General features: G+C 72.1%; 55 protein-coding genes (1 of these 55 cut by a window edge). 22 read left to right on the plus strand and 33 right to left on the minus strand.

Translation table 11 applies throughout. From position 1 onward, the window contains the following. The first annotated feature begins 51 nt into the window (after positions 1 to 51). Positions 52 to 1,242, plus strand: a complete 1,191-nt coding sequence (locus AC5YDV_RS13565; RefSeq protein WP_496182577.1) for an integrase catalytic domain-containing protein — start codon at positions 52 to 54, stop codon at positions 1,240 to 1,242. Between the two features lie 124 nt (positions 1,243 to 1,366). Then, positions 1,367 to 2,116: a FadR/GntR family transcriptional regulator gene (locus tag AC5YDV_RS13570; RefSeq protein ID WP_496183865.1), complete on the plus strand. Its 750-nt coding sequence runs from the start codon at positions 1,367 to 1,369 to the stop codon at positions 2,114 to 2,116. 27 nt (positions 2,117 to 2,143) lie between these two features. Here the strand turns inward: AC5YDV_RS13570 and AC5YDV_RS13575 are convergent, their stop codons facing one another. The 5 genes from AC5YDV_RS13575 to AC5YDV_RS13595 are packed head-to-tail and all read right to left on the minus strand — an operon-like array spanning position 2,144 to position 9,099. Continuing rightward, positions 2,144 to 3,040, minus strand: coding sequence for an XdhC family protein (locus AC5YDV_RS13575; RefSeq protein ID WP_496183866.1), 897 nt, complete (start codon positions 3,038 to 3,040; stop codon positions 2,144 to 2,146). Then, entirely contained in the window at positions 3,033 to 5,183 is a 2,151-nt protein-coding gene (locus AC5YDV_RS13580) for a molybdopterin cofactor-binding domain-containing protein (protein ID WP_496183867.1), read from the minus strand. The genes AC5YDV_RS13575 and AC5YDV_RS13580 overlap by 8 nt, the downstream gene beginning before the upstream one ends. Then, the gene (locus AC5YDV_RS13585; RefSeq protein WP_496183868.1) at positions 5,180 to 6,550 is read right to left on the minus strand and encodes an FAD binding domain-containing protein; all 1,371 of its coding nucleotides are present in this window, start codon (positions 6,548 to 6,550) and stop codon (positions 5,180 to 5,182) included. The genes AC5YDV_RS13580 and AC5YDV_RS13585 overlap by 4 nt, the downstream gene beginning before the upstream one ends. Then, positions 6,532 to 8,166 carry an adenine deaminase gene (ade, locus tag AC5YDV_RS13590; RefSeq protein WP_496183869.1) on the minus strand — a complete coding sequence of 545 codons (1,635 nt, stop codon included), beginning with the start codon at positions 8,164 to 8,166 and terminating at the stop codon, positions 6,532 to 6,534. Before ade ends, AC5YDV_RS13585 begins: the two co-directional genes overlap by 19 nt. Positions 8,167 to 8,220: 54 nt before the next feature. Next, positions 8,221 to 9,099: a Gmad2 immunoglobulin-like domain-containing protein gene (locus AC5YDV_RS13595; protein ID WP_496183870.1), complete on the minus strand. Its 879-nt coding sequence runs from the start codon at positions 9,097 to 9,099 to the stop codon at positions 8,221 to 8,223. Positions 9,100 to 9,237: 138 nt separating this feature from the next. Between AC5YDV_RS13595 and AC5YDV_RS13600 the strand changes: the two genes are divergently transcribed. Further along, positions 9,238 to 10,143, plus strand: coding sequence for an SDR family oxidoreductase (locus AC5YDV_RS13600; RefSeq protein WP_496183871.1), 906 nt, complete (start codon positions 9,238 to 9,240; stop codon positions 10,141 to 10,143). A gap of 78 nt (positions 10,144 to 10,221) precedes the next feature. Beyond that, entirely contained in the window at positions 10,222 to 11,418 is a 1,197-nt protein-coding gene (locus AC5YDV_RS13605) for a zinc-dependent alcohol dehydrogenase (protein WP_496183872.1), read from the plus strand. A gap of 59 nt (positions 11,419 to 11,477) precedes the next feature. On the opposite strand, the gene AC5YDV_RS13610 is transcribed toward AC5YDV_RS13605, so the two are convergent. The 6 genes from AC5YDV_RS13610 to AC5YDV_RS13635 form a co-directional block, all read right to left on the minus strand. Further along, the gene (locus AC5YDV_RS13610; protein ID WP_496183873.1) at positions 11,478 to 12,095 is read right to left on the minus strand and encodes a DUF3618 domain-containing protein; all 618 of its coding nucleotides are present in this window, start codon (positions 12,093 to 12,095) and stop codon (positions 11,478 to 11,480) included. Continuing rightward, on the minus strand, positions 12,092 to 12,535 hold the full coding sequence (locus tag AC5YDV_RS13615) for a phage holin family protein (RefSeq protein ID WP_496183874.1): 444 nt from the start codon (positions 12,533 to 12,535) through the stop codon (positions 12,092 to 12,094). Before AC5YDV_RS13615 ends, AC5YDV_RS13610 begins: the two co-directional genes overlap by 4 nt. Continuing rightward, positions 12,532 to 13,125, minus strand: coding sequence for a hypothetical protein (locus AC5YDV_RS13620; protein ID WP_496183875.1), 594 nt, complete (start codon positions 13,123 to 13,125; stop codon positions 12,532 to 12,534). The genes AC5YDV_RS13615 and AC5YDV_RS13620 overlap by 4 nt, the downstream gene beginning before the upstream one ends. A gap of 86 nt (positions 13,126 to 13,211) precedes the next feature. Then, entirely contained in the window at positions 13,212 to 14,699 is a 1,488-nt protein-coding gene (locus AC5YDV_RS13625; RefSeq protein WP_496183876.1) for an FAD-dependent oxidoreductase, read from the minus strand. 60 nt (positions 14,700 to 14,759) lie between these two features. Further along, the gene (locus AC5YDV_RS13630; RefSeq protein WP_496183877.1) at positions 14,760 to 14,903 is read right to left on the minus strand and encodes a GPGG-motif small membrane protein; all 144 of its coding nucleotides are present in this window, start codon (positions 14,901 to 14,903) and stop codon (positions 14,760 to 14,762) included. Between the two features lie 44 nt (positions 14,904 to 14,947). Next, the gene (locus tag AC5YDV_RS13635; protein ID WP_496183878.1) at positions 14,948 to 15,121 is read right to left on the minus strand and encodes a CsbD family protein; all 174 of its coding nucleotides are present in this window, start codon (positions 15,119 to 15,121) and stop codon (positions 14,948 to 14,950) included. A gap of 211 nt (positions 15,122 to 15,332) precedes the next feature. On the opposite strand from AC5YDV_RS13635, the gene AC5YDV_RS13640 reads away from it, so the two are divergent. Further along, positions 15,333 to 16,127: a sigma-70 family RNA polymerase sigma factor gene (locus tag AC5YDV_RS13640; protein WP_496183879.1), complete on the plus strand. Its 795-nt coding sequence runs from the start codon at positions 15,333 to 15,335 to the stop codon at positions 16,125 to 16,127. Between the two features lie 124 nt (positions 16,128 to 16,251). Beyond that, positions 16,252 to 17,001, plus strand: coding sequence for a GAF and ANTAR domain-containing protein (locus tag AC5YDV_RS13645; protein ID WP_496183880.1), 750 nt, complete (start codon positions 16,252 to 16,254; stop codon positions 16,999 to 17,001). 6 nt (positions 17,002 to 17,007) lie between these two features. On the opposite strand, the gene AC5YDV_RS13650 is transcribed toward AC5YDV_RS13645, so the two are convergent. Further along, the gene (locus AC5YDV_RS13650; RefSeq protein WP_496183881.1) at positions 17,008 to 17,859 is read right to left on the minus strand and encodes a MerR family transcriptional regulator; all 852 of its coding nucleotides are present in this window, start codon (positions 17,857 to 17,859) and stop codon (positions 17,008 to 17,010) included. Between the two features lie 128 nt (positions 17,860 to 17,987). On the opposite strand from AC5YDV_RS13650, the gene idi reads away from it, so the two are divergent. From idi to AC5YDV_RS13665, 3 genes are read left to right on the plus strand one after another with little or no spacing between them, the layout of a single operon-like run. Beyond that, the gene (idi, locus tag AC5YDV_RS13655) at positions 17,988 to 19,652 is read left to right on the plus strand and encodes an isopentenyl-diphosphate Delta-isomerase (protein ID WP_496183882.1); all 1,665 of its coding nucleotides are present in this window, start codon (positions 17,988 to 17,990) and stop codon (positions 19,650 to 19,652) included. Beyond that, complete coding sequence (gene crtI, locus AC5YDV_RS13660; RefSeq protein WP_496183883.1) at positions 19,649 to 21,142, plus strand: phytoene desaturase family protein; 1,494 nt, start codon at positions 19,649 to 19,651, stop codon at positions 21,140 to 21,142. The genes idi and crtI overlap by 4 nt, the downstream gene beginning before the upstream one ends. After that, the gene (locus AC5YDV_RS13665; protein WP_496183884.1) at positions 21,139 to 22,038 is read left to right on the plus strand and encodes a phytoene/squalene synthase family protein; all 900 of its coding nucleotides are present in this window, start codon (positions 21,139 to 21,141) and stop codon (positions 22,036 to 22,038) included. Before crtI ends, AC5YDV_RS13665 begins: the two co-directional genes overlap by 4 nt. 3 nt (positions 22,039 to 22,041) lie before the next feature. Here AC5YDV_RS13665 and AC5YDV_RS13670 read toward each other — a convergent pair whose 3' ends face one another. From AC5YDV_RS13670 to AC5YDV_RS13685, 4 genes are read right to left on the minus strand one after another with little or no spacing between them, the layout of a single operon-like run. Then, positions 22,042 to 23,559: an FAD-dependent oxidoreductase gene (locus tag AC5YDV_RS13670; protein WP_496183885.1), complete on the minus strand. Its 1,518-nt coding sequence runs from the start codon at positions 23,557 to 23,559 to the stop codon at positions 22,042 to 22,044. Further along, entirely contained in the window at positions 23,556 to 23,867 is a 312-nt protein-coding gene (locus AC5YDV_RS13675) for a lycopene cyclase domain-containing protein (protein ID WP_496183886.1), read from the minus strand. Before AC5YDV_RS13675 ends, AC5YDV_RS13670 begins: the two co-directional genes overlap by 4 nt. Beyond that, positions 23,860 to 24,201: a lycopene cyclase domain-containing protein gene (locus AC5YDV_RS13680; protein WP_496183887.1), complete on the minus strand. Its 342-nt coding sequence runs from the start codon at positions 24,199 to 24,201 to the stop codon at positions 23,860 to 23,862. Before AC5YDV_RS13680 ends, AC5YDV_RS13675 begins: the two co-directional genes overlap by 8 nt. After that, entirely contained in the window at positions 24,202 to 25,422 is a 1,221-nt protein-coding gene (locus AC5YDV_RS13685) for a cytochrome P450 (RefSeq protein ID WP_496183888.1), read from the minus strand. Positions 25,423 to 25,509: 87 nt separating this feature from the next. Between AC5YDV_RS13685 and AC5YDV_RS13690 the strand changes: the two genes are divergently transcribed. From AC5YDV_RS13690 to AC5YDV_RS13715, 6 genes are read left to right on the plus strand one after another with little or no spacing between them, the layout of a single operon-like run. Then, complete coding sequence (locus tag AC5YDV_RS13690) at positions 25,510 to 26,895, plus strand: cryptochrome/photolyase family protein (RefSeq protein WP_496183889.1); 1,386 nt, start codon at positions 25,510 to 25,512, stop codon at positions 26,893 to 26,895. Further along, positions 26,888 to 27,640 (plus strand): CPBP family intramembrane glutamic endopeptidase, encoded by a 753-nt coding sequence (locus tag AC5YDV_RS13695; protein WP_496183890.1) that lies wholly within the window; start codon positions 26,888 to 26,890, stop codon positions 27,638 to 27,640. Before AC5YDV_RS13690 ends, AC5YDV_RS13695 begins: the two co-directional genes overlap by 8 nt. A 1-nt stretch (position 27,641) precedes the next feature. Continuing rightward, positions 27,642 to 28,664 (plus strand): NmrA family NAD(P)-binding protein, encoded by a 1,023-nt coding sequence (locus AC5YDV_RS13700; RefSeq protein ID WP_496183891.1) that lies wholly within the window; start codon positions 27,642 to 27,644, stop codon positions 28,662 to 28,664. After that, the gene (locus AC5YDV_RS13705; protein WP_496183892.1) at positions 28,661 to 29,425 is read left to right on the plus strand and encodes a TspO-related membrane protein; all 765 of its coding nucleotides are present in this window, start codon (positions 28,661 to 28,663) and stop codon (positions 29,423 to 29,425) included. Before AC5YDV_RS13700 ends, AC5YDV_RS13705 begins: the two co-directional genes overlap by 4 nt. A 57-nt stretch (positions 29,426 to 29,482) precedes the next feature. Beyond that, the gene (locus AC5YDV_RS13710; RefSeq protein ID WP_496183893.1) at positions 29,483 to 30,526 is read left to right on the plus strand and encodes an AraC-like ligand-binding domain-containing protein; all 1,044 of its coding nucleotides are present in this window, start codon (positions 29,483 to 29,485) and stop codon (positions 30,524 to 30,526) included. Then, positions 30,523 to 30,903 carry a PAS domain-containing protein gene (locus AC5YDV_RS13715; RefSeq protein ID WP_496183894.1) on the plus strand — a complete coding sequence of 127 codons (381 nt, stop codon included), beginning with the start codon at positions 30,523 to 30,525 and terminating at the stop codon, positions 30,901 to 30,903. Before AC5YDV_RS13710 ends, AC5YDV_RS13715 begins: the two co-directional genes overlap by 4 nt. A 4-nt stretch (positions 30,904 to 30,907) precedes the next feature. Here AC5YDV_RS13715 and AC5YDV_RS13720 read toward each other — a convergent pair whose 3' ends face one another. The 5 genes from AC5YDV_RS13720 to AC5YDV_RS13740 form a co-directional block, all read right to left on the minus strand. Beyond that, positions 30,908 to 31,123 carry a DUF8691 family protein gene (locus AC5YDV_RS13720; protein ID WP_496183895.1) on the minus strand — a complete coding sequence of 72 codons (216 nt, stop codon included), beginning with the start codon at positions 31,121 to 31,123 and terminating at the stop codon, positions 30,908 to 30,910. Beyond that, positions 31,120 to 31,803: a DUF2306 domain-containing protein gene (locus tag AC5YDV_RS13725; RefSeq protein ID WP_496183896.1), complete on the minus strand. Its 684-nt coding sequence runs from the start codon at positions 31,801 to 31,803 to the stop codon at positions 31,120 to 31,122. The genes AC5YDV_RS13720 and AC5YDV_RS13725 overlap by 4 nt, the downstream gene beginning before the upstream one ends. Next, positions 31,800 to 32,495 carry a hypothetical protein gene (locus AC5YDV_RS13730; protein ID WP_496183897.1) on the minus strand — a complete coding sequence of 232 codons (696 nt, stop codon included), beginning with the start codon at positions 32,493 to 32,495 and terminating at the stop codon, positions 31,800 to 31,802. The genes AC5YDV_RS13725 and AC5YDV_RS13730 overlap by 4 nt, the downstream gene beginning before the upstream one ends. Positions 32,496 to 32,630: 135 nt before the next feature. Next, on the minus strand, positions 32,631 to 34,208 hold the full coding sequence (locus AC5YDV_RS13735; RefSeq protein WP_496183898.1) for a hypothetical protein: 1,578 nt from the start codon (positions 34,206 to 34,208) through the stop codon (positions 32,631 to 32,633). Positions 34,209 to 34,250: 42 nt separating this feature from the next. Then, positions 34,251 to 37,040 carry a winged helix-turn-helix domain-containing protein gene (locus AC5YDV_RS13740; RefSeq protein WP_496183899.1) on the minus strand — a complete coding sequence of 930 codons (2,790 nt, stop codon included), beginning with the start codon at positions 37,038 to 37,040 and terminating at the stop codon, positions 34,251 to 34,253. A 152-nt stretch (positions 37,041 to 37,192) separates the two neighbouring features. Here AC5YDV_RS13740 and AC5YDV_RS13745 point away from each other — a divergent pair, with 152 nt between their 5' ends. Beyond that, positions 37,193 to 37,627 (plus strand): hypothetical protein, encoded by a 435-nt coding sequence (locus tag AC5YDV_RS13745; RefSeq protein WP_496183900.1) that lies wholly within the window; start codon positions 37,193 to 37,195, stop codon positions 37,625 to 37,627. 15 nt (positions 37,628 to 37,642) lie between these two features. Here the strand turns inward: AC5YDV_RS13745 and AC5YDV_RS13750 are convergent, their stop codons facing one another. The 4 genes from AC5YDV_RS13750 to AC5YDV_RS13765 are packed head-to-tail and all read right to left on the minus strand — an operon-like array spanning position 37,643 to position 40,869. After that, the gene (locus AC5YDV_RS13750) at positions 37,643 to 38,008 is read right to left on the minus strand and encodes a fluoride efflux transporter FluC (protein WP_496183901.1); all 366 of its coding nucleotides are present in this window, start codon (positions 38,006 to 38,008) and stop codon (positions 37,643 to 37,645) included. Beyond that, positions 38,005 to 38,376 carry a CrcB family protein gene (locus AC5YDV_RS13755; protein ID WP_496183902.1) on the minus strand — a complete coding sequence of 124 codons (372 nt, stop codon included), beginning with the start codon at positions 38,374 to 38,376 and terminating at the stop codon, positions 38,005 to 38,007. The genes AC5YDV_RS13750 and AC5YDV_RS13755 overlap by 4 nt, the downstream gene beginning before the upstream one ends. Positions 38,377 to 38,383: 7 nt before the next feature. Beyond that, the gene (locus AC5YDV_RS13760) at positions 38,384 to 40,087 is read right to left on the minus strand and encodes an FAD-binding oxidoreductase (protein ID WP_496183903.1); all 1,704 of its coding nucleotides are present in this window, start codon (positions 40,085 to 40,087) and stop codon (positions 38,384 to 38,386) included. After that, positions 40,084 to 40,869 carry an SDR family NAD(P)-dependent oxidoreductase gene (locus AC5YDV_RS13765; RefSeq protein ID WP_496183904.1) on the minus strand — a complete coding sequence of 262 codons (786 nt, stop codon included), beginning with the start codon at positions 40,867 to 40,869 and terminating at the stop codon, positions 40,084 to 40,086. Before AC5YDV_RS13765 ends, AC5YDV_RS13760 begins: the two co-directional genes overlap by 4 nt. Positions 40,870 to 40,937: 68 nt before the next feature. Between AC5YDV_RS13765 and AC5YDV_RS13770 the strand changes: the two genes are divergently transcribed. From AC5YDV_RS13770 to AC5YDV_RS13780, 3 genes are read left to right on the plus strand one after another with little or no spacing between them, the layout of a single operon-like run. Beyond that, positions 40,938 to 43,199: an SDR family oxidoreductase gene (locus AC5YDV_RS13770; RefSeq protein ID WP_496183905.1), complete on the plus strand. Its 2,262-nt coding sequence runs from the start codon at positions 40,938 to 40,940 to the stop codon at positions 43,197 to 43,199. Positions 43,200 to 43,256: 57 nt separating this feature from the next. Continuing rightward, on the plus strand, positions 43,257 to 44,138 hold the full coding sequence (locus AC5YDV_RS13775) for a GTP-binding protein LepA (RefSeq protein ID WP_496183906.1): 882 nt from the start codon (positions 43,257 to 43,259) through the stop codon (positions 44,136 to 44,138). Positions 44,139 to 44,170: 32 nt separating this feature from the next. Continuing rightward, positions 44,171 to 44,524: a DUF6547 family protein gene (locus tag AC5YDV_RS13780; protein ID WP_496183907.1), complete on the plus strand. Its 354-nt coding sequence runs from the start codon at positions 44,171 to 44,173 to the stop codon at positions 44,522 to 44,524. A gap of 24 nt (positions 44,525 to 44,548) precedes the next feature. Here the strand turns inward: AC5YDV_RS13780 and rarD are convergent, their stop codons facing one another. Then, positions 44,549 to 45,475, minus strand: coding sequence for an EamA family transporter RarD (rarD, locus tag AC5YDV_RS13785; protein ID WP_496183908.1), 927 nt, complete (start codon positions 45,473 to 45,475; stop codon positions 44,549 to 44,551). Between the two features lie 37 nt (positions 45,476 to 45,512). Here rarD and AC5YDV_RS13790 point away from each other — a divergent pair, with 37 nt between their 5' ends. Further along, positions 45,513 to 46,610, plus strand: coding sequence for a CaiB/BaiF CoA transferase family protein (locus AC5YDV_RS13790; RefSeq protein WP_496183909.1), 1,098 nt, complete (start codon positions 45,513 to 45,515; stop codon positions 46,608 to 46,610). A gap of 25 nt (positions 46,611 to 46,635) precedes the next feature. On the opposite strand, the gene AC5YDV_RS13795 is transcribed toward AC5YDV_RS13790, so the two are convergent. From AC5YDV_RS13795 to AC5YDV_RS13815, 5 genes are all read right to left on the minus strand, one after another. Then, the gene (locus tag AC5YDV_RS13795) at positions 46,636 to 47,748 is read right to left on the minus strand and encodes an ABC transporter ATP-binding protein (protein WP_496183910.1); all 1,113 of its coding nucleotides are present in this window, start codon (positions 47,746 to 47,748) and stop codon (positions 46,636 to 46,638) included. Continuing rightward, positions 47,745 to 48,767, minus strand: coding sequence for an ABC transporter ATP-binding protein (locus AC5YDV_RS13800; protein WP_496183911.1), 1,023 nt, complete (start codon positions 48,765 to 48,767; stop codon positions 47,745 to 47,747). Before AC5YDV_RS13800 ends, AC5YDV_RS13795 begins: the two co-directional genes overlap by 4 nt. Before the next feature lie 4 nt (positions 48,768 to 48,771). Next, the gene (locus AC5YDV_RS13805; protein WP_496183912.1) at positions 48,772 to 49,737 is read right to left on the minus strand and encodes an ABC transporter permease; all 966 of its coding nucleotides are present in this window, start codon (positions 49,735 to 49,737) and stop codon (positions 48,772 to 48,774) included. A gap of 13 nt (positions 49,738 to 49,750) precedes the next feature. Next, on the minus strand, positions 49,751 to 50,761 hold the full coding sequence (locus tag AC5YDV_RS13810; protein WP_496183913.1) for an ABC transporter permease: 1,011 nt from the start codon (positions 50,759 to 50,761) through the stop codon (positions 49,751 to 49,753). Between the two features lie 77 nt (positions 50,762 to 50,838). Then, positions 50,839 to 52,533 (minus strand): ABC transporter substrate-binding protein, encoded by a 1,695-nt coding sequence (locus tag AC5YDV_RS13815; RefSeq protein ID WP_496183914.1) that lies wholly within the window; start codon positions 52,531 to 52,533, stop codon positions 50,839 to 50,841. Between the two features lie 130 nt (positions 52,534 to 52,663). Between AC5YDV_RS13815 and dcd the strand changes: the two genes are divergently transcribed. After that, complete coding sequence (gene dcd / locus AC5YDV_RS13820) at positions 52,664 to 53,242, plus strand: dCTP deaminase (protein ID WP_496183915.1); 579 nt, start codon at positions 52,664 to 52,666, stop codon at positions 53,240 to 53,242. Here the strand turns inward: dcd and AC5YDV_RS13825 are convergent. Beyond that, on the minus strand, positions 53,220 to 53,864 hold the full coding sequence (locus tag AC5YDV_RS13825) for a TetR/AcrR family transcriptional regulator (protein ID WP_496183916.1): 645 nt from the start codon (positions 53,862 to 53,864) through the stop codon (positions 53,220 to 53,222). The genes dcd and AC5YDV_RS13825 overlap by 23 nt on opposite strands. 19 nt (positions 53,865 to 53,883) lie before the next feature. Beyond that, a complete protein-coding gene (locus AC5YDV_RS13830) occupies positions 53,884 to 54,795 on the minus strand; it encodes an aminoglycoside phosphotransferase family protein (RefSeq protein WP_496183917.1) in 912 nt (303 codons plus the stop codon). Between the two features lie 104 nt (positions 54,796 to 54,899). On the opposite strand from AC5YDV_RS13830, the gene AC5YDV_RS13835 reads away from it, so the two are divergent. Then, a protein-coding gene (locus AC5YDV_RS13835) for a beta/alpha barrel domain-containing protein (RefSeq protein ID WP_496183918.1) crosses the window boundary here: on the plus strand, positions 54,900 to 55,165 show its beginning. It continues 352 nt past the right edge of the window; only the first 266 of its 618 coding nucleotides appear in the window; its start codon is at positions 54,900 to 54,902; its stop codon lies beyond the right edge, outside the window.

Raw genomic sequence — 55,165 nt, forward strand, 5'->3', positions numbered from 1 at the left:
TTCGGGGGTGTCGTTGCCTCGCGTAAGGGTCTCCGCCTGAACGATCCGGGGATGGAGCTGACCTTGAGCGAGCGCAGGGCTGTCACGGTGAAGAAGGCGTTGGCCTACAAGGGGGCGGACCGGGCCGGGAAGTCGCGGATCCTGGACGAGTTGGTCGAGTTGACGGGCTGGCATCGTGACTATGCGCGGGCGGCGTTACGGGAGGTGCTGGTCGTCAAACCGGTCCGGCCTCGCAAGCCGCGGTCGCGGGTCTACGGCGATGACCTGCTGCCCGCCCTGGTGCGCTGTTGGACCCTGTTGCGGGCGCCGGCGGGGAAGATCCTGGCGCCGTTCATGCCCGTGCTGGTGCCCCTGCTGCGGGTGGAGGGGGAGATCGTCTTGGACGACACCCAGGCCGAGTTGTTGGCCGGTATCTCGGCGGCCACGATCGACCGGATGCTCGCCGGGGAGCGGAAGCGGATGACGCTACGCGGCCGGACGCACACCAAGCCGGGGTCGTTGTTGAAACACCAGATCCCGATCCGCACGTTCGCTGACTGGGACGATGCGACGCCGGGGTTCGTCGAGATCGACCTGGTCGCCCACGACGGTGGGGTGGCCTCGGGTGAGTACTGCTACACGTTGACGATGACCGATGTGGCGACGGGGTGGACGGTGAACCGGTCGGTGCCGAACCGGGCCCGTCGGTGGGTGATCGAGGCCATCGACCACGCCGCCGGGATGTTCCCGTTCCCGATCGTGGGGATCGATTCCGACAACGGGTCGGAGTTCATCAACCACCACTTCCTGCACTACTGCGAGACCCGCAAGATCACGTTCACGCGCGGGCGGGCGGGGAAGAAGAACGACGGCTGTTACGTGGAGCAGAAGAACTGGGCCCGGGTGCGGGAGTTGGTCGGCTACTACCGGTACGACACCGACGCCGAGCTCGAGCTGCTGAACCGGATCTGGGCGTTGGATGACGCGTTCGCGAACTACTTCCTGCCCAGCCTGAAGCTGGCCTCCAAGCACCGCGACGGCGCCAAGGTCGTCAAGAAGTACCACCAGGCCGCCACCCCGCACCAGCGTGCCCTCGCCCACCCCGCGACCCGGAAACGGCCCGTGATCACGATGAACGCCCGGTTCAAGAAGCTTCGCCTCGGTGCCCTGCAACGCGAGATCCTCCACCACACCGGACGCCTCGAAGCCCTCGCCCAGGCCAAGGGCCGTACCGCCCGGCAACGCCGTGCCGCGACCGGCTGAACCGGAGGAGACACGTGAGGCAACGACTCCTGCCGAACCGGAGGTCACAGGTGAGGCAACGACCTAATCCATCCGGAGGTATTGACATGAGGCATCACGGTGGACTCGTGGCATCCTTGATCCCATGGCCAAGGACCCTGCTACCACGCCCCCCAAGGACGAGGCTCCCGCGGGCGGGTTCGACACGGTCATGTCCCACCTGACCGACGCCATCCTCGACCGCACCTATCCAGCCGGGAGCCAGCTCCCGACCGAGCGCCGGCTGGCGGCCGACCTCAACGTGAGCCGCAGCGCCGTCCGCGAGGCCATCAAGGTCCTGCAGGCCCAAGGGATCATCGCAACCGCCGCCGGTCCGGCTCACGGCACCCGCATCTCCACGACCGCGGGCGACGCGTTCGGCCGCATGCTGCGCCTGCACCTGGCGCTCGGCTCGGCCGACTTCGGTGAACTGACAGACACTCGCGTCGTCCTCGAGCGGGCCGCCGTCGCGGCTGCTGCGCAAAGGGCGACCCCCGGGGCGCTCGATCCCGCGCGCGACCTCGCCGAGCGAATGGCCGCCGTGTCGTCGTCCGACGACTTCAGCGTCCTGGACACCGATTTCCACGTCGCTCTGGCGAGCCTGGGGCAGAACCGACTGATCAGCGACCTCACCGTGGCGATCAGGCAGGCCGTGGCGCCCATCATCCGTGACGCGCAGCAGGTCCTCGCGGACTGGGAGGAGCTCCGGCAGCGGCTCGTCCAGGAGCACTTCGCGATCCTGGACTCCGTGGTCGGCGGGCGTGGCGACGAGGCGGCCGACCTCACCGAGCAGCACATCCGGGCAGCTCATGCGGCACTGCGGATCGGCATCGAGCCCCGGACGGCCATGGGCTGAGGGACGACCGCCGTGGTGGTCACACCCTCATGTTGAGGGCACCTCGGCCCGCCATCGCCCGCGCACGGCCACCAGCCGTGCCGCCACGCTCAGGGCCACCTCCGCGGGGCTGTGCGCCCTGATCGGGAGCCCGGCCGGCACCTCCACGCGAGCCTGGTGGGGGAGGTGCGCGATCTTGGCGCGCTTCCCCACGACCCCGAGGTAGCCCAGCCGAACGGACTCGAGCGCCGCCACCGTGGCCACGTCCCGGTCCGGGTCGTGCGTGGCCACCACGACGAGGGTGTTGTCCCCCGGCGCCACCACCTCGGCGATCCGCCCGTACGGCAGCTCCCGCGCGTCGTGCACCACGCCGCGCAACCGGTCCGCGGCCCCGGGCCGCTCGTCCACCACCTCCACCCGGAAGCCGAGCGGCACGAGCAGGCCTGCCAGTGCCCCGCCGACGTGGCCGGCGCCCACCAGCACGACTCGATGGCTCGGCCCGGAGACGTGCCGGTAGTCCCAACCTTCGCCCGCGACCCGCCATTCCAAGGTCTCGCCCGCGGCCAGGGCAGTGTCCACCGACCTGAGGTGGCCGGTCCACGACGCGTCCAACGGCACCAGAGCGACGCGTTGCTCGCCGCCGCACCGCAGGCCCGAGGCGTGCTCCGCGCCGGCCCGGTGGGTCTGGGTGAGCAGGCGCGAATGCGGTGTCGGCGTCCGGAGGAGCTCGAGCGCGACCCCGACGACCGTGGCCTCAGCGACGCCCCCGCCGGTGGTGCCGGCCAGCCACCCCTCCAGGCCGACGGCCATCAGCCAACCGGCGTGGCCGGGCGAACTGCCCCGATGCGACACGACGACGGCCAAGACGCACGGCCGTCCGGCCATCACCTCCTCCGCCAGGGCCCGCCAGACCAGTTGCTCCGGAAGGGTCGGCCCGTCACCCATCGTCCGACCCGCCGTGGAGCAGGGTGAAGATGCGCTCGGAGCTCAACGGCGTCCGATACTGCGCTGGTGCCGCAGGAGCGTACGAGGCGATGGCGTCCTGCAGGGCGAAGAAGGCACCGAGCCCGTAGACGAGGGGCGGCTCGCCGACGGCCTTGCTGCCCAGCAGCCCGTCGGTGTTGGGCTCGGTCAGGAGCGTGACGTCCAGGACGGGGGCGGTCGGCAGGTCGGGCACCTTGTAGGTCGCCAACGTGTCGGACAGCAGGCGTCCCGCAGCATCACGGACGACCTCCTCGCAGGTCATCCACCCCACCCCTTGCACGATGGCACCCTCGACCTGTCCCAGGTCGGTGGCGCCGTCCAGGGTGGAACCCACCTCATGGGCGACCGTGACCCTGGTGACGAGCCCGGTGCCCAGCAGCGTGTCGACCTCCGCCTCGACCAACGCGGACCCGAACACGTGGTAGCGGAACGGGGTGCCGTGCCCGGTCGTGTCCCGGGTGAGGCCGGGGGTGGCGACGTGCGCGAGCGCCGACAGGGTGCGTCGCTGCTCGTACGCGTTCGCGACCCGCTCGTCCCAGGTTCCGTCCGGCGGCAGGCCCGCCAGGATCGCAAGGCAGGCCTCGCGTGCGGCGGCCCCGTTGAGGTCCGCGCCCGTGCTGGCCGCGGTGGGCGACACGTTGGCCACGCGGGTCGTGTTGGTCGTCCGCACCCGGACGGCGGCCTCCTCAAGGCCGAAGGTGCGCGCCACGACGGTCCGAATCTTCCCGTGGACACCTTGGCCCATCTCGACGGCACCGGTCGTCACCGCGACCGTTCCGTCCAGGTGGACGTGCACCAGCGCCTCGGCCTGGTTGAGCGGCAGGAACGTGAAGGCGATGCCGAAGCACACGGGGACCACGGCCATGCCTCGCCGGATCCTGGGGCCGGTCGCGTTCCATGCGTCCACCTCCGCGCGAACGCTGGCCGGGTCACGCCGGCGCTCGAGCGCGGTCCACGCCTCCCGGGCCCGGCCGCCGTCCACCGCCTGGCCGTAGGGGAGGGTGTCGCCGTCCTTGACGAGGTTGCGCTCCTGCAGGTCTTCGGGCCGGACGCCGCGGGCCCGGGCCGCCTCGCGGATCGCCGCCTCCATCGCGAAGATCGCCTGGGGCGCACCGAAGCCGCGGAACGCCGTGTTGGACGGCGTGTCCGTGCGGGCACAGGTGCCGGTGATGCGGACGTTGGGGAGGGCGTACGCGTTGGTGGCGTGCAGGAGCGACCGGTCCATGATCGCCGTGGACAGGTCGGGCGTCGCGCCCGAGTCCTGGACGAGGGCAACCTCATAGGCGACGAAGCGGTCCTCGGCGTCCAGCCCGAGGCGGAACTCGGCGGTGTAGGGGTGGCGCTTGCCCGTGCTCCGCAGGTCCTCGGAGCGGTCGAGGCACAGGCGCACCGGGCGACCCGTCCGCTGGGCGGCGACGGCGGCCAGGCAGGCCCACGGGGTCGCCTGTTCCTCCTTGCCGCCGAACCCGCCGCCCAGTCGGGCCACGTCCACCTCGACCAGGTGCTGGGGCAGCCCCGTGGCCAACGCAACGGCCGCGTGGACGGCGCTGGGCGACTGGGTGGCCGAGTGGACGAGGAGCCCCGCCTCGGTGGGGATCGCGAGCGCACACTGGGTCTCCAGGGCCACGTGGTCGGCGGACCCCAGGGCGACGCTGCCGGTCACGACCAGGTCGCAGTCGGGCCACGCGGCGTCCACGTCGCCGCAGGCGAGTGTCCGGGGGCCCTGGATGACGTCCCCACGGGCCACGGACTCCGCAGGGTCGAGCAGGGGCGGGAGCGGCGTCCAGTCGGCCCGGACGAGCCGGGCGGCCTCCTCGGCGACGTCCTCGGACTCGGCGACGACGATCGCGAAAGGCTGCCCGGCTCCGTGCGCCTCACCGTCGGCCAGGAGTGGCTCGCCGCTGGTGCCCGGGACGTCCCCGGCGACGAGGACGGCCACCACGCCGGGGACAGCGAGGGCAGCCGCCGCGTCCACCCGGCTGAACCGCGCGTGCGCATGGGGCGAGGTGGCGGGCCTGGCATGCAGGCAGCCGGCCGGCAGGGGCAGGTCGCCGGTGAAGGGGGCGCGCCCGCGAACCAGGGCGTCGAGGTCCTGGCGGCTCATCGGATGACCGTCATCGCGTCGAAACCGGGATACAGGGCTGCGATGTGGGCGACCACGATGTGCGCGAGCAGCCGCGTGCGGTAAGACGCCGACCCGCGCACGTCGTCGATCGGGGCGATCTCGTCGTGAACGACGCGCAGTGCCCCTCGGACCGTCGCCGGCGTGACCGCTCGCCCCGCCAACGCCTCCCCTGTGGCCCGCAGCAACAGCGGGACCGGAGCCACCCCGCCCGCGCTCAGGCTGACCGTCCCGAACGTGTTCGCGTCGCCGCCCGTCACCACGAGGGCGCTCGTCACGGTGGCGATGTCGTCGTGGGGGCGGCGGCTGACCTTCTCCGCGTGCAGGCGGCCCCGTCCATCGCGGTTGGCCGGCACCGTCACCGCGACGATCACCTCGTCGCCGCGCAGGTCGGTGCGCTTGTACCCGTGGTGGAAGGCGTCCAGGCGGACCCGGCGGGCGCCGTCCGGGCCCGTGATCTCCAGGACCGCGCCCAGCGCCAGCAGCACGGTGGCGAGGTCACCGACGGGCGAGGCGTTCGCCACGTTCCCCCCGATGGTCGCGACGTTGCGGATGGCGGGGGACCCGAACCTCTCCAGGAACGGCCCAAGGCCCGGCCAGGAACAGGTCACGATCGGGCTGGTCAGGAGTTCCGCCACGGTCACGGCGGCGCCCAGATGCAGGACGTCCTCACGCTCGGCCAGGTCGCGTAGCCCGGGAACGTACCGGGCCCTGACGAGGGACGACGGTCCATGCGGGTGCCGGACCCCCTCGTCGGAATGCCCCCCGACGAACGTCGCGCCGGCGATCGGCTCCTCCACATCCGGGACCGGCAGGCTCAGGCCGGCGTGGGCGACGGCGTCCGGGAGGAGGCCGCGGCGTACGGCGTCCGCGAGGCCGAGGTGCCCGGGGTCGAACGTCGCCGCCAGGTCGTCGCACGCGCGGGCGATGCCGGCATAACCCGTGCAGCGGCAGAGGTTGCCGGCGGCGGTGGCCCTGGGCGGTGCACCGGCGAGGAGGCCGGCGGTCAGGGCGACCACGAGACCGGGGCTGCAGTACCCGCACTGGATCGCCCCGGCCTCGACGAGCGCGCGCTGCACGGGGGTCGGGGCGGCGGCGTCGAGTCCCTCGACGGTGATCACGTGGCAGCCCGCCACGAGGTCCGTGGTGAGGAGGCAACTGTTCACGCCGCGGTAACCGGGCTCGGACGCGCCGGCCGCGTGTTCGCCGAGGAGCACCTGGCAGGCGCCGCAGTCGCCGCCCCGGCACCCGGGCTTGGCGGCCACGAGGCCCCGGTTCCGCAGCCAGGTCAGGAGGTTGGTTCCCGCAGGGGCCTCCACGGTCGTGTCGTTCAGGACGAGGCGGGGCATGTGACCTCCGTGAAGGTGAACCGGTCGACGTCGAAGAGACCGAGGTCGCTCAGCTTGAGGGACGGCATCACCAGCAGTGACAGGAACGACAGCGTGGTGAAGGGTGCCCGTAGCGGTGAGCGCAGCCGCCTCGCCACGAGGTCGATCAACGTGTCGAGCCGCGCAGCAACCTCCTCGGCCGGCCGGTCGCTCATCAGGCCCGCCACCGGCAGGGGGAGCGAGGCCACCCCTTGGGGGCTGGCGACGGCGAGGCCTCCGGCGTGCTCGACCACCGCGTTGATGGCCTCCGCGAGCAGGCAGGCGTCCGTCCCGGCCGCGACCATGTTGTGGGAGTCATGGGCGACGCTGGACGCGATGGCCCCCTCGACCAGCCCGAAGCCGCGGACGAACGCCACGGAGGGGGGCGCGGGGCGGTAGCGGTTCACGACCGTCAGCAGCAGGACGTCCGCCCCCGGATCCGGCTCGACGAAGCCCGCCCGAACCGGCAGGTCGACCACATCGACACCGGTCACCAGGTCTCCGTCGGTGACGGTGATGACGCGGCAGGCGATCCGGCCCGCGCTGCTGCCCGCAGCTGGGACGCGGAGGTCGGCGGGGTCGACGGGGCCAGCCCCGAACGCGTTCACCGGTTCGGACGCCGTGCGTGCCAGCAGGCACGCCCCGTCCTGGGCGACCAGTTGGCCGGCGATCCACGTTCGCCGCGGCCGGAAGTCTACGAGGTCGTCCACCTCGACCGCGTTGAACGGGTCGCCGACCCGGAGGCGTCCGAGGTCGAGCCCGTAGTGCCGCTGGGGCGTGAGGCAGGCGGCTTCGAGGACGGCGAACAGGTCCTCGCCCGCCGCCACCGAACGGGCGACGAGGCGGTCGATGTGGCCGCGCAGCAGGTCGTCCGCGGCGAGGTCGTCGGTACAGAGCATCGTGCGGCCGGGATGGCGGCCGATGAGGGGGAGCAGCGCGTCAAGGTTGCGGGCCGCGGAGCCCTCCCGGATGAGGATGCGCATCCCGAGGGCGATCTTCTCCTCCGCCTCGTCCGGCGTGGTGCACTCGTGATCGGTGGAGATCCCGGCGCCGGCGTAGCGGCGCGCGTCCTCGCCGGTGAGGCCCGGGGCGTGCCCGTCGACGGGGAGACCGCGCCGGAGTGCGGCGTCCACCTTGCCCATGACGCGCGGGTCGCGGGCCAGGACCCCCGGGTAGTCCATGACCTCGGCGAGGAGGCCGACCCCGGGCGTGTCGAGGAGCTCTTCGACCTCGTGCGTGGCGAGCGTCGCCCCTGCGGTTTCGTGCGGCGTGGCCGGGACGCAGCTCGGGGCACCGAACAGGACGGTGAACGGGGTCCGACCGGCGTCGGCGATTATCCAGCGCACCCCGGCGATGCCGAGGACGTTCGCGATCTCGTGCGGGTCGGAGACGGAGGCGACCGTACCGTGCCGGACGGCCGTCCGCGCGAACTCGGCCGGCGTGAGCAGGCTGCTCTCGATGTGGACGTGCGCGTCGACGAAGCCGGGCAACAGGAAGCCGGCGTCGGGACCGAGGTCGCCCACGGCCATGATCGACGTGATGACTCCGGCGCGCCATGCCACCTCGCAGGGCGTGATCTGGCGTGCCTCGATGTCCACGAGGTTCGTTCGGAGCCCCACCTGGGTCGGTCGGGGGCCGGGCCCGGGCGTCCATCACCCGACCGTGAAGGTCCGGGTGTCCCGATCCGGAGGCCGGTTCGACTCGCCGCCGGAGGGGTCGGAGTCGTGCACCTCGAACACGTAGGTGCCCGGCGACAGCGTGAGCGTGAGCTCCCACGGGGCGAAGGTCTGGCCCTCGCGGGTGGTGACGAACCCCTCCTGGACGGTGGCGCCGTCCGGCCTCAGGAGGCGCCAGGGCAGGTTCGCCTCGAACACGTTCGCCTCGCCCGACAGGCGCACGGGCGACGTCACGGTCCGGCCCTCGGCCGGGGTGTCGATGCCGACGAGCAGGCGGACGTCGAGCGGATCCTCGCGGCGCAGCGGCTTGTCCCACAGGAGGTGGCCCCACGACGCGGGCTCACCCTCGATGGTCGCCAGCACGGACGCCGTGGCGTCCACCGCCTCGGTGACGGTCCAGACCAGCTGTTGCACCAGGACGGCCTCGCCGGACGCCCCGACGTTGGCTGCTCGCGCCTCACCCGACAGGTTCACCGTGATGACGCCGCCCCGCTGGTCGACGCCCAGGACGCGGGTGTCCTTCGGCCACGAACTGCTGTAGTCGGGGTCGTCCGGGCCGGCGATCAGGGCCTCGAGGGCGCCCCGAGCCTCGGACGCCCCGGCCCGCGGCTCGCGGGTCAGGCGGAAGCCCCGGGTGGTGTCGACCACGAAGTAGACGAGCCCCGTCGCTGCCTGGGGCGTCGGTGTGGACACCGGGGCCGTGGGGGATGGCGTGGGTGGTGTCGGGGACGCCGAGGGTGTCACGGACGCCCCGGGCGAGGCGCTGGTGGGCGGCGCCGGTGTGGGGCCGACGGCGGGCGAGCATCCGGTCAGGAGCGCCAGGAGTACCACGACGACGGGCCAGCGGCGATGCATGACGTGCCTCCTCACAGGGGCGATGGCCAAGTTTACTGCGGGGGCGCGAAGCGCGTTGCCGGGCCGTGGTTTTCCTCCTTCGCCCGAGTGGGCTCGACCGCGGTGTGTAGACGCTGCGTCGGCGGGTAGGGGGTGCCCATGAGTGATCTCAACGCCACCCGTGAAGCAGCAGCCAGCAAGGTCAGCAAGGGCGGAGGGTTCCCCGAGCAGGAGCAGCGGCCGCCCGGTTCCACGTCCGAGATGACGCCCGTCCCCGACCACGGGGAGGACACGTGGGTCGGCCGCGGACGCCTCGAGGGCCTCAAGGCCCTCGTCACCGGCGGTGACTCGGGCATCGGGCGGGCCGTCGCCATCGCGTTCGCGCGCGAGGGCTGCGACGTGGCCCTGAGCTACTTGGCCGAGGAGCAGGCGGACGCCGAGGACGTGGCCCGGCTGGTGGAGGAGGCGGGGCGCCGGTGCGTCCTGCTGCCCGGGGACCTGCAGGACGAGGCCACGAGCCGGAAGGTGGTCGACCGGGCGGCCGAGGAGTTGGGCGGCCTGGACGTGCTCGTGAACAACGCCGGTTTCCAGTGGGGACGCCGTGACTCCGGCCTGGCGGACCTGACGACCGAGGAGATGGACCGTGTGTTCCGCACGAACCTGTACGCCCTGTTCTGGGTGACCCAGCAGGCGCTGCGGCACCTGGGCGAGGGGGCGAGCATCATCAACGTCAGCTCGATCCAGGCCTACGACCCGTCCACCAACCTCATCGACTACGCGGCGACCAAGGCAGCCATCAACAACTTCACCGTCAACCTCGCCGCGGAGGTGGGTCCGAAGGGCATCCGGGTCAACGCGGTGGCCCCGGGACCCATCTGGACCCCCCTGCAGCCGGCGACCAAGCCCGGGGAGTCCATGCCGAAGTTCGGCGAGGACACGCCCCTGGGTCGGGCCGGGCAGCCGTCCGAACTGGCGGGGGCCTTCGTCTTCCTCGCCTCACCGGCGGAGGCGTCCTACGTCTCGGGGACGGTCCTCGGCGTCACCGGGGGCAAGCCCGTCTTCTGACCCGGTCTCCCGGTTTCGGCGGGGGCCGGCCGGGTACCACCTGGTTTGCGCGCCAAGGGCGCGGGGTAGACGCTCCCCATGAGAGCAGTCACCTGGCAGGGCCCCCGCACGATTGAGACCCGGGACGTCCCCGACCCCGTCCTCGTCGATGACTCCGACGCCGTGGTGCAGGTCACCGCGACCGCGATCTGCGGCTCTGACCTGCACCTCTACGAGGTGCTGGCGCCCTTCTTGACCAAGGGGGACGTCCTCGGTCACGAAGGCATGGGGATCGTCGTGGAGACCGGCAGCGCGGTGACGCGCGTCCGTCCCGGCGACCGCGTCGTCATCCCGTTCACCATCTCGTGCGGCGCCTGCTGGATGTGCACGCGTGGGCTCCAGTCCCAGTGCGAGGTGACCCAGGTCCGCGAACGGGGCAAGGGCGCCGCGCTGTTCGGCTACACGTCCCTGTACGGGAGCGTGCCCGGCTGTCAGGCGGAGTACGTCCGCGTCCCGCACGCCGACTACGGGCTCATCCCGGTGCCCCGGGAGGGCCCCGACGAGCGCTGGCTGTACCTCTCCGACATCCTGCCGACCGGCTGGCAGGCGGCGCGCTACGCCGACGTGACCCCGGGTGACACTGTGGCGGTCGTGGGCCTCGGCCCCGTCGGCCACCTGTCCGCACGAGCGGCCTTGCGGCAGGGCGCCGCCCGTGTGATCGGGGTCGACCGGGTGCCGGAACACCTCCAGCGCGCACGCGAGGCCGGCATCGAGGTGGTCGACGACACGGACGACACCCCCGCCGCGATCAAGGACCTGACCGGTGGACGCGGCGCCGACCGCGTGATCGATGCCGTCGGCATGGAGGCGCACGGCGACCCGGTGGTGGCGGGCATGTTGGCGGCGGTGTCCCGGTTGCCCAAGCCCGTCTCCGCGCCGCTGGCCGAGAGGGCCGCGGTGGATCGTCTGGCGGGCCTGCGGGCCGCACTCGGCTCGGTCCGCCGGGGCGGGACGGTCTCGATCGTGGGCGTGTACGGCGGGGCGATGGACCCGATCAACATGATGGACCTGTTCGACAGGCAGGTCACGCTGCGGATGGGACAGGCGAACGTCCGCCGGTGGAGCGACGAGCTGAGGCAGATGATCGAGACGGACGCCGACGCCTTCGACACCGAGCACCTCGCCACCCACCGACTGTCCCTCGAGGACGCCGCGAAGGGCTACGACCTGTTCCAGCGGAAGGCGGACGGCTGCTTCAAGGTCGTCCTCCACCCGGGCGAACGTCCGCTCCCCTGACACGCCGAAGCGGCCAGCGCGGAGATTCCGCGCTGGCCGCTTCGTGCCGGACGTGGTGACTACAGCGGGTTGCGGTCGTCCCTGCGGACCTCCTCGGCCCGAAGACGTGCCTCCTCGGCCACGGAATCCTTGGCCATCGACGCGTCGTCCCGGACGTGCTCGCCCGCCATGGTGGCGGCGTCCTTCACGCTCTCCACGGCTTCCTGTGCGACGGGCTTGACGTTCTCGATCGCCTCCTTCGCCATGCCGGCTGCCTCGTCGAGCAGCGGTTCGGCTCGGTCCTTGGCCTTGAGAGCCATCTCCTGCTCCGTCCTGGTGGAGGGCAACAGCCCTCCGATCAGGGCACCGAGGCCGAACGCGACCAGCCCGGCGGCCAAGGGGTTGCCCTGCGCGGAGCGGCCGACCCGGCGCGGGACGTCCTGCACGGCGCCCGCGGCGTCCTCGACGGCGGACTGGGCGCGCTGCCCCACGTCGCCGACGGCCCCCTCATCCCACGGATCGCGCGGATCGCCGAAGATGCGGTTGCGGAGGCCGCGCACGTCGCTCTTCACGCCCTCCACCTTGCGGCGCGCCATCGTGGCGGGGTTCGCCTCCTCGGCCAACGTGTCGACGTCGCGGCTCAGTTCGGCGCGGGTGCGCTCGATGTCGCGGCGGATCTCCTCTGGATGGTTGCTCATCGGTTCTTCTCCTCCTGGCCCATGACGGCATTGGGAATCTTGCTCACGGTCTCGGCGGTGCGGGGGAGTCCCTGCACCTTCTTCAGTTCGCCCCGGCCGGACACGCCGAGGGCCACCGCGACGATGGCGTACACCACGCCGACGATGACCCCGGCCAGGCCGAGGGCGGGGCGGTCGACGGTGCCGATCCAGACACCGAGCGCCCACCACAGGGCGAGCGAGCCGAACAGCAGGGCGAAGATCCCGGCCACCGCGGCGCCGCTCAGCATGCCGGCGCCCCTACCCGCACGGGTCGCGCTCTGGCGCAACTCCGCCTTGGCGAGCTCGACCTCCTGCCGGATCAGGGTCGAGGCGTCCGCCAGCACGTCGGACGCGATCTCGCCCAACGACCGGGGGTCCCCCTCGTTGAGGCCCTCATCGGGCCTGTTCAGCTGGGTCATGTCGACTCCATCGTCGGCCGCAGGGGAGGCTGCTCCATCGTGGGGCGCAGAGGCGGCTGGTGTTGCATCATGGGCCGCTGGCCCGGCTGGTCGGTGTCCGCGTCACGCACGCCGCGTGCGAGACGACCCGCCAGGAGGCCGGCGCCGGCGGCGACGGCCAGGAACCCCCACGGGTTGCGTGCCGCGAAGCGGCGCACCCCGTACAGGGCGGAGTCGAGGTCGTTGTCGCGCAGCCAGGCCGCTGCGCGTTCGGTGTAGTCCTGGGCCTGCGCGGCCAAGTTGGAGGCGGTGCCGTCCGCCCGGCCGGCGACCGTCATCTCACGGAGCTCGTCGGACATGTCCTGGAGGCCGTCCGCGAGCCGGGCCTGGACGGTGGACGCCTGGGTCCTCAGTTCGGCGAGGCCCTCGTCCACTACGCGGCGTCCTTGGTACTTGCCCTCCATCGTGAGTTGGCGGGCCTCCTCCTTGGCCGTCTGGGCGACGTGACGCGCCTGGTCCGTGGCCGTTTCGGTGACCTCGGTCGCCGGCCCGCGGATGGAGTCGACAGCAGCCTGCCCGGTGGTGGTCGTGGGATCGTTCGGATAGGTCATCGGAGCCCTCCTGATGTCGTGCGACGACGATCGCCGCACCTCTGGATTACCCCCATCCGCGCTGGTGAAACGCCCGATCCGGGGCTTCAGCGCCGATGAAGGTCATCGACGGCCGGGCCCTCGAGGAGGGTCCCATCGGGGGCGAAGCGGGAGCCGTGCAACGGGCAGTCCCATGACTTCTCGGCGTCGTTCCAGCCCAGGACGCCACCCAGGTGGGTGCACACCCCCGACACCCGGCAGGTGACCCCGTCCACGGTGGACACGGCCTCGGGCACGCCCGTGCTGCCGCGACCCACGACCCCTCGGCCCTCGGCGGGCGGGTCGGCGGGCAGCGGGTGCAGTTCTGCACCCACCCAGCCCTTGGTGAGTTCGACGGCCACCTCGGCGTTGGGGGCCAGGGCGCTCAGGATCCCGACCGGCTTCGTGACCCGGTGACCCAGCTTCTTGGCCCACGGCAGCGAGCCGCCCAGGATCTGGGCGCTCAGGTTCAGGCCGGCCGCCACGGCGTTCGCCATGCCCCACTTGTTGTACCCGGTGGCGAGGTACACCGACCCACCCCCGCGGGGGAGCTGCCCGACGAAGGGCACCCGGTTGACCGAGCGGTAGTCCTGGGCCGACCAGGCGTGGGTGAGTTCCGCGCCGGGGAAGTGCTTCGCCGTCCAGGCCACGAGGTCCTCCACGGACGCCGCGGGCGAGTCGGCGCGTCCGGTCACGTGACCGTTGCCGCCGACCATCAGCAACTCTCCGTCGGCGTGGGGGACCGTGCGTAGCGAGCGCGTCGGCTCGTCGGCCGACAGGTACAGGCCGGACGGGATGGGGCCCGGGACGCGGTGGGTGGTGACGTAGGACCGCGAGGGGATGAGCTTGGCGAAGTAGCCGCCCCGGTCGAGAACCGGCGTCCCGGTGGCGAGCACCAGCCGGTCGGCGGTCATGCCTCCTTGGGTGGTGGCGAGCTTCAGGCGGGACCCTGCTTGGACGTCCGTGAGCCGCGCCCCCTCGACGAGGACGCCTCCGTGCGCCTCGAAGTCTTCGACGAGGTGGTCCAGGACGAGCAGGGGGTGGAGTTGCACCTGGTCGGGCAGGGTGATGGCGGCCTCGACCGGGAAGGGGAGTCCGTGGTCGGCGGTTCGCCGGGCGTCGATGCCGCCCGTGTGGCAGGCGGCCAGTTCGGCCTCGAGCCGCTCCGCACCGTCCGGGGTTGTCGCGTAGGTGAACGCCGGCCGCCGCTCGTAGGGGATGGCGCGCTCGTCCATGAACCGGACGAGCCAGGCCTGCCCCTCGCGGTTGCCCTCCACGTACGCCCGCAGGACGTCCTCGGAGTGGTGCCGGACGATGTCGGACAGCACGAGACCCTGCAGCAGGCTCAGCTTGCCCGTCGTGCGTCCCGTGGTGACCGCGCCGACCGTGCGCGCTTCGATCACCGTGACGCGTTGCCCCGACCGGGCGAGCAGGACGGCGGTCATGAGCCCGGTCAGGCCGGCCCCGGCGACCACCGTGTCGCCATGGGTGTCCGGTAAGGCGGTCTCGGGCCGCGGGGGAGGGGTGGTGCGGGAGTCGAACCAGAAAGATTCCATGTTTCCGCTCCTGATGTGGGTGTGCCGGCCACCATCGGTGGCCGGCACGGGCGGTCATGTTCAGGTGAACAGGCTCACGCCTCCGGGACCGACGAGCAGTCCCAGGACGATGAGAACGATTCCCCAGACGAGTTGCCTGCGGAAGATGGCGAAGATCCCGGCGATCACCAGGATCGCCGCGATGATCCAGAGAACGGTGGCCATGTGTTCCTCCTTCAGCGAGGTTGTGTGGTGTGGTGCGGGGACTTCTACTTCTTGAAGGCGTCCTTGACCTTCTCGCCGGCCTGCTTGATGTCGGCGGAGGCCTGTTCCGTCCTGCCCTCGGCCTCCAGGCGCTCGTCGTCGGTGACCTTGCCGGCACCTTCCTTGAGCTTGCCGGACGCCTTCTCTGCCGCGTTGCGAATCTTGTCGTCGGTTCCCATGGGGATCCTCCTTCATCGTGGATCGATGCCTCCCTGTACCCGGGTGGGGCAGGCCCAAACCGGCGGCCTCCGCGGTGTGCCGCTGCGCCCTGCGGACGGGGCTGAGGCCCGGGTGGCCCTTGTCAGGGCGTCCGCGAGGTGGCACTCTCAGGACAAGGACTCCGCGGTTCAACCACGTGCCGACAGGATCGCTCAACACAGGAGCGCGATCATGACACGTCGCCGTCCCGCATCCCTCCATTCCCGAAACACCCCCCACGCCGGCGAGGCGCTGCTGCGTCGCATGGCCGAAACCAAGGACCCGGTCGAGAAGAAGAGGCTGGCCCATGAGGTCACCGAGGAGTACCTGGGTCTTGCCGACGCCCTTGCGTGGCAGTACGCCCATCGCGGTGTCGAGGTGGAGGACCTGATCCAGGTGGCTCGTACGGGCCTCGTCCTCGCCGTCGCGCGGTTCCGGCCCCAGGACGTCGAGTGCCCGTTCGTGGCCTTCGCCGTGCCGACCATCCGGGGCGAGTTGCGGCGGTACTTCCGTGACCACGGTTGGCTGGTCCGCCCACCACGACGGATCCAGGAACTCCGGGCCCGGACCCGGCAGGCCCGCGCCGACCTCGAGCAGGGCGCGGGGCGCGAGCCGACGGACGCCGAGGTGGCCCGTTCGCTGCAGGTCGAGCCCGCTGAGGTTCGCGAGTGCGACGCCGCCGACGCGTGCTTCACCGGCTTGTCACTCGATGCTCCCACCGCGGAGCACGGACCCTCCCCCTGGGAGCGACTCGGCGAGGAGCATGCCGAGCTCGAGTCGGTGCCCGACCAACTCGTGCTGCGGCAGGAGATCGCACGCCTTCCTGAGCGTGACCGCCGCACGCTCGAGTGGCGCTTCATCGAGGGTCTGACCCAGAGCGAGATCGGCATGCGTCTCGGCGTCAGCCAGATGCAGGTCTCCCGCATCCTTTCCCGGGTCCTGGCGCAGTTGCGCCTGGCCCTCGACGACACGTCCGCCGCCGCCTGAGGCGGCGCCCACGTTCAGTGGCGCGGCCGCGCCTGTACGGCCGTTGCGCACGCGGTTAGAGTGTGCGCGACCGCGCCACCGGGCGTCCGCGCCCTTCGTCGAGCCGGCGCGGTGGGAGGCTTGCATGGCGGGGAACGACGAGCGCGAGTCGGTTGTCGACCCGGCGGAGTTGGGGAGGCAGTTCGAGGAGATCTCGGCGCGTCTTGTCGCCGAGCAGGGGCGGTTGGCCCCGGATCGCGTGATCCAGTTCGCCGCGCAGGTCGTCCCTCACGCCGGCCATTGCGGCATCACGCTGATCCGCGGGGGTCGTGCTCCCGAGGTCGTCGCGGTGAGCGATCCCGTCTCCGAGCAGGTGGACCTCCTCCAGCACGTCATGGGGGAGGGGCCGTGCATGGATGCGGCCGAGGAGTCGGACGCGGTGGTCACGCCGGACGTGGGCCGTGACCCTCGCTGGCCGGTGTTCGGGCCCGCCTGTGTGGAGCAGACCGGGATCCGCAGCGTGCTCTCCCTGCGCATGCTGTCCGGGCCGGGTGACCGGGCCGCCCTCAACTTCTACTCCAGTGCCGTGGATGCCTTCGACGACATGGACCTGGGCATCGCGTCGATCATCGCGCCCTTCGCGGCCATCTCCGTGTCGACCGAGCTGCACGAGCGGGACGTCGCCAACCTGGGTTCGGCCCTGGGGACGAGCCGGCAGATCGGCACCGCGATCGGCATCCTGATGGCCACCCGCAGTGCCACGTCCGAACAGGCGTTCGCCATGCTGCGCTCAGCGAGCCAGCAGCTCAACCGGAAGGTGCGAGACGTGGCCGAGGAGGTCGCGCTGACCGGCGAACTCCCGGGTGGGGCGCCCAAGCCGGTGGACCAGGGCTGAGGGCCCTCAGGCGCGTCCGGCCAGCAGGGTGCGGTTGAGCTGGCGGGCGGCCGTGGGGATGTCGTCGGGCAGGACGGTCGCTCCCCGGACGCCTGCGGCGGACCCGCCCCCCACCCAGACGGAGATGGACGACCCGGCCAGGGCGTCGACGACGAGGCTGGCGGCCTTGGCGTCCGCGGGGGAGTACACCCCCAGGACGACCGCCCGCGCCCGTTGCCCGCGGGCCGCCACTGCCCAGTCCTCCGCCGGCAGATCGGCGCCCAGATAGAGGACGTTCGGTCCGAGCCGGCGCAGGCACGTGGCGAACGCGAGGAGCGCCAGCTGGTGCCGCGCCCCGGGCGGCAGCCCCACCAGCACCGTCGGTCCTGAGGACTGCCCGGCCGCGGCGTGGAAGGCGGCGGACACTTCGGCCATCAGCCCGGCGGACGCGAAGTGCTCCTGGGCCACCGAGATCTGGCCGGACGCCCACGCCTCGCCGAGCCGGGCGAGCTGGGGGAGGAGCCAGGAGGAGACGACCTGCTCGAATCCCGCGGCGGCGAACGCCGCGTCGATCGTCTCGCGCAGGATGACGGGGTCGAGGGACGCCGCGGCGCTGACGAGGTCGGGGGCGCCGGACGCCAACGCCGCGGTCGGTTTCGACGGCCGGAAGTCGGCGAGGCTCGCGGCGGCCTGCGCCGGACGCATCCCGCTCGCCACACGGGCGGCCATCTCGCGGAGCATCTCGATCTGCTCGGGGTCGTAGAGCCGGTAGCCGCCTTCGGTGCGGCGCGGCGCGATGACGCCGTAACGCCGTTCCCACGCGCGTAGCGTTGCGGTGGGGATGCCCGTGAGGGCTTCCGCCTGGCTGACTGTGTACACCGATTCCCCCCTTCTACCACTGGCGCGACGGGGAGAGCTTATACAAAGATTGGACAATAAGTCTTGCCATGGATCCTTTCCGCGGCTAGCGTGGCGCACAGAACCTTTGACAAACATTGGACGGACTCATGTCGACCCATCCCAGCTCGCCCAGGTACTCCGTACCGCCCTCACCTGTCGGTGACGACGTCGTCCTGCTCGACGAGCAGGGGCGGCCCGCGGGCCGTGCGGACCGCACGCGCATCCACTCCGACGCGACGCCGCTCCACCTGGCCTTCTCCACCTACCTGTTCAACGCCAGGGGAGAGGTGCTCCTGACCCGGCGGGCGCTCAGCAAGACCACGTGGCCGGGCGTCTGGACCAACTCCGCGTGCGGCCACCCGCGCCCCGGTGAGGACATCGAGGCGGCGGCCCGGCGCCGGATCCGCGAGGAGTTGGGCCTGGTCGTCGGTCCGCTCACCCCGCTGCTGCCCGACTTCCGCTATCGGGCCGTCGACGCCTCGGGCATCGTGGAGAACGAGGTGTGTCCCGTCTACGCGGCGTTCGTCGCCGACGAGGATCCGCGTCCGGACCCCGATGAGGTGGCCGATTGGGCGTGGGTGCCGTGGGAGAGCCTGGCCACCGCCATCGCCGCGACACCCCACGTGTACAGCCCCTGGTCCGCCCTCCAGGTGCCGCGCCTGGTCACGACCCTGGGGTCCGGCTTGTCCCTCGGACAGCGTCCGAGCCCCGACCCGGTCGCCGCGCTGCGCGACGTCGAGGCGCTGCTGCAGGAGCAGTTGGCGGTCCTGTCCCGCGAGTGGGAGGTGCACTCCGCCGGCCTCGGCGTCGACGTGCTGCCCCAGGACCTGCCCGGCTGGCTGCGTGAGCTGACCATCGGGCGTGGCAAGCGCGTGCGCACCACGATGACGTATTGGGGCTTCATCGCCGCCGGCGGCATCCATGGCGAGGCAGGGTACCGGCACATGGTCCGGGCCGCGGCGGCGCTGGAACTGCTCCACCTCTTCGCCCTTGTCCACGACGACGTCATGGACGAGTCCGACCAGCGCCGCGGGCGCCCCTCGGCCCATGTCCAGGCGTCCCGTTGGCACGAGGAGGCCGGGGCGCGCGGCGAGGGCGCGGTCTTCGGTCGCAACCTCGCGATCCTGCTCGGCGACCTCGCGCACACCCTCGCGGACGGCCTGGTCGACGGGCTTCCTCCCGCGATGCGCGCCGCCTGGTACGAGCTGTCGGTGGAGCTCATCGCCGGCCAGCGGGCCGACCTGACGGGGGCGGCCGCGGGCCGCCCCGACCGCCGGCACGCCGAGCACGTCGCGCGCGCCAAGTCCGGTCGCTACACCGTCACCCGGCCACTGCAGCTGGGGGCCGTCGCCGCCGGCGCTTCCCAGCAGATCATGGACGCGCTGATGACCTGCGGTGACCACCTCGGCAGCGCGTTCGCGCTCCGAGACGACCACCTGGGCGTCTGGGGCGACCCCGCCCTCACCGGCAAGCCCGCCAGCGACGACCTCTACGAGGGCAAGGCGACCGTGCTGTTGTCGCTGGCCCGTGAGCACCTGGTGGGCGACGCGGCCGACCTGCTGGCCCGCGTCGGGACGCCCGACTTCGGCCGTGAGGACGTCCCCGTCCTCGCCGACGCCCTGCGCGCCTCGGGCATCGACGCGATGCTCGAGCGGCTGATCGCGGACGAGGTCAGCCAGGGGCTGGCCTGCCTCGAGCGGGCCCCGCTCGCCCAGCCGGGTGTCGACGGCCTCGTCGAAGCCGCCCGCACCCTTGCCTGGCGGATGGCATGAGGGCTCCGGCGCGGCGCGGCGACCACGTCGTCGTCGTCGGCGCGGGACTGTCCGGTCTCGCCGCCGCCCTCCACCTGGCGGGCGCGGGCCACCGCGTCACCATCGTGGAGCGCGAGTCGTTCCCCGGTGGACGCAACGGCATCCTCGAGCGCGACGGGTTCCGCTTCGACACCGGCCCCGTCGTCTTCACGATGGTCCCCCTGCTGGAGGAGGCGTTCCGCGCCGTCGGCCGCACCGTGGGCGACTACGTCACCCTGAAGCAGCTCGACCCCGCGTACCACGCCTTCTTCGCCGACGGGTCGCGCCTGCTCGTCCGCCCCGGGTACGAAAAGATGCGCGAGGTCATCGCGGCCGAGAGCGGCGCCAAGGACGCCCGCGCGTTCGACGACTTCGTGGTCTGGCTGCGCCGCCTCAACGACGTGGAGCTGCCCCACTTCATCGACGCCAACTTCAACTCCCCGCTGGGGCTGTTCCGCTCGCCCCGCGCGGTGGCGGAGCTACTGCGCTTGGGCGCCTTCAAGCGTCTCGGTCCCGAGGTCGCGCGCCGGTTCTCCGACGAGCGCCTGCACCGCGTCTTCAGCTTCCAGGCGATGTACGCCGGCCTGGCCCCCGAGCAGGCGCTCGCGCTGTACGCCGTCATCACGTACATGGACTCCATCGAGGGCGTCTGGTTCCCCGAGGGCGGCATGCACGCCGTGCCGGTCGCGATGGCCCGGGCGGCCCAGGACGCCGGGGTCGAGATCCGCTACGACTCACGGGTCGAGCACGTGTCCCGGGCGCCGGGCGGCGCGGCATCCGGCGTGGTGCTGGCCGACGGCGAGCGCCTGGCGGCGGACGCGGTCGTGGTGACCGCCGACCTGCCGGTGGCGTACGAGCGCCTGCTGCCCGACCTGACCCCGCCGAGGGTCGCACGCCGCGGTCAGTACTCGCCGAGTGCGTTGGTGTGGCACCTCGGCGTCAAGGGCGAGCTGCCCCAGCTGACCGGCCACCACAACATCCACTTCGGGAAGGCCTGGTCGCAGGCGTTCGCCGACCTGATGGAGACCGGCATCCCCATGCGGGACCCCTCCCGGTACGTCGCGGTCCCGTCCGTGAACGCCCCGGAGGTCGCCCCGCAAGGGGCGCACACGCTGTACGTCCTCGAGCCGGTGCCGAACCTCCAGGTCGGACGCCTCGACTGGACCCGCGAGGGTCCCCGGCTGCGCGACCGGATGCACACGTTCCTCGACTCGTTCGGGTACCCCACCGGCATCGTCACCGAGGAGCTCGTGACCCCCGCCGACTGGCAGGCCCAGGGCATGGCGGCCGGCACGCCGTTCGCCCTGGCCCACACGCTGATGCAGTCGGGTCCGTTCCGCCCCCGCAACGTGGACAAGCGGGTTCCGGGCCTCGTCTTCGCCGGTTCCGGCACGACACCGGGCGTCGGAATCCCGATGGTGCTGATCTCGGGCAAGCTCGCCGCCCAGCGCGTCCAGGAGATGGCACGATGACCGACCTGACCGCCGGCTACCGGTACTGCGCGGAACTGACGAAGCAGTACGGCACGACCTACTACTGGGGCGCCCGCCTGCTGCCCCCCGCCCAGCGCCGCGACGTGTTCACCGTGTACGCGCTGTGCCGGCTCGCCGACGACATCGTCGACGAACCGGACCGCGTCGACGTCGCGGTGCCCCAGGGTGGGACGCCGCGGGAGCGGCTGGGCGCGTTCCGGGCGATGTTCTTCCGGGCGCTGGAGGAAGGCTCGGACGAGCCCGTGATGGCCGCCATCGTCGACAGCATCCGCCGGCGCGGGACCGACCCGGAGTGCTTCGGGCGCTTCTTCGCGGCCATGGCGTCCGACCTGGATCGCGACACCTGGGAGACCTGGGAGGAGCTGCGGGACGGGTACATGGAGGGCTCCGCGGCCGTGATCGGCGAGATGATGCTCCCCGTCCTGGAGCCCTACTCGCCCGAGGCGAAGGAGTCGGCGCGGGCGCTGGGCAACGCGTTCCAGCTCACCAACTTCCTGCGCGACGTCGCCGAGGACCTCGATCGCGGGCGGGTCTACCTGCCCCAGGAGGACCTCGCGCGCCACGGCGCCGACCCCTGGCTGCGGGAGGTCACTCCCCAGTGGCGGGCCATGATGGCCGAGCAGGTCGCCCGCGCGCGGGAGCTCTACGCCCAGGGCCAGGAGGGGCTGGCGCTGCTCCCGCCCGCCTCGCGGCGCTGCGTCGGGACGGCGCTGGTGCTCTACAGCCGGATCCTCGACCGGATCGAGGCCGCCGACTACGACGTGTTCTCCGGGCGCCTGCGCGTCCCGGACGCCGAGAAGCTGGCCGTCATGCTGCGGTCGCTCGCCGTCGGCGTCCCGCACGTCGACTTCGGACGGGCGGGCGCGGCCGCCTGACCCTCAGCGGGCCAGGAGGCCGCGCACCGGCACGGTCCAGATGTCCTGGCCCCGGACGCCCCAGCCGCCCAGCAGTTCGTTGGCGGCGAGGAAGCCCGTGGTGGCGGCGCGTTCCATCAGCGCCACCGGGTGCTCGCAGCGGACCCAGTCGCCGGCGAGCACCAGCCGAGGCGACGGCGTCCGGACGCCGGGGCGCGCCTCCCAGGGCTCGGGCGTGATGAGGGTGCAGTCGTCCCGGGTCAGCACCTCGCGGTGCAGGACCGGGATGCTGCGCGTCTCGGGGAACACCCGGTGCAGTTCGCTCTCCAGCGTGGCGGCCACGGCGTCCGCAGCGGCGGGGTCGGACGCCACCGCCGGGTCGCAGGCGTAGGCGTGCAGCTCGACCACGGAGCCGTCGTGGGTCCGGGCCCAGTCGGCGGCGCCGGCCTCGAAACGCTCCAGCACCGACACGTTGTCGAGGGGCCCGTAGCCGCTCGTGCCGAGGAAGGCCGGGCGGTCGGCGTCCACTGGCTTCTCCAGCCACAGCCGGACGACGACGAACGGGGGCGCGTTGCGGGTGGCGGCGACGGACGCCCGCCAGGAGGGGTCGGCGTCCGGGAGGGCCGCGACCAGCGCGCGGGCGGCGCGGGGGTCGGCGGCCAGGACGCAGGCGTCCGCCTCGAGGGGCACGCCGCCCACCGACGCGGTCACGCCGTCGTCACCCACGACGAGGTCGCTCACCGAAGCGTTCAACAGCACCGTCGCGCCGAGGTCGCGCAGGCGCTTGCCGAGCGGAGCCCACAGGGTGGTGTCGTAGTCGTCGTCGGGCACGTCGAAGAGCAGCCCCTCGGCGGACCCCATGAAGTAGGTGTGGAACATCGCCACCAGTTCGCCGGCGCCGAACTCGCGGGGGTCGGCGAAGAACGAGCGGGCGAACACTTCCAGGGCCAGCGCGCGGGCCGCGGGCGGGAAGCGGAGCCGGTCGAGGAAGGCGGCCGCCGACTCCCCGTCGTAGTCCGCGTACGTGCCCGGGAAGCGCACCTTCAGCAGTTCCAGGGCTGCGGGCACGTTGACCTTCGCGAGCGAGCGGACCGTGAACGAGGGGCTGCGCCGGACGAACTCGAGCACCGACCACGGCGGCGTGGTGGGCAGCCCCGTGAACGAGTCGCGCAGCCCGTCGGGGCGCTGCAGCGGGTAGTCCTCGATGGGGGTGAGGAAGCTGAGCTCCGGGTCGACGCGCCGCAGGAGGGCGCGCAGGTTGTAGTACTGCCGGAAGAAGGCGTGGAAGCCCCGGCTCATCGTCCGGCCGTCCTCCAGCGGCCAGGCGGCGACGCGGCCACCCAGGCGGTCGGACGCCTCGGCGAGCGTCACCCGGACGCCGCGCTCGGCCAGGATCGTCGCCGCGGCCAGGCCGGCGATGCCGCCGCCGACGACGAGCACGTGCCGGGGGGCGTCCGGCTTCTTGGTGCCGGCGGGAGCGGGGTGGCGCACCGCGCGGCGGTCGCGCCCGGGCAGGGTCGAGGGGCGGGGGGTGGGTGTCATGATGCCTCCTTGGCGCCGAGGCGCGTCCACACGAGCAGGGTCAGGGTGACCATCGCCCAGCCGAAACCGAAGTCCTCGACGGGGATGTCCCAGGGGAAGCGCAGGCCGGAGTGGTGCGCGGGGTTGTACAGGACGATCGGGTCGCTCAGCTTGGTCAGCCAGCCGTCGACCAAGCCCTGGAAGAAGAACACGATCGCGATGGCCAGCCAGTACTGGACCCGGCGGAACAGCCCGGTCCTGAGCCAGAGGACCTCCACCGCGACGATCGCCGCGATCGAGAGGAGGGTGAGGATCGTGTACTCAGGCATGTCCGTCCTCCGTCCGTCCGCGGAGGCGCCGCAGCACGGTGCCCACCGCCTCGTAGGTGAGTAGGCCGCAGATGGGGATCACGAGGAAGAACACCAGTTCCTCCAGCGGCATGGGGCCCAGCATGATGCCGGTGGTGAAGCGGGGGCTGTAGGACCAGTGGTCCCGCACGATCCCGAGGATGTCCCAGGCGACGAACACGACCACCGTCGGGAGCATCGCGAGCAGCAGCCGGAGCGGCCTGCGGTAGACGCGGGCGCGCAACACGAACTCCAGGGGGAGGGTGATCAGCAGGCACGCGGCCATCAGGGCCAGGTACTGGTATCGGTCGTCCATTCAGCGGTTCTCCTCGTGCTCGGGTGCTGGGGCCAGCCGCAGGCGCAGCCCGCGCAGGGTGTAGCCGGCGATGAGGTCGTCCCAGCCGAGCGTCGGCTCGGCGACGACGACGGGGTCGCGGGCGAGCAGGCGGGTGAGCAGCGCGTCCGCCTCGAGCGTGGCGAGCGGCTGGCCGGGGCAGCGGTGCGCGCCGTCGCCGAAGCTGATCCCGGCCGCGTTCACCCCGGAGGGGAGGGGGCGTCCGGGGCACAGGGTCAGCGCGTCGTCGCCCACGGCGTCCGGGTCGGCGTTGGCCTGGCGGACGGCGACGTCGATGAGGTCCCCGGCCGCGAGCGTCCAGGACCGGTCGCCCTCGGTCAGCGTGAGGGGTGCGGTGGCGCGCCGGTAGAGGTGCCCGACCACGGGCTCCAGGCGCAGGACCTCGTTCAGGATCGCGAGCCGTTCGGTCAGGCCCGCCACGCGGTAACGGGCCGCGAGGGGCTCGTGGGTGAGGAGGTGCCAGGCCGCCATCGTGATGAACTCGCGCGTGGTGACCATGCCCGCGGTGCCGTAGGTGAGGCACTCGACGAGGATGTCGGCGTCGGAGTAGCCCTCGGCGATGAGGTGGCTGATGATGTCGTCGGCCGGACGCCGCCGCCGCTGCCGGATCGCCGGGCGGACGTCGGCGAGGTGGAACCGAACGAGCGGGACCAGCCCGTTGGCCGCCGCTTGGGCCCACTGGCGACCGGTCCGGCCCAGACGGGGCTTCGCGAGGTCGAACGGCGGCTGGCGGAAGAACGACACGAGGCGGCGGGCCATCGCCGGCACGGGGGAGTTCGTCAGGCCCACGACGTGCCCGGTCACGTCGACGGAGTAGAGCAGCGCCAGGTCGTCCAGGGCGAACTCGTCCCCGCCGACCTCGGCCAAGAGGGCGTCCGCGCGTTCGGCCATCAGGGCGCCGTAGCGGTCGGTGACGACCGCGGGCGCCAGGAACCGGGCCACCTTGGCGCGTTGCTCGTCGTGCAGGGGCCCGTCGGAGATGAGGATCGGCCGGTGCCGCAGCCACCCCTGGGGGATCCACTCGGCCGTGAAGCCGGCTTGGGTCGTCTCCCGTCGGGCGCGCAGCACCTGGCGGGCCACCTCCAGCGACCGAATGCGCCACAGGCCACCCTCGTACGCCACCCGGGGCGTGTCACGCTCGCCTGCGCGCGACGAGCGGCGGCTTGGTGCAAGGTGGGTCACGGGGGCTCCTTCGCGGTGGATCGCGTCCCACGGTAGCGCCCAGCGACGCGCTTGTACAATGTTTGTCCAATCTCTAGGGTGGGGACCATGAACGCGATCGTCTGGCTCCGGCGCGACCTCCGTCGCGCCGACCTGCCCCTGCTGGCGGCGGCCCACGACCACGCCGCCGGCGGCGAGGTCGCGGTGTGCTTCGTCCTTGATCCCGCGTTCTTCGACACCGCCGGGCCCGCCCGGCAGGCCTGGCTCGCCGCCACCCTGCTCGCGCTGCGGGAGACCTACGACGGGCGGCTGGCACTGCTGGCCGGCGATCCCGTCGAGGTGCTGCCCGCGTTCGTCGAGTCCCGGGGGGCGGCGTCCGTGCACGTCTCCACCGAGACCGAGCCCGCGGGGGCCGCGCGGGACGTGCGCGTCCGGGCCGCCCTCGCCGAGCGCGGTGTCGCGTGGGTCGAGACGGGCAGCCCGTATGCGGTCACGCCAGGACGGGTCCGCACCGGCCAGGGCAAGCCGTTCGAGGTGTTCACCCCGTTCTCGAAGGCGTGGCGCGCCCACGGCTGGCGGGCCCCCGCCGAGGAGCCGACCGGCCTCGCCCTCGCCCCGGCCGCTCCCGCGGACGCCACGTGGGCCCGCCTCGGGGCGGCGCTGGAGGCCCCAGGCGTCCCGGCGCTACCGCCCGCGGGGGAGGAGGCGGCCCTCGAGCGGTGGCGCGCCTTCCTCGCCGACGGGCTGGCGGGCTACGCGACCCGCCGTGACCGGCCCGACGTCAAGGGCACCTCCCGGCTGTCCCCGTACCTGAAGTTCGGCGTCCTGCACCCCCGCACCCTCCTGGCCGACCTGTCCCTCCACGGGGGCCCGGACGCCGAGCGGTTCGTCACCGAACTGGCCTGGCGGGAGTTCTATGCCGACGTCCTCCACCACCACCCCGACAGCGTGGACGCCGACCTCCGCTCCGCGCTGACGGGCATCCGGTACGACGACGACGCCGACCTGGTGGCCGCCTGGCAGCAGGGGCGGACGGGCTACCCCTTCGTGGACGCCGGCATGCGCCAACTCCTGGCCACCGGCTGGATGCACAACCGCGTCCGCATGGTGGCGGCGAGCTTCCTGACCAAGGACCTGCACGTCTGGTGGCCGGTGGGCGCCCGCTGGTTCCTGGACCACCTCATCGACGGGGACGTCGCCTCCAACACCCACGGGTGGCAGTGGACCGCCGGCACCGGCACGGACGCCGCCCCCTACTTCCGGGTCTTCAACCCCGTCCTCCAGGGGCTGCGCTTCGACCCGGAGGGTGACTACGTCCGGCGGTGGGTGCCCGAGCTCGCCCACGTGGCGGGCGCGCGGGCGCACGAGCCGTGGACCGCCCCGGACGGGTACGCGCAGGGCTACCCCGAGCGCATCGTCGACCACGCCGCCGAGCGCCGGGACGCGCTGGACCGCTACGCCGAGGTCCGCGGGGCGGTGGCGGATCGTGGCTGACCCCACCGCGCCCCCCGCCGGCCGCCGCGGCCCCGTGGCCGAGTTGCGGGCCTTCGTCCACGCCGCGTTGCTCACCCCCGTCGAGCCGCCCCCCACCGAGACGCCCGCGCAGCGGCTGCGCCGCCGGGTCGTGGTGGCGGCCACCGTGCTGATCGGCGCGCTCGCCCTCGGCGCGGCGCTGGCCATCCCCCCGGGGGACCCCTTGTTCTATGTCGCGGCCGCCGGGGTCGCCGCACTCTGGGGGGTCGGCGCGTTGGCGTCCGGGCCGCTGCGCCTCGGGCGGGGCCGCACCCGTTCCGGCGCGACGAGCCGCGGCGTCCTGCAGGGGCTCATCCTGGGGGCGTCCCTGCTGGCGGTCTTCCTGGCCGGCGCGTTCGTGATCGCCCGCATCCCGGTGCTGCGGGCGCCGGTCGACGACCTGCTCGACCACGCCCGGGTCGGCTCGGTGTGGGTGGTCGCCGCGATCACGGTGGTCAACGGCGTCGCCGAGGAACTCTTCTTCCGCGGGGCCGTCCACGCCTCCTTCGACCCGCGGTGGAGCGTCCTCGGTTCGACGGTGCTCTACACCGCCTCCACGCTGTTCTCGGGCGTGCCGCTGCTGACCTTCGCCGCGGCCTGCCTCGGCCTGCTCACGGCGGCCCAGCGCCGCGTCACCGGCGGCGTTGCCGGACCCATCGCCACCCACCTCACCTGGTCGCTCGGGATGCTCTTCCTGCTCGGCCCCGTCCTCTCCCTCGGAGGTTGAGATGTCCCGAACCGCTCTCGTGACGGGCGCCACCGGCGCCATCGGAGCCGCCCTCGTCCCCGCCCTGCTCGACGAGGGCTGGGACGTCCGCGTCCTGACCCGCCACCCGGACGCGCTGGTCGCGGCCTGGCGCGACCGCGTGTCGGTGGCCGAGGGGGACGCCGGGGACGCGGCCGTCCTGGACCGCGCGCTGCGCGGGGTCGACGTGGCCTACTACCTGCTGCACTCGATGGACGCCGACGGCGACTTCGTGGCCCGGGATCGTGCGCTGGCGACCGGGTTCGTCGCCGCCGCGCGGGCCGCCGGCACGCGGCGCCTCGTCTACCTCAGCGGTCTCCACCCCGATGGAGACCTCTCGCCGCACCTGGCCTCCCGCGTCGAGGTCGGCGAGATCCTGCTCGGCTCGGGCGTCCCCACCGCGGTCCTGCAGGCCGGCGTCGTGCTGGGGGAGGGGTCGGCGTCCTTCGCGATGCTGCGCCACCTCACGGAGCGGTTGCCGGTCATGGTCGGCCCCCGGTGGCTGGCCAACCGCATCCAGCCGATCGCGTTGCGTGACGTCGTCCACTACCTCGTCCGGGCCGCCGACCTGCCGCCCTCGGTGAACCGGACCATCGACGTCGGCATGGACGAGGTGCTCACCTACGCCGAGATGATGCGGCGCTACGCGCGGGTCGCCGGGCTGCGGCCCCGGCTCGTGGCCACCGTGCCGGTGCTGACGCCGCGACTGGCCTCCCATTGGGTGGGTCTGGTCACGCCCGTGTCGGCCGGCATCGCGAAGCCCCTCGTGGGGAGCCTCATCCACGAGGCCATCTGCCACGAGACGGACGCCGCGGCCCTGCTCGGCGACCCCGAGGGCGGCCTGCTGGGCTACGACGAGGCCGTCACGCGCGCCCTCGGCGGCGCGGACCCCAAACGATGGGGGCGGACGGCCTCCGCCATCGGGGTGGCCGTCGCTGCCTGCGCCCTCGTCGGCGCGCTCTCCGCCGCCATCCTCACCCGCAATGAAAGGAAGATGAACGCATGACCATCCTGACGAGGCGACTCCTCGACACCGCAGCACTCCTGCTCATGGGCCTCGGCACGCTGTGGGGCTTCGGCCTGATCGGCGAACGGGTCGAGGAGACCTCCGGCGGCGCGCTGTCCGCGGACGCGACGCTGTTGGCCCCCGCGAGCCCCGCCTTCTCCATCTGGTCGGTGATCTACCTGCTGTTGATCGCCTACGTCGTCTGGATGTGGACGCCCGCGGGCGGCACGTCCGAGCGCGCGCGGAAACTGGGGTGGCTGCCCGCGGCGTCCATGGTGCTCAATGGGGCCTGGCTGCTCATCACCCAAGCCGGCTGGCTGTGGCTGAGCGTGGTCGACATCGCGCTGCTCGCCGTCGTCCTGGGGCTGCTCATGAAGCGGCTCGCCGGGCGGGCGCCGTCCGGCCCCGCGGAGAGGATCGTGCTCGACGGGACGTTCGGGCTCTACCTCGGGTGGGTGGCGGTGGCGACGTGCGCGAACGTCACCGCCTCCGCGGTGGCGCAGGGCATCGACCTGGGGGCGACCGGCAACCAGGCCGCCGCGGTGGTGGTGCTGGTCGTGGCCACCGCCCTCGGGGTGGTGTTCGCGCGGGTCCTGCGCGCGCCCTGGGGTGTGGCCGCCGCGATGGCGTGGGGACTGGGCTGGATTGCAGTGGGCCGCCTGGGTGGCGCGCCGGCCTCCGCGGTCGTGGGCGTGGTGGCCGCGTTGAGCGCGGCGGTGGTCGTCGGCGCCTTCGCCTGGGCCTGGTCGCGCCGGCGGTGAGGGCACGGGTGGGCCACCCCCTGCCGCTCCCTCGCCCTTCCTGCCTAGGGTCGGGCCATGATGCGCCCGGTGGGACAGGAGTGGAGCACGGACTCCGTGCCGCCCGAGGCTCGTTTCCGGGCGTGGGAGCGGGTCGTCGGCGACGTGTTCGTGCCGGTGTCGCTCACCCGAACCAGTGATCGGACGCCCTTCGCCGCCACCTGGTCTGGCACTCGGATGGCCGACCTCGCCGTCGCGGCGCTCACCTCCGGGACCCAAGCGGTCGAGCGCACGCCGGAACAGATCAGCACCACCCCCGGGGACGTCTACTTCTTGAACCTGCCCGTCCGGGGGGCTGGGTCGGCCAGCCAGGACGGCCGGACCGCCGTGGTCGGCCCCCAGGAGTGGGTCCTCATCGACGGCGACCGGCCCTTCCGGCTGGCGTTCGCCGCCGACTTCGAACAGTGGTGCGTGGCGATCCCCAAGCCGCTGCTCGATCCGCACCTGGCGACGCCGTCCGTGTCGACCGCCGTCAGGATCCCGCGATCCAACCCCGGTGGAGCGGTGGCGGCGAGTGCGGTCCAGGCCCTCGCCGCAGCCGTCGGGACGCTCTCGCCCGCGTCGGCGCACCGCGTCTGCACGCACCTACTCGGCCTGATCGGTGCCGCCGTGACGGACGCCGTGGGCCCGGCCCTCGATCGTCGGACCGAGCTGCTCCACCAAGCGATGGCCGTCGTGGATGCCCGTCTCTCCGATCCCGACCTGGACCTCGTCGGCGTGGCCGCCGAACTCTACGTGTCCCCCAGTTACCTGGCGAAGGTCTTCGCCGCGCAGGGCCCGCCGTTCGGTCGCCGGCTGCTGCTCCGCAGGCTCGACCGGGCGTGGAGCGAACTCGATCCGAGGCGTCCGCACGACCGGACGGTCACCCAGGTCGCCCACCAGTGCGGCTTCCGGGACGCGGCCCACTTCACCCGCGCCTTCCGGATCAGGTTCGGCGTGACGCCGACCGCCCGGCGGGCCGGCGTGGATGGGGCGGAGGGGGCGCGGGCGACCGCAGGGTGGGCCCTCTCCGCTCGTCCTACCGCCGTTCCTGGGCGTCCTCGTGGACAATCGGAGGCATGACCGACGACCTGGTGGCTCTCAAGGCCGCGGCACTCGACCACGCCGGCGACGCGATCATCGTGATCGATCGTGACGGCATCATCCGCGTCTGGAACGCCCATTCTGAGCGCCTCTTCCTGTGGACCGCCCAGCAGGTGATCGGCCACGACGTGAAGATCATGATCCCCGAGCGGCTCCAGGGGTCGCATGACCGCGGCTTCTTCAGGGCCATGGCGACCGGCCACCTCGCCTCGGACGGCCGCGCCCGGCACACCCGCGCGGTGGGCCCCCAGGACGAGAAGATCTACGTGACGATGACGTTCGCCGTGGTCCCGGACGCCGACGGCTCCGCGATCGGGGCGGTCGCCGTCGCGCGCGAGTGGGAACGCGAGGAGTAACGCCTCACGAGAAGGGGCTGACCGTCAGCAAGGGCACGCCGAGGTCGCGGAGCGACTCCAGCAGTCCGTGGAGCTGCGCCTGGTCGGCGGTTCCCGACTCCAGCACGGTCCGGCCGTCGTGTTGCGGTTGGACGACCCAGTCACCCAGCAGGGCGACGCGGTGGGCGTCCAAGTGGCCGGCGACGCTCACCCGGAAGCCGAGGGGCGCGGAGTGCTTCACAACGCGCTCCTCGCGCTCGCGCTGTTCCGGCGGGGCGAATGCCGGATGACCGCCTCGGCCACGGCGAGGTTGATGAGCCAGGCCACGCCCTTGGAGATGTCACCCTGGATGACCCCGACGCCCAACAGCGCCTGACCGAGGCCCTCGGTGAACACCTGGGTGCCGGCACCCAGCCCGATGGCGCAGGCGCGCACCATCCAGGCCCGGTGGGCCCGGATGTCACCCCGGCGAATGGCGAGGAAGCCCAGGACGAGGGCGCCGACCATGGCCGACGCGAAGATCAGCCTGAGGAGGAAGAGGAGTTCCCCGGTGCCCGGTTTGGTGGGGAGGGCGAGGGTGAGCCAGAGCGCGGAGAGCCCGACCAGCAACCCGGTGGCCGCGACCAACTGGCCGGCGCGGCGGTGCCGGGAGTGGCCCCGGCGTCGGAGAGCGGGCACGAACTGGACGGCGCCCCCGAGCGCGAACGCCGCCGACCCGATGATGTGGATGGCCACGGGGACCGCCGAGGCCGCGAAGCGCGGGTCGGCGGGCAGCAGGCTGGGCCCGCCCGAGACCTGCACCAGTCGGAGGACGCCGGCGCTCAGCGGAACCAGGCTGAGGGCGACCAGCGCCAGCGGGGCCACCCAGACCCGCCGGGACCCCGGACGCCGCGCGACCGGGGCCGGCGTCAGGGGGGTCATCGGACCGGTTCCGACGTGGCCGCCACCGCCTCGCGGGCCGGCGAGGTGAGGGCAGCCGGACGCCGACGCAGCGACCACCAGCCCAGACCGGCCAGGGCGAGGCCCACCGGGACGGCCATCGGCCGGTTGAACCATTCGGGCAGGACCGCCAGCGCCAGGGTGCCGGCTGTGCCCGCAGTCAGGAGCGCGCTCGCCCAGCGGTAGCCGACACGGGCGCGGAACAGGGCGATGCCGAACAGGAGCCCGCCCGCCAGGTAGCCGAGGCCGGACAGGGTGAGCAGGACGTTGATGGCGCCGATGTCGCTCGCGGGGGTTCCCCCGACCGCCGCGGTGAAGACATCCTGGACGTACTGCGGGGAGGTCTCGGCGATGGAGGGGAAGACGAACCCTGCGACTGACTCGACGACGATCATCGCCAGGTATCCGAGGGCGAACAGCGCGAAGCCGATCAGGCCGAGGACGCCCACGCGTCGGGCATGCCGGGCGTACAGGCTGGTGATGCCGACCAGGGCGAGCGCGCTCATCATGGTCTTGACGGTCTGCCGGACGACGAATTCGGTCGTCCCGACGACGTCCAACGTCAGCGGCGGGTGGTTCACTTGGACGCCGGCGTAGAGGAGGCCGGCGACGAGCAGGCTGGCCCCGGCGACGAGGCTGAGGCGATCGGGGGTGGTGGCAGTGGTGGTGTCCATGCTCGTGACGCTACGGGTGGGCATGGTGATCCGGCACCACACGATGATGTGGTTGTCCGGGTGATCGCTCGGTCTGCTCCAGGTGGCCCCCCTCATCACGCCTGCCTTCGACGGGCACGCTCGGCCCCCCACCACTCAGTAGGGCGGTGGGTCGTTGGGTCCGAGGTGTTCCTGGCCGGGGATGATCGGGGGTGGGAGTGGTCGTTGGGGGCCTTCACGGAGCCTGATCGGCGGGCGTGGCCGTGGCCGGCGCCCGGACGTCCTGTCGGGGTGGGGGTCGTCTCGGGCTGCTCGGCCGAGGGGGTGGGTGCCATTCGGGGTGACCAGGTATTCGAACCCGGCTGGGGTCTGCCACCAGAACACGCCCGGCTCCAGCTGCACCATCCCATACAGCGCATGCGTCTTCGCCCGGTGCACGGTACTGCCGAGCGGTCCCAGGTTCCCGCCCTCGGTTTGGTGCCGGTCGACCCAGTCGTCGTGGTCGTACTCCTCGGTGTGGTCCATCTGACAGACGCGGGCTGCGCGTCCCGACCACGGGAAGGCCTCGACCGGGTTCCGTGCCACCACGTGGTCCCGCAGTCGGTCGGGCACTTCGTAGGCATCCACCACCGGCGGCGCATTCAGGTCCACGACCGGCCGCACGGTCACATGCGCACCATCGAGCACATGGCGGAGGCTGGCCAGGTCGATCGGACCGTGTCCCTCGATCCGGGCGACGCCACTGCCGGCGGACGCCCCAGCGTCCGGCGTGGTGTCGTCGGCGTCCGGCGTCGTGTTGTCGGCGGTGGCTGCGGCCACGTCGTCGGCGTGCACGTGCACGATGAGCGTGGCCCGGGGGCGGAGGCGATCGGGGTCCACCCGCCGCACCGGGGCTTCACCGGCCTCGGCATCCACGGGCACGCCATGGTCTTCGAGGTAGGCGGCCGCCAAGTGCGGGACGGCCAGCATCGCCAACGCCTTCGCCCGCCGCTGCTGCAGATCGGACTGGTCGCCGTCGGCGAGCAAGAACTCGGCGATCCGCGCCACCTGCGCCTCCAGGGCGACGCCGTCCAAGCCGTCGAGCCGTGCCTCCAGACACACCTGACCCTCGACGATCGTCGAGGCCCACACGCCCCGCAGGGTGCGGCGCTGCCCGGCCCGATACGCGGCCAACCCCGGATCCGCCCGCACGATCAGGCCCTGCAAGAGTCGGCGGGCCCGCACCCACCCCAACAGGCCCATCGCATCGGCGAACCAGCCATCCACCTGGTGGCAGGCGTGCAACCCCAGGTCGGCGGCCACACACGCCTCGACGACCTTCAACGCCTGCCACGCCTCCACATGATGCCCCTGGACCGCCTCCCACAACCGCGGATGCCGATGCCGCAAGTTCAACGCCTCACTGATCCGGACCTTCGCCGCGGTGACACTCGCCCCCAGCAAGCCCGCCAGCTCCACGGCGAGGAACTCACCCACGTGCGGCGTGCCGTCCGCACCACCTGGGACCCAGCGTTCCTGACCCTTCGCGGGCACCAACGCCGCATCCAACGGCGGCGCGTCGTCGATCAGGTCGGCATCCAGCACCTCGTACTCATCCGCGGCCCGCGCCACCAAGGCCAGTTGACGGGCAGCCATCACCCGCTGCCCGTGCACCACCTCAGCGATCTCGTCGAACACATCGGTGCCACCGGCCCGGACCACCCGGGACGGCACCACCACCAACGATTCGCTCACATGTTTCATTCAACACGCAGCCTCCGACAATTTCCGGCACCCCTACAGCAGCCCCAGATCCTCCGCCCGGCGCACCGCCGCCCGCCGCGTCCGAACGCCCAGCTTGGTGAAGATGCTCTTGGTGTGGCTGCGCAGGGTGTTGATCGAGACGTACAGCCGGCCGGCGATCTCGGGGCCGGTCAGGTCCGTCGCCAGCATCCTGACCACGGTCACCTCCCGTTCGCTGAGCACAGAGCCGGCGGGCTGGGGCGACCCCACCACCGGCGACCCCACCGCCTGCGACCCCGCCGCCGAAGACCCCACCGCCGGCGCGGCCGGCTCCTGCCGCAGCAGTCGCTCCGCCAAGGACGCGGCCTCGCCGCCTGCCGAGGCCACCACCCGGAGGAGGTCCAGCAGGGGAGTCCCCTCATCGAGGAACAGGCGGCAGTACCCGTGGGGCACGCCGCGGAGCAGGGCGCGCGAGAGATACTCGGCGGCCTCCTCGGGCCGGCCGGCCGCTTGGGACGCCAGCGCCCGGACCAGCTGCGCCTCGGCGATGCTGCCGCCCCGCCCGGACGCCACGGCCGCGTCCTCGACCGCGGCGACAAGCTCGAGGACACGGCCCAGCGCCGACGCCGCGCCAGCCGTCCGCGCCCGGTGCTCGGCCACGACCAGGCGGGCGTAGGTGAGGAGTTCGTACTCCCGCCCATACGAAGCCGGATCGGCGGACGCCACGCGGCAATCGTCTGCCCACCGGCGCGCCTCGGGGAGCCTGCCCGCCTGCACGAGGGCCCGGGCCCGAACCGCCGACAGGGGCTGGAGGTCGGGGAAGTAGCCGGGCCGGTACAGCGCCTCGGCACGCTCCAGGTGGACCACCGCAGCCGCCGGGTCCCCCTGGGCGACCAGGATCCCGGCCTGGCAGGCGTGCAGCCGGAACCTGTTCTCCGGGAACCCGGCGGATCCGCCCAGCGCCCGCGCCTCCTCGAGGTGGCCGGACGCCGCGGGCAGGTCGCCCTGCTCCCGCAGCACGTCCGCGAGACCGGCGTGGAGGTCGCCCAGCACGGCCGCCGCCGCCCCGGGGTGCGACGCCGCGGCGCGCAGCGCCCGCTCGTACAGCTGTCGCGCTCCCGCGGGGTCCCCCTGGGCGAGGGTCATCTGCGCGAGCACGACCGTGCCCCCGAGCTGGTCGGTGACGTTGCCCGCCGCGCCGAGGTGGCTGATCGCCCGGCGGAACATCGCGATGCCGGAGTCCACATCGCCCGTGCCCCACGCCGCCAACCCGAGGAATCCCGACGCGGCACCGCGGACGAAGTGGTCGTCCGGCCCTGACGCCGCTTCGGCCGCCCGGGCGTGCCGCGCCGTGAGCGCCCAGTCGTCGGCGGCCTGGGCGAGGGCAGCACGGAAGATGGCGACCTGGGCGGGCACGGTGCGCCGCTCGTCGGCGAGGGCCGCGGCCAAGGCGTCCGGCAGCCTCGGTGAGGCGGTCTCAGCACCGTCCTTCGGTTCGGCCAGCCCTCGCTCTGCGGTGTCCAGCCATGCGGTGGCCGCGGGGACGTCACCTTGGGAGAGGCAGGAGCCGGCACGCATGGTGGCCAGCGCGGGGCGGCGGCGCAGCTCGGCTTCGGGGACCGCTTCCACCCAGCGCGTGATCGCACGGTCCAGGCGACGGGCGCGCAGCCCGGGCAGCGCGCACTCCACGAGCAGGGCCAGCCACGCAGCGTCCCCGCCCCGCTCCGCGTGGTGCAGGGCGTCATCGAGCGGGCCCTCGGCGGCATACCACCGGCTCGCCACGAGGTGCAGCGCGGGCACCCGCTCGGGATGGAGAAACGCGAGCCGTGCGCGGAGGGCGTCCGCGAACAGGGGGTGGTAGCGGTACCAGCGGCGTTGCTCATCGACGGCGACGAGGAAGAGGTTGTCCCGCTCGAGCTCGTCCAGCCGCCGCTGGCCCGTGTCCAGGCCCGTCATCGCGTCGCACAGGGGGCCGCTGAGCTGCTCCAGGACGGACGTGAGCAGCAGGAACTCCCGCGTGGCCTCGGGCTGGGTGTCCAGCACCTCCTCCACGAGGAAGTCCACGACGAAGCGATGGCTGCCGCTGAAGGCGTGGACGAACTCCCCGACGTCAGTGGTGCCCTGCGCCCCTCGCGCGCGGGCGGCCAGGGCCGCCAGTTGGAGGCCGGCCACCCACCCCTCCGTCCGCCTCTCGAGCGCCACCACGTGGGCCGGGTCGAGGTGCAGCCCCATCACGTAGCCCAGGAACGCGCCGGACTCCTGCTGCGTGAAGCGCAGTTCGGCGGCCCGCACCTCGAGGAGTTCCCCGCGCGCACGCAGGCGGGGCAGGGGCAACGGCGGGTCGGCGCGGGTGGTGATGGCCATGGTCGTCCGGGGTGGCAGGTTGTCGACGAGGAACCCCACCGCCTCGTGCACGGGCGGGCTCCCGGCGCGCTGGTAGTCGTCGAGCGCGATCACCGTCTGGCCGGGCACGGAGTCGAGGTCGTCGACGAGGCTCGCCAGGATGTCGTCCACCAGCAGGGTGCGGTCGTTCTCGAGCAGCGCCCGGGCCTCGGCCCCCAGGTCCGGGGAGCCCTCGGACACGGCAGCCACCAGCGTCGTCAGGAACTGGCGCACGTCGGCGTCCTCGTCGTCGAGCGTCACCCACACCGCGCGGTCCGGGCGCGGCTCGGCCGTCAACCACTGGGCGAGCAGGGTGGTCTTGCCGAAGCCGGGTGGGGCGGCGAGCAGCACCAACCGAGGCGACGGCCCGGAAGAGGCCGAGAAGGGATTGGTCAGGCGCGCACGCTCCACGAGCGTGCGACGGGGTCGCGGGATGCGCAGCTTCGTGCCCGGGACAGGCATGGAGACAGTCTGTCAGGTCCTCTCCACCGCCCGAGTGGGGCGTCCCAGCACAGGCCTTGGGGTGTCTGGGGCAGGACGGGCCCGGTGCAGACGGCCGATGCTTCTCGGGTGGCCGCCCACCCCGGCCACACCGTGACGAAAGGACACCCTTCATGACTGTCGCATCCAGCCTCCGCCGCGCCGCCCTCGTCGGCGCGGGGACCGTGGTCGCCGCCACCCTGGCCGCCTCTCCCGCCTTCGCATGGCACTGCTTCGTCCCCATGTACACGCTCAACGCTCCGGCCTCCGCGAACTGGTTCACCATCTCCGCCGAGATGGGCGCCGCCGAGCTCGCGGGTTTCGAGACCCAGTGTGAGGCCGCACGCGACGCCGGCTACGCCGCGCTCCGCGCGGAGCAGCTGCCGGTCGCCATCAAGATCTTCGACAAGATGACGATCGGCGATCCCAAGGAGACGGGGCGGATGAACCCCAACGGGGCCGACGGCAAGGGCTTGGAGTACTTCGGGGCCGGCTCGACCCTGCCCGACGAGATGCTCGCGGTCTACATCGCTGCCGCGAGCGAAGTGGAGTGTTCACCGGCCGAGTGAACCGCTGACCCACCATCACGGCAGGACGGACGCCAACGCCCAACCCGCCCCGGCCGCGCCCGCGGACGCCGCGAGCATGACGGCGGCCAGGACAAGGGCCCCGGCGCGGCGTCCGTCCTGCCACAACTCCGCGGATTCAACCGACGCGGTCGAGAACGTGGTGAACCCGCCCAGCAGTCCGGTGCCGAGGATGGTCACGACGTCCGCGGGGGCCACCCGGTCGGACCAACCCACCAGCAGCCCCAACCCGAACGAGCCGAGCACGTTCACGGCCAGCGTGGCCCAGGACGACCGTCCTCCCGCCCGACGCACTCCGGTGTGGATCAGGTGCCTCAACGCGGCGCCGACGCCCCCGGCGAGGGCCACCCACAGCCAGGTCATGCGTTCACCCCCGCTCGCCGGCGCGCGCCCACGGCGTCCGCCACGGTGAAGCCGAATAGGGCCGCGGCGAGGCCGAACGCCGCCTGGCCCACCCCGAACGCCAGTGCGAGCCCCGGACCGCCGTCGAGGCCGATGCCCACCACGTCGACCGCGAAGGCCGAGTACGTGGTGAAGCCGCCCAGAAACCCGGTGCCGAGCAGCAGCCGTCGCGCGTGGCTGGGCCGCGACCCCAGGAGCAACCCCAGCGCGAACGAGCCCAGCACGTTCACCACGAGCACGGGCCACAGGTCCGGCAGTGCCTGCCCGATGAGGTGGCGCGTCAGGGATCCGGCGGCCCCGCCGACGAACACCAGTCCGACGCCACGCACGGGAGGATCAGCCGAGCTTGTCGTACAGCGACAGCGCCGGGTCGATGATCTTGCCCGGGTTGAGGTTCCGGCCGGGATCGGTCGCATCGAAGAGGGTCCGCATGAGCGAGACGCCCTCGGTCGAGAGCACCTGCTCCATCCAGGGCGCGTGCTCCATGCCGACCCCGTGGTGGTGGGACAGCGTGCCGCCGTGGTCGATGAACGCCTGCTGGATCGCGGTCTTCACGGTCGCGTACTCGCGATCGGCGTCCTCACCGGCCTGGAACGCGAACGTGAAGTAGAGGCACGCGCCCACGTGGTAGCTGTGCGAGAGGTGGCACATGATGAAGCCCTGCTTGTCGAGCCGGTCGAACGCCGCCTTCACCGCCTCGTAGACCCCGTCGTGGATCGGGTTGATCCTCGACCACGGCGCCGACGTCTCGGACACGTCGCCCATGACGTCCTGCTCGAGCAGGAAGTCACGCAGGTACGGGGTGTCGAACTTCTTCTGGTCGTAGAGCGCACCCGGTCCGGTGCCGAGCACGAGGGCGCCGTGGCGCTTCGCGATCTGGGCCACCTGGCGGCGACGGGCGTCGACGTCCGCCTTGGAGCCCTCGAAGCAGACGTAGCTGATGCACATGGCGTCGGTGTCCCAGCCGCGGCGGCGCATGAACGCCCACAGCTGCTCCTGCGCCTTGTGCTCCAGCTTCTTCTTGAGCGTGGTGGCCTCCTTCTGCGTCGACAGGGAGAAGGCGGTCTCGTTGGCGTCCGAGATGCGCACGAAGGTGGTGGGCACCTCGTGGGAGTTGATCGTGTGGATCGCGTCGACGGCGTCCGACCACGTCGGGTACATGTAGGCGACGACGACGCGCTCCTCGGCGAGCCGGTGGATCCGCACCCAGACCTCGGTGATGACGCCCAGGCGCCCCTCCGAGCCGATGAACATCTCGCGCAGCGACGGGCCGGTGGATTCCGACGGCACCGGCTTCAGCGTCACGATGCCCTGCGGGCGCACGACCGTCATGCCGCGGATGATGTCGGCGATGTCGCCGTACTTGTCCGACTGCATGCCCGAAGAACGCGTCGCGGCCCAGCCGCCGAGCGTGGAGTGGGTGAACGAGTCGGGGAAGTGGCCGAGCGTCCAGCCGCGGGCCGCGAGGGCCTCCTCCAGGTCGGGGCCGAGCATGCCCGCGCCGATCCGGGCCAGGCCGGACTCCTCGTCGAGCTCGTGGACGCCGACCATCAGGCCCATGTCCAGCGACACGATCGGACGGGTCTCCGCGGGGTCGAGTTGCAGGGAGCGTGAGATGTTCGTGCCGCCGCCGAACGGGACGACCACGGCGTCGTGGGCCAGGCACGCCTGCAGGACGGCCTGCACCTCGGCGTCCGTCGTCGGGTGGACGACCACCTCGGGCAGGCGCCCGTAGTCGAAGCGGGACACGTGGAGCAGTTCGGTCACCGACGACCCGTGGCCGTGGACGACGCGCTCGTGGGCGTCCGTCGTCACGCGGTCGGACGCCGTGGCCGCGACCAAGGCGTCGCGCAGCGCGTCCGGGAGCGGGGAGTCGGGGACCGTGGAGGCGTCGAACGGGATGGTGTCCACCTGCCGGGGACGCAGGTCGATGCCGAGGTGCCGCTTGACGAAGGGGGCGAACGCGGGCTTGTTCTCGTAGTTGAAGAAGACGCCCTCCTCACCCCAGCCCCACCACTTCATGTGCTTGACCTGCTTCACGGCGTTGCTCCTTCACTGGGGGACTTCGGCTTGCCCTTGATGCGGCGGGACAGGGCACGGATGGCTGCGTTGGGCAGGAGGTTCAACAGCGCTCCCGCCACCTTGTAGCGCTTGCTCGGGATCGAGACGACGCGCCCGGCCCGGGCGTCGCGCAGGGCGTCCCGGGCGACGCGATCGGGACTGAGCCACAGGAAGTCGGGCACGCCCTTGCGGCCCGAGCCACCCCGGGAGTGGAACTCGGTGCGCGTCCACCCCGGCAGGACCGCCGTCACGTTCACTCCCGAGCCGACCAGTTCGAGCGCGAGCACCTCCGTCAGGGCCAACGCGTACGCCTTGAGCGCCGAGTAGGAGTCCTGCCGTGTCAGCGCGGACACGCTGGCGACGGTGATGATCCAGCCCTCGCCCCTGGCCCTCATGACGGACGCCGCCGCCCCCGACAGCACGCGGGGCGCGCGGCCCATGACCTCATAAGCGGCGTCGGCGAGCGCGTCGTCGCCGTCGACGACCGGCGTCTTCAGCGAGAAGCCGGCGTTGTTGACCAGGGTGTCGATGTCGCCCTGCCGCAGCCGCTCGGCGACCCGGGCCTGGTCGGCGCGGTCGGTCAGGTCGGCGGCCAGCGTCTCGACCCGGACGCCGTGGGCGGCGGCCAACTCCGTGGCCACCGCGTCCAGACGCGCCTGGTCGCGAGCCACCAGGACCAGGGAGACGCCGTCGCGCGCCAGGGCTCGGGCGAACGACAGCCCGATCCCGGACGTGCCTCCGGTGATGAGCGCTATCCGCATGGAAGGGCACGCTACATTACGCTGCCCCTTCGAAGGCGACCCCCGTCGCCTCGCGGAAGGAGACCTGCGTGTCGACCCAACCCGTGCGGGTGCTGCTCACCGGCGTCACCGGCTTCCTCGGGCAGGCCGTCCTCGAACGCCTACTGGCGGACACCGACGCCCACGTCACAGCGGTCATCCGTCGCAAGGGCAGCCAGGACGCCCGCAGCCGACTCGACCGGTTGATGCGCAAGCCCGTCTTCAAGACCTGGCGCGATGCGGTCGGGGACGCCGAGGCCAAGCGCATCTGGGCCGAGCGGACCGGCGTCCTCGAGGCCGACCTCGCCACGCTCGAGCGCATCGACATCCCGGTCGACGTGGTGATCCACTCCGCCTCCACCGTGAGCTTCGACGCCCCGATCGACGAGTCGTTCGCGAACAACGTCGGCGGCCCGCGCGCGCTGTACGCCGCGCTCGAGGCGTCCGGTCTCGACCCGCACGTCATCCACGTGTCCACCTGCTACGTCGGCGGCATCGCCAAGGGGCTGCGGCCCGAGGCGTCCGTCGACCACGAGGTCGACTGGCGCGCCGAGCTCGCCGCCGCCGAGATCGCCCACGTGGAGGCCGAGGCCGCGTCCCGGACGCCCGAACAGCTGCAGGCCTTCATCAACGAGGCGACCCGTGGCCACGGCAAGGAGGGCCCCAAGTCGGTGGCCAGGGCGTCCGAGGCCGCGCGGCTCGCGTGGGTGAATGACCGGCTGGTGGAGCTGGGGAGGACGCGTGCCCGCTCGGTCGGGTGGACCGATGTCTACACGTTCTCCAAGGCGCTGGGCGAGCGCGTGGCGGAGGAGGAGTGGGCCGGCAAGGGCCACCGCCTCTCGATCGTCCGGCCGGCCATCATCGAGTCGGCGCTGCGGCACCCGTTCCCGGGCTGGATCGACGGCTTCAAGGTCGCCGACCCGCTCATCATGGCCTACGCCAAGGGTGCGCTCCCCGAGTTCCCGGGCCTGCCCGATTCGGTGCTGGACGTCATCCCCGTCGACTACGTCGTGAACGTGATCATGGCCCTGGCGACGCTGGGCCACCAGTCGTCCCCGGCGGATCGAGCGGACGCGGAGGCCGAGGTCGCCCCCGCTCCCGAGGTCGGCTATTACCAGGTGTGCTCCGGCGCCTCGAACCCGCTGCCGTTCCACCGCATGTACGCCGAGGTGCGCGAGTACTTCGTGGCCAACACGCTCGAGGACGACAAGGGCCGTCCGATCATCGTGCCCACGTGGCGGTTCCCCGCCAACAACGCCGCGGAGCGTTCGCTGCGCATCAAGGAGCGGCTCTCGGCCCTCGGATCCCGCGTCGGCGACGCGCTGCCGTCCACGTCGCGGACCCGCCAGTGGGCGACCTCGCTGTCGAAGATGGAGCGCGGGCTGGGGTCGCTGCGCACCTACGTCGACCTGTACCAGAGCTACACGCGGACCGAGATGCTGTTCGACGACCAGCAGACCCGCGCGCTGGGCGCGAAGCTGCCGGCCGACACCCCCGCCGACCGGACCTTCGACGTCCGCGACATCGAGTGGGGCCACTACTGGAAGCAGGTCCACCTGCCCGCGATGACGTCGCTGGCCAAGGTGCACGCGCGGGCGTCCTCGGCCCGTCGCGCGACGCGATCGCAGGCACGCAAGCTGGAGTCCGGCACGGACGTGTTGGCCGTGTTCGACCTCGAGGGCACCCTGCTGCCGTCCTCGTTGGTCACGCAGTACCTCTCCATCATGGGACGCCTGCGCCCGCTGCGTGAGCTGCCCGGGGAGCTGGCCGACCTCGTCGGGAAGCTGCCCGTGTACCTCCAGGCGGAGCGGCGCGACCGGGGCGAGTTCGTCCGGGCCTTCTCGCGCCGCTACGCCGGCACCCGGGTCGCCGACATCGAGCGCGTCGTCGGCGGCGGCTGGGGCCGGAACGTCGTCCGGTCGCTGCGCCCGGGGGCACTGGCCCGTCTCGAGGAGCACCGCGCCGCCGGGCACCGGACCGTGCTCGTCACGGGCTCGCTGGACCTCTTCGCGGCGCCCTTGGCGCACCTGTTCGACGAGGTCGCGGCGTCCTCGATGGCGGCCCGCGACGGCGTGCTGACCGGCTACCTCGCGACCCCGCCGCTCGTCGACGAGGCCCGCGCCCAGTGGCTCAAGTCGTACGCCGCGGCCGGCGGCTACGACCTGTCCCGCTCGCACGGCTACGGCGACTCGATCGCGGACGCCTCGTGGCTGCAACTGCTCGGGCGACCCGTCGCCGTGAACCCCGACCTGCCGCTCTACAGGACGGCGTCGCGGCTCTACTGGCCCATCGAGGACTGGAAGCACGCCTGACCCCTGACCGGCCAGAGCGATCGTTCGGTTTGCCGCGCGGGCGGCTATGGTGTCCGCGTGGCTCGTACGTCCAGGATCACTGACGCCCTCCTCCTCGCGCACGTGAACAAGATGGGTGAGGAGCACCCGCCCGTCCCCTTCGACTCCGTCGACTTCACCGTCTCCGATCCCCGGGCGATGGCCGGCCGCTTCGCCGGCGTCCTCGACTACCTCGCGCGCGTGGAGCTCGAGGTGGAACGCAACGTGCTGGAGTTGCTCACGATCATGCCGAACCCGTCGCAGGCCGACCGGGTCTTCTACGCGGACGTGTGGTACGGCCAGGAGATCCAGCACGGGCTCATCCTCGACGAGCTCAAGAAGCGCATCGGCCTCCCCGCGTCCGAGCCCCTCCTGCAGGTCGGCTTCGCGGTGAAGGCGCTGGGTGCGATGGCGAGGTTCGAGCCCATCCAGGACGTGGCGCGCACCATCTACTACTTCACCGGAGCCTCCACGGAGCGCCAGGCCGTCCTCGCGTACAACGCGTTCGGGACGCAGCTGGACGAGATGGGGGAGAAGGCCGTCCGCGAGACGATCATCAACCCGATCAAGCGCCAGGAACCGGGCCACTTCGCCTTCTACCGCATGAGCGCCGAGAAGGTCACCACCGACGGCACCCTCCGGCCGTGGCAGATGTGGCTCGCCCAGCGGCTGCGGTCCTTCTCGTACGAACTCGTGGGCACGCACCAGGTCCCGCGCTACAAGGCCCAGATGGGCGAGGTCATCACGAAGCTCGGCTTCGAATCAGAGCTCGAGGTCTTCGCCAAGGAGATCGGACGCCTCGAGGCCAGCCTGCTGTGGGCCCAGCACCAGGGCCTCGACTTCCCGCCCTATGTGCTCGCGGCCCTCCGGGAGGCCGTCGACCTGTACCGGGAGCGTGGGGACTTCACCCCCAACCTCTGAGCGTCACCCGAGCGAGAGGGCATGATGGAGCCATGACCGAGCACGACCCCCGCTGGATGTACCGGCAGATGATCGACGCCATGGTGGTGTGCTGCTCCGGCCCGGGCCAGGTGTCCGCCGAGCGCATCCGCGTCGGCGTCTGGAACGAGAACGCGGACGACGACGACGTCCCCCAGAGCGCCCTGAACCGGCTGGTTGCGAGCCTGGACGCCGACCAGCGTGAGGCCTTGGCCGTGGTCCTCGCCGAGGAGTTCGCCTCCGGCGTGTTCAACGCCCTGGAGGTCCTCCAGGCCGCCAAGCTCGAGCCCTTCCACGTGGGCTACGAGGGCGATCCCTCGGACGACTTCCTCGGCCGCCTCGACGGGTGGGACTGGCCGGTCGCCTGAGCGCCTCAGTCCCGCCCGAGCCTCTCACCCCCGTCGGAAGGCCCGCACCCGGACGAACACCGACCGCAGGTACACGATCGAACCGGCCCACACCAGCACCAGACCGGCCCAGTAGGACCACCCCACCTGCTGGCCGAACACCGTGATGCCCAGGAGGAACTGGATCGTCGGGCCCAGGTACTGCAGGATCCCGACCACGCCGTACGGCAGGCGTTGGGCGGCGATCGCGAACAGCCACAGCGGGATGGCCGTCAGGACGCCCGCGAGCACCAGCAGCCACGACAGGGACGCCGAGGTCCCGAAGTGGCTCCCACCCACCGAGGCCAGCCAGGCCCAGTAGCCCAGCGCGAGCGGAAGCAGCACCGCCGATTCGAGGAAGAGCCCGCCCAGGGCGGGGACGCTCGTCCGCTTCTTGACCGCGCCGTAGAGCCCGAACGAGAACGCCAGCACCAGGGAGATCCACACGCCCGCCCAGTTCTCCCACGCGATCACGCAGACCCCGGCGAGGGCGAGCAGGGTGCCGACGCGTCCGCCCGCACTCATCCGCTCGCCGAAGAGCAGCACGCCCAACACGATGTTGACCAGCGGATTGATGAAGTAGCCCAGGCTCGCCTCCACCACGTGGTTCGAGTTCACCGCCCAGATGTAGGTCAGCCAGTTCACGGCGATGAGGGCCGAGGCCGCGAACAGCCACGGGAGGCGATGCCTCGTCAGGTTGCTCCGCAGCCAGCCCCAGGACTGCCGGAGCACCAGCAGGGTCACCGTGACCGCCGCGAGGGACCACACGATCCGGTGCGCCAGGATCTCGAGCGGCTCGGCCGGCTTCAGCAGCGGGAACAGCAGGGGGAAGAAGCCCCAGATGATGTAGGCCCCCACCCCTGCGGCGAGTCCACGGGAGCGTTCCGCCCCGTCGGGCGACGCGGGGGCGGGCTGGTCAGGGGACGCGGACACCCGAGCACTCTACGCAGTCCTCTGGTTCGATGGACCCATGACGACGGGCGCACTCGCGGGACTCACGGTCATCGAACTCGGCACCATCGGGCCCGGCCCGTTCGCGGCGATGATGTTCGCCGACCACGGGGCGACGGTGATCCACGTGGAGCGACCCGGCGGTGTGCCCCCGGTGGGGCCGATCGGTGACCGCCGGACCGACATCATCCACCGCAACCGCCGCACCATCGAGCTCGACCTGAAGACCCCCGAGGGCCGTGCTGCCGTGCTGGACCTGGTGCGCACCGCCGACGTCATCATCGAGGGCAACCGCCCCGGGGTGGCGGAACGCCTCGGTGTCGGCCCCGACACGTGCCTCGACATCAACCCGCGCCTCATCTACGGCCGGGTCACGGGCTGGGGGCAGTACGGTCCGAAGGCCACGCGGGCCGGCCACGACCTCAACTACATGGCGGCGTCCGGCACCCTCTCCACGCTCGGACGTGCCGGCCAGCCCCCCACCGTCCCGCTGGCCTACATCGGTGACCTCGGTGGCGGGGCGATGATGCTCTGCTTCGGGATCCTCGCCGCCCTGTACGAGCGCCAGTCCTCCGGGCAGGGCCAGGTTGTGGACGCCGCGATCCTCGACGGGGCGACGCTGCTGGCCACGGCCTTCCACGGGTTCGCGCAACTGGGCCTGTGGGACGAGAACCGACGGGGCGTGAACCTCGTCGACTCGGGCGCCCCGTTCTACGACTGCTACGAGACCGCGGACGGCGAGTGGGTGTCCGTCGGGGCGCTGGAGTCGAAGTTCTACGCCCACCTGCTCGAACTCCTGGAACTCGACCCCACCCAACTGCCCGACCAGCACGACCGCGACGGTTGGCCGATCCTGCGTGAGGCGATCGGAGGCGCCATCCGGCAGCGGACCCGCGCCGAGTGGGCCGCGCGCGCCGAGGGCACGGACGCCTGCCTCGAGCCGATCCTGCGCATGAGCGAGGTCCGCCACGACGCGCACAACGCCGCCCGCGCGACGATGGTCGAGGTCGGGGGACTCTGGCAGCCCGCGCCGGCCCCGAAGCTCTCCCGGACCCCGGCGGGCCCCATCGCGCCCGGCAACGCGAGCGCCGACCACGCCGGAGGCGTCCTCGCCTGACCCCTGTGCAGCACACCCGCTCGGCCTACTCGGGGAGCAGAAGCGTCCCGGGGATGCCGTGCGGAGCCGGCTCGGGGGTCTCGACCGGCTCGCTGATCACGGTCGCGACCGCGTGGCGCTGGATCTCGCCGGCGGCGATGCCCTCGGCCCAGTGGCAGGCCACGCGGTGGGACTCGGGGACGCCCGGGACCGACACCACGCGCAACTCCGGCCTCTCCGTCGCGCACCGGGTTGGCTGCGCCCAGGGGCAGCGGGTGTGGAACCGGCAGCCCGTGGGCGGATTCGCGGGGGAGGGCAGGTCGCCGGCGAGGATGATCCGCTCGCGGGAGTCCTCGACGACCGGGTCCGGCACCGGGATGGCCGACAGCAGCGCCCGGGTGTACGGGTGCAGGGGCTCGTCGTACAGGTCGTCCGCCTCGGCCTCCTCGACCAGCGCGCCCAGGTACATGACGCCGATCCGGTCCGAGATGTGCCGGACGACGGCGAGGTCGTGCGCGATCACGAGGTAGGTCAGCCCGAACTCGTCCTGCAGGTCCTCCAGCAGGTTGATCACCTGCGCCTGCACGGACACGTCCAGGGCGGAGACCGGCTCGTCGGCAACGATCAGCTCGGGGTCGACCGACAGCGCCCGGGCGATGCCGACGCGCTGGCGCTGGCCGCCGGAGAACTCGTGGGGGTACTTGCTCAGCGCGGACGCCGGCAGGCCGACGGCGGCCAGCAGCCCGACGAGGCGATCCCGGGCACTCCTCGCGTCGGACGCCAACCCGTGCGCCTGCATCCCCTCCAGCAGCAGTTGCTCGACGGTCTGGCGCGGATCGAGGCTGCCCAGCGGATCCTGGAACACCATCTGCATGTGGCGGCGCTGCCGACGCAACTCCTCGCCCCGCAACGTCGCGAGGTCCACGCCGTCGAGGCGTACAGAACCGGCCGTGAGCTCCTCGAGTTGGAGCAGCGCGCGTCCGAACGTCGACTTGCCACACCCGGATTCGCCCACGAGCCCGTAGGTCTCGCCGCGCCGGATCGTGAGGTCCATCCCGTCCACGGCGTACACGTGTCCGATGGTCCGGTCGAAGACCAACCCTCGCTTGATCGGGAAGTGCACCTTCACTCCGCGGACCTCCACCAGGGCGTCGGTCATGCCCCCGCCTCCTCGGTCGTGTGCCGGCGAGCCAGCGGGTAGTGGCAGCGCAAGAGGCGTAGTCCACCGTCGGTGCGCGCCTCGGTGTCGGGCTCCAGCGGTGGGGTGACCGTCCGGCAGAGCTCGCCCTCGTTGTGGCAGCGCGGGGCGAAGGCGCAGCCGTGGTCCCACGGGATGTTGTCGTTCACCGACCCCGGGATCGGGGACAGGCGCTCGTGGCGGTCGCCGCCCACCCGGGGGATCGAGGCGAGCAGGCCACCGGTGTAGGGGTGGCGCGGTTCGGCGAACAACGGGTGTCGCTTGGCCCGCTCCACGATGCGGCCGCCGTAGAGGACGTTCACGCCGTCACACAGGCCGGCCACCACGCCCAGGTCGTGGGTGATCATGATCAGCGCGGTTCCGGAGTTGACGACCAGTTCCCGCAGCAGCGTGAGGATCTGGGCCTGGATGGTCACGTCCAGGGCGGTCGTCGGCTCGTCGGCGATCAGCAGCCGCGGTTCACAGGCCAGCGCCATCGCGATCAGCGCGCGCTGGCGCATCCCGCCGGACAGTTGGTGCGGGTACTCCTTCAGGCGCCGCGTCGGGTCGGGGATCCCCACCTTCTCGAGCATCTCGGCCGCCTGCGTCCGGGCGACGGCCCGCTTCTCGCCGCGGTGCCGCTCGATCACCTCGGCGACCTGGACGCCGATCGGGACGACCGGGTTCAGCGACGACAGCGGGTCCTGGAAGATCATCGCCAGTTCGGCGCCGCGCTTGTCGCGCATCTGGGCGTCCGAGAGGGCGGTCAACTCGGTCCCCTGGAACCGGACGCTGCCCGCCACCCTGTTGCCGCGTCGCGGCAGCAACCGCATGATCGCCAGCGAGGTGACCGACTTGCCGCAGCCCGACTCGCCCACGAGGCCCACGACCTCGCCGGGACTCACGTCGAACGTGACCCTGTCGACGGCGGTGAAGGGTTCGCGTCCCTGGCCGGTGAACTGGACCGAGAGGTCCTCGACCTCGAGCAGTGGTTTCGTCATGGGGTCACCTGCGGGACTTCGGGTCGAGGGATTCGCGCAGCGACTCGCCCACGAGGGTGAAGCCGAGCGCGACGACGATGATGCAGAGGGCGGGGTAGACGGCCAGGTGCGGGTGGGAGTCGAAGTACGGCTGGGCGTTGCCGAGCATCTGCCCCCACTCCGGAGCGCGGTCGTCGGGGTTGCCGAGGCCGAGGAACGACAATGCCGCCGCGTCGATGATGGACGTAGCCAGCACCAGCGTCGCCTGGACGATCACCGGGCCCAGGCTGTTCGGCAGCATGTGGCGGAAGATGATCGGCCCCTTCCGGACGCCCAGCGCCCGCGCCGCGAGCACGTGGTCGGAGTGCCGCTGGGCGAGCATCGAGCCGCGCAGGAGCCGGGCGAACACCGGCACCTGGATGATCGCGATCGCCAGGATGACCGTCCACTGGGACGGCGAGCGGAACATCGCCGCGATCGTGAAGGCCATCAGCAGCGACGGGATGGACAGCAACACGTCGACGACACGCATGACGACCGCGTCGACCCAGCCGCCGAACGCGCCGGCCAGCGTCCCGAGCGCCATGCCGCCGGCCAGGCCGCCGAGGGTGGCGAGGACGCCGACGATCAGGGTCTGGCGTGCCCCCACCATCAGGCGGGACAGGAGGTCGCGCCCCAGGTTGTCGCCGCCGAGGGGGAAGCCGGGCTGCGGGCCGGGCACCGGGTTGGTCTGACGGTTCACCTGGTCGATCAGGACGCGCGTGGCGGGATCGTTCGGCGCGATGAACGGCGCGATGACGGCCAGCAGGATGAACGCCACGACGATGGCGGCGCCGAACAGGAACACCCCGTTGCGGCGCAGTCGGCGCCAGGCGCTCTGCCACAGGCTCACGCCCTCACCGGACGCCACGCGTCCCGCGTCGGCGAGTTCGTCGATCCGCTGCTTCGTCGCGGTGGGCGACAGGGGGAACGGCCTCTTCTCGTCGGTCATGTCCAGCCCCCTCTCAGCGGATCCGCACCCGCGGGTCGATGGCGGCGTAGGCGATGTCGACGACCGTGTTCACCACGATGTAGATGAGCGCGGCCATCATGATCAGCACCTGCAGGACCGGGTAGTCGCGGGTCTCGAAGCCGTAGGCGAGGGCGTGCCCCACCCCGCGGAACGTGAACACGCGTTCGGTCAGCACCGCCCCGGCGAGCAGGGCTCCGGTCTGGAGCCCGATGGTCGTGACCACCGGGATGAGCGCGTTGCGCAGGACGTGGCGTCCGCGGATCGTCGCGGCGCGCAGGCCCTTGGCCTGGGCGGTGCGGACGTAGTCCTCGTCCAGCACCTCGAGCACGGACGCCCGCGTGATGCGCAGCAGCACCGCGAACGGGATGGAGCTCAGGGCCAGGGCGGGCAGGACGAGGTGGCGCAGGGCGTCCCAGGCGGCGTCCCACTCGCGGGTGAGCAGGCCGTCCAGGACGTACATGCCCGTGACGGGGGTGGCGTTGATGCCGACGGACTGGCGTCCGGACGGCGGCAGCCAGCCCAACTCGATCGCGAAGACGTACTTCAGCGCGAACGCCAGGAAGAAGACGGGCACGGCGATGCCGACGAGGGAGATCAGCACCGACCCCGTGTCGAGGATCGTGTCGCGGCGACGTGCGGCGAGGTAGCCCAGCGGCACCGCGGCCACGATCGCCAGGGTGAGCGCGAAGATGGACAGCTCGACGGTGGCGGGGAAACGGGTGAGGAAGATCTCGAACGCGTCGCGTCCGGGCAGCACGCCCGTGGAGATGCCGAACTGGCCCGTCACCGCGCGCTGCAGGAACAGCCCGTACTGCACCCAGATGGGCTGGTCGAGGCCGAGGGCCGCACGGAGGGCGGCGAGGTCCTCGGGGGTGCTGCGCTCGCCGAGCAGGGCGGACACGGGCCCGCCGGGCAGCGAACGCAGCCAGGCGAACAGCAGGATGCTGAGCACGAACAGGGTGAGGACCGCCTGCAGCAGTCGTCGGACGATGTACCTACCCACGCAGTTCCCTCACATCTGGTCGGTGGACGGCGAGCAGCGGGGGCCGTGGGTCGCGTCCACGGCCCCCGCTCGGTGGGTCAGCCCTCGATGGTGACGGTCGAGAAGTCCTCGGCCGACAGCGGGCTCGGGACGAGGCCCTTGGCCTTGTTCGAGACCACCAGGGCCGGCGGGCTGTGCGAGATCGGAAGGGCGGGGACGTACTCCTCGGCGATCTTCTTGTTCAGGTCGGACACCATCTTGTCCCGCTTGGCCGCGTCCGGCTCGGAGTCGGCGGCCACGAGGGCGTCGGTCAACTCCTGGGCGAACGGGTAGTTGCCGGTCGAGAACTGGTTGTCCTGCTTGGTGAAGAACGTGCCGATGAAGTTGTCGGCCGAGTCGTAGTCACCGGTCCAGCCCAGGAGGAAGGCGGGAGCCTCGTGCTTGTTGACGCCGTCCAGGTAGCCGCCGTTCCACGGCTTGGCGACCGGGGTGACCGTCACGCCGACCTTCTCCCAGTCACTGCGGATGGCCTCGTAGAGGGAGGCCGGATCCGGCATGTACGGGCGGGTCACCTCGGTGGGCATCCAGAACTCGATGGTGAGGTTGGCATGGCCGGCCTCGGCGAGCAGGGACTTGGCCTTCTCCGGGTCGTACGGGTGGGGCTGCAGCGAGGTGTTGTAGCCCGACACGGCCTTGGGGAAGAACTGGCTGGCCGGCTCGGCACCCTCGGGCAGCTGCGACTTCACGAGCTGCTCGCGGTTGATGGCGTACGACAGGGCCTGGCGGACCCTCAGGTCCTTCAGCGCCTCGTTCTTGGTCGCGTTCAGGCCGACGTAGAACACGTTGAAGGCCGGACGGATCGCGACGGTGTTGCCCGAGTCCTCGAGGGCCTTCCAGTCCACGGGGTTCGGCAGGTCGTAACCGTGGATGGTCCCGGCCTGCAGCTCCTGACGACGGGTCGACTCGTCGGGGATGGTGCGGACGACCATCTTCGCCACCCCGGCCTTGTCGCCCCAGTAGTTCTCGTTGCGGTTCAGCGTGACCTCACCCTTGGCGTCGTCGTAGCCGCCGAAGGTGAAGGGGCCGGTGCCCGTCGGGTACTTCGTGGCGTACTCCGGGTAGGTGAAGCCGCTGCCCTGGGCGACCACGTTGCTGGCGTCGTACTTCTCCATGGCCGCGGGGCTGTGGATGGCGTAGGCGTTGTGGGCCAGGATCGCCGGGAACTTCGACGTGACGCGCGTCAGCTTGATGGTCGCGACCATCGGCTCGCTCGCCTCGCAGCCGCCGTAGAGGGTGGGCTTTCCGTCGCCGGCGAAGCCGCCCCAGTTGTTGGCCCAGTAGTAGGCGACGGCGGTCGTCTGGGCGACGCCCTTCAGGTTGTACCAGCGCTCGAAGTTGGTGCAGATGGCCTGGGCGTCCAGGGCCGTCCCGTCGTGGAACTTGACACCTTCACGGATCGTGAAGTCCCAGCTCAGGCCGTCCGCCGTGGGCTTCCACTCCGTGGCGAGGCCGGGTGCCACCTTGGCGGTGCCCGGCTCGAAGGAGAGGAGCTCCTCGTAGATCTGCCGGGTCACGCGGAAGGTCTCGCCGTCGCTGGCGTAGGAGGGGTCGAACAACTTCGGAGCGCCGGCAGCGCCGAAGATGAACGTTGCATCGGACGCCCCAGCGCCGGCCGTCCCGCCGGCTGTGCCGGGGGCGGCGGTCGAGGCGTCACGCTGGGACGCGGCACAGCCGGTCAGCGCGATCGCCACTGCGATGGCACCCACCGCAGTCTTCATGGCACGAGAGAGCATGCTCGCTCCTTCCAAGCGGTCGGGGCAGGTGCCCGACGTCGGTTCCAGAACGAAACCAGAGCGTGGGCGGACGTGTCTGCCCCCGAAAGGCGATCGTGACCCAACCGAGACAGGGCCCTATCGTGGTCCCGTGCTCCTGTCAGACCGCGACATCGCCGCCCAGATCGAGGCTGGACGCGTCCGCCTCGACCCGTTCGACCCGACGCTGGTGCAACCGTCCAGTGTCGACGTGCGCCTGGACCGCTACTTCCGGCTCTTCGACAACCACAAGTACCCGTTCATCGACCCGTCCGAGGGACAGCCCGACCTGACCCGGTTGGTCGAGGTGGAGGCCGACGAGCCGTTCATCCTCCACCCGGGCGAGTTCGTGCTGGCGAGCACGCTGGAGCAGGTCTCGCTCCCGGACGACGTCGCGGCGCGCGTGGAGGGCAAGTCCTCGCTGGGACGCCTCGGCCTCCTCACCCACGCCACCGCGGGGTTCGTCGACCCGGGTTTCACCGGGCACGTCACCCTCGAGCTGAGCAACGTCGCGACGCTGCCGATCAAGTTGTGGCCGGGCATGAAGATCGGGCAGCTGTGCTTCTTCCAGCTCAGTTCCGCGGCGGAGCACCCGTACGGGTCGGCCCGGCGCGGCAGCCACTACCAGGGGCAGCGCGGCCCGACGGCGTCCCGCAGTTGGGAGAACTTCACGCGCTCAGTGGTGGGCTGACCGGCTGGTCCGCCTCCGCGGCGGCCAGCGCCTCGAGCGCCTCGGGCGTGACCACGCCCTGGGCCAGGTGGGACTGGAGGGCGGCGAAGTAGTGGTCCGCCTCGGGCCCCCCTTCGGGCCACAGCGCGAGCTCCAACAGGATGAAGCCGTGCAGCGCCGCGAACATCGTGAGGGCCACGGCGGTGGGGTCCTGGGTCTTGAGGATTCCCCGGTCCATCAGTTCCTCGAGCATGCCGATGAGGTGCGCCAGGTCCTCGGAGCTCACCCCGGTCGGGATCTCGGCGGAGGGCTCGAAGGAGAACATGAGCTGGAACAGCGCGGGCTGCCGGCGGGCCCAGGCCCGACAGAGGTACCCGGCCGAGGCCAGGCCCACCAACCCGGGCTCCGCGGTGCTGGGGGTGACCACCTCGTCCATCAGTTCTCCCCGCGCGACCTCCACCACGCGGTCGATCAGGCCGTCCTTCCCACCGAACATCGAGTAGATCGCGTTCGTGGAGGTACTGCACTCAGCCGCCAGGTCCCGGAGTGAGACCTCCTCTGGATGGAGGTGGCGGAGACGCTCCAGGGCCGCGGCGACGAGTCGGTCGCGCAGGTCGTCCGGGTACGTCCTGGGTCTGGGCACGAGGGGGATCTTAGAGGTTTCAGGCCGTCTCGGAGGCGACTTGCTGCAGGGCGTGGTGCCCGATCGCCGTCAGCCACGGCTGGTCGTCGGTCTCGGTGACGAGCAGCAGCCCCAGGTGCAGGGCCCACGCCTTCGCGCGGGTCCAGGTCGCCTCGTCCACGGGCCCGCCCTCGTCGATCTGACCGCGGAAGTCGGCGCGTCCGGCCGGGTCGAAGGTGAGCCACCCGGTGGCCAGGTCGCAGGCGGGATCGCCCGTGGTCACGTCCCCCCAGTCGATGACGCCGGACAACAGGCCGTCGGCCCCGCGCAGCAGGTTGTGGGGGTGCAGGTCGCCGTGGAGCCACACGTCCGCGCCGTCGTAGTCGGGGGCGTGCCGCCACGCCTCCCAGCGGGGGAGGAGTTCGTCGGCGAGGCCGTCCGCGCCCGCCCGCCGCAGCAGGTCGAGGCGCTGGCCGACGCGCTCCGCGGCGAGCGGGGTCGCCAGGGAGCCACCGCGGAAGGGGTTGAAGGGGGCCGCCGTGGGCGCGGGCACGTGCAGCGACCACAGGAAGTCCGCGAGTTGCCGCGCGAAGGCGGTGCGCTCCTCGACCGGCACGGACGAGACGGGCTCGCCCCGGATGAACTCGACCACGAGCCAGGGCCGGGGGAAGGCGTCCGAGGGTGCGCCGACGACGATCGGCTGGGGGGTCCGGAGGGTGACGAGGCCGCCCAGCAGGGGCAGCCAGGTCGCCTCGTGCTCGATCAGCGGCACGGCGACCTCGCGTCGGGGCAGCCGGACGGCCAGTGACTCGCCGAGGCGGTAGGTGTCGTTGTCCCACCCGTGCGCGTGGAGGCGGATCGGGAGGTCGGCCAGTGCCGGCGCCTGGTCGGTCAGGAGCCGCCCCACGAGGTCCGCGGAGGTGTCGAGGTCGGCAGAGGGGGCAGAGGCCATGACACCATTCCATGCCACCCGGACGGACAAGCCAAACCAGTTGCCCGAGTTGCCGGATCGAACCCGCCGGACCCCGCCGAACCGCGTGCGGCATGATGGGCGCCATGAGCGTCCTGGAAACGGCCCTGCGTGGACACCGCATCGTGGTGGAGGTCCCGCGCACCGACGTCGAGGACTGGATCGTGCTCGCCGAGGTGCTCCTCCAGGAGGGGCTGGGGGCGTGGGCGTTCCCGATCCAGCTCGTCCATCGCCTGCCCGAGGTGCTCGCACTGCACCGGCACCGCGCGCGCGTGGGCGTGTCCGGGGTGACGGACGCCGAGGGCGTGCGTCGCGCTGTGGAGGCCGGGGCCCACTTCATCCTGTCGCCGGT

The organism is Propioniciclava sp. LT432 (assembly GCF_059515965.1).

Bases quoted from the DNA above. Each gene is read 5' to 3' on its own strand.
- AC5YDV_RS13565 (WP_496182577.1), top strand. From the start codon at position 52: ATGGAGCTGACCTTGAGCGAGCGCAGGGCTGTCACGGTGAAGAAGGCG.
- AC5YDV_RS13570 (WP_496183865.1), top strand. From the start codon at position 1,367: ATGGCCAAGGACCCTGCTACCACGCCCCCCAAGGACGAGGCTCCCGCG.
- AC5YDV_RS13575 (WP_496183866.1), bottom strand. From the start codon at position 3,040: ATGGGTGACGGGCCGACCCTTCCGGAGCAACTGGTCTGGCGGGCCCTG.
- AC5YDV_RS13580 (WP_496183867.1), bottom strand. From the start codon at position 5,183: ATGAGCCGCCAGGACCTCGACGCCCTGGTTCGCGGGCGCGCCCCCTTC.
- AC5YDV_RS13585 (WP_496183868.1), bottom strand. From the start codon at position 6,550: ATGCCCCGCCTCGTCCTGAACGACACGACCGTGGAGGCCCCTGCGGGA.
- AC5YDV_RS13595 (WP_496183870.1), bottom strand. From the start codon at position 9,099: ATGCATCGCCGCTGGCCCGTCGTCGTGGTACTCCTGGCGCTCCTGACC.
- AC5YDV_RS13600 (WP_496183871.1), top strand. From the start codon at position 9,238: ATGAGTGATCTCAACGCCACCCGTGAAGCAGCAGCCAGCAAGGTCAGC.
- AC5YDV_RS13605 (WP_496183872.1), top strand. From the start codon at position 10,222: ATGAGAGCAGTCACCTGGCAGGGCCCCCGCACGATTGAGACCCGGGAC.
- AC5YDV_RS13610 (WP_496183873.1), bottom strand. From the start codon at position 12,095: ATGAGCAACCATCCAGAGGAGATCCGCCGCGACATCGAGCGCACCCGC.
- AC5YDV_RS13615 (WP_496183874.1), bottom strand. From the start codon at position 12,535: ATGACCCAGCTGAACAGGCCCGATGAGGGCCTCAACGAGGGGGACCCC.
- AC5YDV_RS13620 (WP_496183875.1), bottom strand. From the start codon at position 13,125: ATGACCTATCCGAACGATCCCACGACCACCACCGGGCAGGCTGCTGTC.
- AC5YDV_RS13625 (WP_496183876.1), bottom strand. From the start codon at position 14,699: ATGGAATCTTTCTGGTTCGACTCCCGCACCACCCCTCCCCCGCGGCCC.
- AC5YDV_RS13630 (WP_496183877.1), bottom strand. From the start codon at position 14,903: ATGGCCACCGTTCTCTGGATCATCGCGGCGATCCTGGTGATCGCCGGG.
- AC5YDV_RS13635 (WP_496183878.1), bottom strand. From the start codon at position 15,121: ATGGGAACCGACGACAAGATTCGCAACGCGGCAGAGAAGGCGTCCGGC.
- AC5YDV_RS13640 (WP_496183879.1), top strand. From the start codon at position 15,333: ATGACACGTCGCCGTCCCGCATCCCTCCATTCCCGAAACACCCCCCAC.
- AC5YDV_RS13645 (WP_496183880.1), top strand. From the start codon at position 16,252: ATGGCGGGGAACGACGAGCGCGAGTCGGTTGTCGACCCGGCGGAGTTG.
- idi (WP_496183882.1), top strand. From the start codon at position 17,988: ATGTCGACCCATCCCAGCTCGCCCAGGTACTCCGTACCGCCCTCACCT.
- crtI (WP_496183883.1), top strand. From the start codon at position 19,649: ATGAGGGCTCCGGCGCGGCGCGGCGACCACGTCGTCGTCGTCGGCGCG.
- AC5YDV_RS13665 (WP_496183884.1), top strand. From the start codon at position 21,139: ATGACCGACCTGACCGCCGGCTACCGGTACTGCGCGGAACTGACGAAG.
- AC5YDV_RS13670 (WP_496183885.1), bottom strand. From the start codon at position 23,559: ATGACACCCACCCCCCGCCCCTCGACCCTGCCCGGGCGCGACCGCCGC.
- AC5YDV_RS13675 (WP_496183886.1), bottom strand. From the start codon at position 23,867: ATGCCTGAGTACACGATCCTCACCCTCCTCTCGATCGCGGCGATCGTC.
- AC5YDV_RS13680 (WP_496183887.1), bottom strand. From the start codon at position 24,201: ATGGACGACCGATACCAGTACCTGGCCCTGATGGCCGCGTGCCTGCTG.
- AC5YDV_RS13690 (WP_496183889.1), top strand. From the start codon at position 25,510: ATGAACGCGATCGTCTGGCTCCGGCGCGACCTCCGTCGCGCCGACCTG.
- AC5YDV_RS13700 (WP_496183891.1), top strand. From the start codon at position 27,642: ATGTCCCGAACCGCTCTCGTGACGGGCGCCACCGGCGCCATCGGAGCC.
- AC5YDV_RS13705 (WP_496183892.1), top strand. From the start codon at position 28,661: ATGACCATCCTGACGAGGCGACTCCTCGACACCGCAGCACTCCTGCTC.
- AC5YDV_RS13710 (WP_496183893.1), top strand. From the start codon at position 29,483: ATGATGCGCCCGGTGGGACAGGAGTGGAGCACGGACTCCGTGCCGCCC.
- AC5YDV_RS13715 (WP_496183894.1), top strand. From the start codon at position 30,523: ATGACCGACGACCTGGTGGCTCTCAAGGCCGCGGCACTCGACCACGCC.
- AC5YDV_RS13725 (WP_496183896.1), bottom strand. From the start codon at position 31,803: ATGACCCCCCTGACGCCGGCCCCGGTCGCGCGGCGTCCGGGGTCCCGG.
- AC5YDV_RS13730 (WP_496183897.1), bottom strand. From the start codon at position 32,495: ATGGACACCACCACTGCCACCACCCCCGATCGCCTCAGCCTCGTCGCC.
- AC5YDV_RS13740 (WP_496183899.1), bottom strand. From the start codon at position 37,040: ATGCCTGTCCCGGGCACGAAGCTGCGCATCCCGCGACCCCGTCGCACG.
- AC5YDV_RS13745 (WP_496183900.1), top strand. From the start codon at position 37,193: ATGACTGTCGCATCCAGCCTCCGCCGCGCCGCCCTCGTCGGCGCGGGG.
- AC5YDV_RS13750 (WP_496183901.1), bottom strand. From the start codon at position 38,008: ATGACCTGGCTGTGGGTGGCCCTCGCCGGGGGCGTCGGCGCCGCGTTG.
- AC5YDV_RS13765 (WP_496183904.1), bottom strand. From the start codon at position 40,869: ATGCGGATAGCGCTCATCACCGGAGGCACGTCCGGGATCGGGCTGTCG.
- AC5YDV_RS13780 (WP_496183907.1), top strand. From the start codon at position 44,171: ATGACCGAGCACGACCCCCGCTGGATGTACCGGCAGATGATCGACGCC.
- AC5YDV_RS13790 (WP_496183909.1), top strand. From the start codon at position 45,513: ATGACGACGGGCGCACTCGCGGGACTCACGGTCATCGAACTCGGCACC.
- AC5YDV_RS13795 (WP_496183910.1), bottom strand. From the start codon at position 47,748: ATGACCGACGCCCTGGTGGAGGTCCGCGGAGTGAAGGTGCACTTCCCG.
- AC5YDV_RS13800 (WP_496183911.1), bottom strand. From the start codon at position 48,767: ATGACGAAACCACTGCTCGAGGTCGAGGACCTCTCGGTCCAGTTCACC.
- AC5YDV_RS13805 (WP_496183912.1), bottom strand. From the start codon at position 49,737: ATGACCGACGAGAAGAGGCCGTTCCCCCTGTCGCCCACCGCGACGAAG.
- AC5YDV_RS13815 (WP_496183914.1), bottom strand. From the start codon at position 52,533: ATGCTCTCTCGTGCCATGAAGACTGCGGTGGGTGCCATCGCAGTGGCG.
- AC5YDV_RS13830 (WP_496183917.1), bottom strand. From the start codon at position 54,795: ATGGCCTCTGCCCCCTCTGCCGACCTCGACACCTCCGCGGACCTCGTG.